This window comes from Paenibacillus tundrae (genome assembly GCF_030812775.1).
Lineage (GTDB): Bacteria > Bacillota > Bacilli > Paenibacillales > Paenibacillaceae > Paenibacillus > Paenibacillus tundrae_A.
In genome coordinates, this window is record NZ_JAUSTI010000011.1 from 115343 (window position 1) to 173013 (window position 57671).

The window sequence follows — 57671 nt, forward strand, 5'->3', positions numbered from 1 at the left end:
TTACGGTTGATGGAGACACCAGCACGAATGATATGCTCGTGGCGATGTCTAGCGGATATGCAGGGAACGAAGAGCTTACAATGGATCACCCGGATTGGGATGCATTTGCTGCTGGTTTTACCTATGTGTGCGAAGTGCTGGCTAAGGCTATCGCACGAGATGGTGAAGGTGCGACGAAGCTTGTTGAAGTTCAAGTTACAGGTGCAGTGAACGATGAATCTGCACAGGCCATTGCAAAGACGGTGATTGGTTCAAGCTTGGTGAAATCGGCGATGTTTGGCGCGGATGCAAACTGGGGACGAATCATTGCTGCAGTGGGGCGTGCGGGGCAACCGGTTAACCCGGATACGGTGGATATTCGACTCGGAGACATCTCCGTACTTGAGCAGTCTCGTCCAGTCGTATTTGACGAAGAAGCAGCATTAGCGTACTTACAGACGGATACAGTTCGCATTATTGTTGATCTGAACCACGGCGAAGGAACAGCGATCGCGTGGGGCTGTGATCTGACATATGACTATGTACGAATTAACGCAGCGTACCGCACATAAAAGCAACAATTAACCTTTACACGGTAACGGAGAATGCAGAACCAATCTGTAGAAGCGAAGCGTTCGCCTTTGTCTCCGGATTTTCCCCTTAGGAAGGGGATCAGAAAAATCTGGAGACAACAGCGATCGAAGGATGGTCTGCAGTCGAAGTGGTCGAGTGTAACAGTTTTATAGTTCATTTACAGAATTAGAAAGGAGCCATGCGCATGAACTCGACATTACAGAATGAAGAGACTGGAAACGAAGCTAGAGCCGAGAAGCAGATGTTCGTCATGAAATGCGGAGGCAGCACGCTTGCGGCGTTGCCTGAATCCTTTTTTGCCGATCTGCGTGATCTTCAATCTCAAGGAACTCAGCCTGTGATCGTACATGGTGGAGGCCCTGCAATCTCAGAGAACCTAGCGAAGCTGGGCATTGATACGGAATTCGTTAACGGCTTGCGTAAGACGACGGAGCCTGTACTCGATGTCGTAGAGATGGTTCTGGCAGGTAGCATCAACAAACAAATTGTACGTTTAATCCAACGTGTGGGTGGGCGTGCGCTCGGGTTATCAGGAGTAGACGGCGGTCTAATTCAAGCAAAACCTGTCAGCAACCATGCAGAGATCGGTTGGGTTGGCGATGTGACTAGTGTTCAGGCTGAGATTATCCAAGGTGTTGTGCAGATGGGGTATATGCCTGTCATTGCGCCTGTGGGTGTGGATGCCTCGGGGCAACGTTATAACATCAATGCCGATACAGCGGCAGGTGCGGTAGCTTCTCACCTGGGTGTCAGCCGAATGATCGTAGTCACTGACGTTCCAGGGATTATGAAGAGTGTGAATGGGGAGAAAAAAGTATTACCATCCGTCTCCGTACAGGAGATTGAAGATATGATTCAAACCGGTGAAATATACGGCGGGATGATTCCTAAAGTGCGAGCAGCTATCGCGTGTATTCATGGGGATGTGCGTGAGGTTGTCATCGTAGACGGTAGCGAGCCGCAGATTTTGAGCCGGGTGTTACAGGGAGAAACAATCGGAACGCGAATTATTCGGATGCAGTAGGGTTCTTATTTTAAATAGAGGATGGGAGTGAAAGGTGATGGCAAATAGTAAAGAACAAACAGCCACCGGCACAGCAGTGGCGGGCGCGGCTGTGACAGGAGCAGCATCAGCAACTCAGACAGAAAGCTCTCTTTTTCAAACCTATGCACGTTATCCTATTAGCTTAGTCAAGGGAAAAGGTAGCTGGCTGTGGGACGATCAGGGCAACCGTTATCTCGACTTCATGTGCGGATTGGCTGTAACGAGCCTTGGTCATGCACCAGAGAAGGTTGGCGCTAAGCTGAAAGCACAGATCGATGAGCTATGGCATGTATCTAACCTGTTCCAGATTCCGGGTCAAGAACGTGCAGCGGCTTTATTGACTGCGAATACGTGTGCAGATGCAGTATTCTTCTGCAATAGTGGTGCCGAGGCGAACGAAGCAGCGATTAAACTAGCTCGTCGCTATCACCAGAAGGTGAAGGGCGCAGATCGTTACGAGGTCATTACCTTTGCCCAATCCTTCCACGGACGGACATTGGCTACATTAACAGCGACAGGACAGGATAAGGTAAAAGAGGGCTTTTTACCTTTGCCAGCAGGATTTGTTACCGTCCCATTGCATGACAATGCAGCACTTGAAGCAGCGATTGGGCCACATACGGCGGCAATTATGCTGGAAATGGTGCAGGCTGAGGGCGGCGTGCATCCAGTTAAACCTGAATTCTTGCAGTTTGTAAAACAGCTATGCGAGAAGCATGGGTTGTTATTGATTGTGGATGAGGTACAAACAGGAATGGGGCGTACCGGTAAATTGTTCGCACATGAACATTACGGCATCGAACCAGACATTTTCACTGTAGCTAAAGGCATCGGTAGTGGCTTCCCTGTTGGAGCTATGCTAGGCAAAGGCTATCTGAAAGATGCATTTACCGCAGGTAGTCACGCAACCACATTTGGGGGTACGCCACTTGCTTCCTCGGTTGTCATTGCAACCATCGAAACGATGCTGGAAGATAAACTGCCTGAACGTGCAGCGGAGATGGGCGAATATCTGATGAGCTCCTTGAGAGAACGTTTGGCGGGAAATTCCTTTGTCAAAGAAGTTCGTGGAATGGGCTTGTTGGTCGGCATTGAATGTGAAGAAGCGGTTGGCGATATCGTGGTTGCAGGACAGAAACGTGGCATTTTGTTTGTATCTGCAGGGCCTAATGTCATTCGTCTGCTTCCAAACTTGTATGTGAGCAAAGAAGAGATCGATGAGGCAGTTTCCTTGGTGGCAACACTCATTGAAGAGCATGTCGCAGCGAAGAATGCCTAATCCGCAGGGATAGGTTTAGATAGCATTGATACTTGATACTTTTCAGAAAAATTGCTATTCCGGGGTCACGAACGACTCCGGTGTAGTATTCTGATAATGAATTCCCTGTAGCCGCGCGTTCATAGAGCATAAGTAGATCAATCACAGTCATGATAGGAAAAATTCAGGCTATTACTAACTTCTGCACATGCGGGTGCAGGGAACCGGAAATAAGGAGGACGTTATTAATATGACACAAGTGCAATCAACCGAGAAGGTTCAGAAGATCGACCTAAGAGGCCGGGACTTTATTGAATTCACCGATTATACGGCAGAAGAAATTCGTTATTTACTCGACCTTGCCATCGAGATCAAAGGCAAGCAAAAAAACGGTGTGCCTTTTCAGCCTTTGAAAGGTAAAACAATCGGACTGATTTTTGAAAAATCATCTACACGTACACGTGTATCTTTTGAAGTGGGTATGTTCCAGCTAGGTGGGCACGCACTCTTCTTGAGCAAAAATGATATCCAGCTCGGTCGCGGTGAAACGACGCATGATACGGCTAAAGTATTGTCCCGGTATCTTGACGGCATTATGATCCGTACCTTTGGACACCATAATGTAACTGAGTTGGCAGAACATGCAGATGTTCCTGTCATCAATGGATTGAGTGATGCGGCGCATCCATGCCAGGTGCTGGCGGATTTCCAAACGGTGCTGGAGCATAAAGGCAAACTTGCAGGTCTCAAAATGGCTTACGTCGGAGACGGTAATAACATGGCACACTCCCTGATGCTTGGCGCAGCTAAGATGGGGATGCATGTAGCTGTAGCGACTCCTGAAGGCTATGAGGCTGACAGTGCCATCGTAGAACAAGCACGCAGCATTGCACAGGAGAGCGGATCACAGGTTGTGGTAACGTATAGTGCCGAAGAAGCGGTCAAAGATGCGGATATCGTGTACACGGATGTGTGGGCGAGCATGGGCTTTGAGGAAGAACAGAAGATTCGTGAGCAAGCATTTGCTGCGTATCAGGTGAACGAAGAATTGATGAAGGTTGCGAAGCCGGACTACATGTTCCTGCACTGCCTCCCGGCTCACCGTGGAGAGGAAGTAAGCGCAGGGGTTATCGATGGGCCAAACTCCTTGATCTTCGATCAAGCAGAGAATCGTCTGCATGCTCAAAAAGCACTGATGGCTGCGTTAATGAGCGAATAGCCGAGATTTGCGTAAATGGGTTGATTTTAGACGCAGATTTCGCGATGATAGATTAAATATAGTGAGTAACTGAACTTGGGGAGGACCTATTAGACATGGCTAAGGAAAAAATCGTACTCGCCTATTCCGGCGGGTTGGACACATCTGTAATTTTGAAATGGTTGAAAGAGACTTATGATGCTGAGATTATCGCATTTACAGCAGATATCGGTCAGAAGGATGAATTGGACGGCTTGGAGGAGAAAGCACTGGCAACAGGTGCATCCAAAGTATACATCGATGATCTTCGTGACGAGTTCGCAAAAGACTTCATCTATCCTATGTTCCAAGCGGGTGCGCTCTATGAAGGACAATATTTGCTCGGTACAAGTATCGCACGTCCTTTGATTGCTAAACGTATGGTGGACATCGCTCGTGCAGAAGGTGCTACAGCAATTGCTCACGGTGCGACAGGTAAAGGGAATGACCAAGTTCGCTTTGAGTTGAACGCGGCTGCACTGACACCTGATATTGCAGTCATCGCGCCTTGGCGTCTGGAAGAATTCCGTAACCAATTCCCAGGACGTGCAGAGATGATTGCTTATGCTGAGAAACATGGTATTCCAGTAACGGCATCTGCGGCTAAACCTTACTCTACAGACCGTAACCTCTTGCATATCAGCTATGAGAGCGGTGTGCTCGAAGATCCTTGGTTCGATCCAAGTACGGACGAAAACAAAGACATGTTCTTGCTCAGCAGTGCACCTGAAGATGCACCAGATCAAGCAGAATATGTTGAACTGGAATTCGAACGAGGCGACTGTGTAGCTCTGAACGGTGAGCGTCTCAGCCCGCTGCAAGTCATGGAGCAACTCAACGAGCTGGGTGGCAAGCATGGTATTGGCCGTGTGGATATGGTCGAGAACCGTTTTGTCGGCATGAAGAGCCGTGGCGTGTACGAAACACCAGGCGGAACCATTCTGTTCACTGCACACCGCAAAATGGAATCCATCACGATGGATCGCGAAGTCATGAACCTGCGTGATAGTTTGATCACACGTTACAGCACGCTTGTATACAACGGCTTCTGGTTCGCGCCAGAGCGTCTGGCGCTGCAAGCTCTTGTGAGCGAAAGCCAGAAAAACGTAACGGGTACGGTTCGTGTGAAATTGTACAAAGGTAATGTTATCGGCGCTGGCGTGAAAAGCCCTGTCAGCTTGTACAACCCAGACATCGCAACGATGGAAGCTGATCCTACGCAAGCTTACGATCAAGGCGATGCAACAGGCTTTATCCGCCTGAACGCACTGCGTCTGAAAGTAAACTCCGGCGTGGAGCAAAACAAAAACAATTAATTACATGCTATATATTGAATAAAACATTTACACGAAAACGGAGAGACAGAAATAACCGGATGAAGCGAAGCGTTCGCTACAAGCTTTCTGTAAGAAAGCTACATCGGAAGCATAAGCTATCCCCGGATTTTCCCTTTAGAAAAGGGAATCAAAAAAAATCTGGGGGTAACAGCGATCAGGGGGTTGTTCTGTCATTGGAATGGTGAGTAGTAAGAGGTGTTTTAATTCAATGTATAGAGCCATCCAAATATAACTGACAAGGCAGGCCGTTCTTGCATATCTGGCAGGAGCGGCTTTGTCCATGAGCGAAAGGGGAGTACTCACCGTGAGCAAGCTTTGGGGAGGACGTTTTACCAAACAAACCAATCATCTAGTTGAGGAATATACCGCATCGATTAATTTTGACAAAGCATTGGCTGAGGAAGATATTCAAGGTAGCTTGGCCCATGTAACAATGCTGGGCAAATGCGGCATTCTGCCTGCGGAAGACGTGGAAACGATCAAAGAAGGTCTGATCACTGTTCTGCACAAAATTCGTGCTGGCGAAGTGGAATTCTCCGTATCTGACGAAGACATCCATATGAACATTGAGAAAAATCTGATTGAGACGATTGGCCCTGTAGGTGGCAAATTACATACAGGTCGTAGCCGGAATGACCAAGTGGCAACGGATATGCACTTGTATCTGCGCGAGCGCGTGGTTGGTTTTGTAGGGATGTTGCATGCCTTGCAGGAAGCGCTGATTGGACAAGCGAAAGATAACCTCGATACGATCGTACCGGGTTATACGCATCTTCAACGGGCACAGCCTATTCTGTTTGCCCATCACCTGATGGCTTATGTGTCGATGTTCCAACGGGATGCTGAACGTCTGATGGATAGCTATAAACGCATTAACGTTCTGCCACTTGGCGCGGGTGCGCTTGCTGGAACAACGTTCCCGATTGACCGTCATTTTGTAGCTGAACAACTGGGCTTTGATGGCGTATACGAAAATAGTTTGGATGCTGTGAGTGACCGTGACTTTATTGTTGAGTTCCTGGCGGCAGCATCCCTCATCATGACTCACTTGTCCCGCTTGAGTGAAGAATTGGTGCTGTGGAGCAGCACGGAATTTGGTTTCGTTGAACTGGATGATGCGTTCTGCACAGGCAGCAGCATTATGCCACAGAAGAAAAATCCAGATGTTCCTGAACTCGTTCGTGGGAAAACAGGGCGTGTGTACGGTAACCTGATCGGGTTGCTGACTGTGCTCAAATCTCTTCCGCTTGCCTACAACAAGGATATGCAGGAAGACAAAGAAGGCATGTTCGATACAGTGGCGACACTAGAAGGTGCATTGCAATTGTTTGCACCGATGATCGCTACAATGAAGGTAAACAAGGATCGCATGCGTCAGGCTGTGAACCAAGATTTCTCAAACGCAACGGATATTGCGGATTTCCTCGTAGGCGAGGGTTTGCCATTCCGTCAAGCGCATGAAGTGATTGGTAAGACCGTATTGTACTGCATCCAAAACGGCAAGTATTTGCTGGATCTGACGATTGATGAATTCCGTCAATTCTCCGAGCTGTTCGATGAGCGCATCTACGATGTGCTGCAACCAGAAGCTGTGGTTAACGCACGTAACGTTTACGGCGGTACAGCTTCAGGTCAAGTCGCTGAGGCCATTGGACGCAGTGAGAAGGTACTGGAGATCACGGAGCAATGGATTAAGAACCGGGGATAATATCGGAAGCTGATAGAGCGAGGATAGATAATCCCAATTGGTCGCTTTTTTAAAAAAATATGGATAAAAAAGAAGCAGGTTCAAGAGATAAATCTCTCTGACCTGCTTCTTTTTGTAATTCATAATGGATTTCCTTTATTTATGGCTTCTGCCAGCTGCCTTCATTCACCTCGGTGAGTACCTCGCCGCTGCGAACAACGACATGTCCACGGACGATGGTACCTATCACGCTGCTTGGGAATGAATGACCGATGTAGAGGCTTTGTTTGTGCTTAGCATAATAGTTCTCTTCTGTCACCGTAAACGTTTTGTTCAGATCCACGATGGCGAGATCAGCATCCATTCCAGTGACAATGCTGCCTTTACGCTCCGCAAGACCGAAGCGCTCTGCTGGATTGGATGCTGTCCAAGCGGCAACGTGCTCCAGCGGGATGTTGTTTGCTAATGCAAGTTCCAACGCTGACAGTAGGGTGAATTGTCCACCACTGATGCCACCCCACGCTTGGAAGAGGTTAAAATCTTCCGGATCCTTCATATCGTAAGGACAGGGCGAATGATCCGATGACAACATATCGAATTTTCCTTCGGCCAGCAGGGAAATGAGTCGTTGCTGTTCGTCTGCTTCCCGCAGCGGAGGAGCACACTTGGCGATGCTACCTTTTTCCCGCAAGCTATCGTGGTTAAAGAGCAAATAGTGTGGGCAGGTCTCGACTGTTACGTTCATACCGCGAGCTTTGGCAGCTTCAATACTCGCTACTGCTGCAGCAGAGCTGATATGCACGAAATGCAGTGCGCAGCCTGTTATTTCCGAATAGTATAGGGCGCGTTCTACAGCTTCGACTTCGGCGAGAATCGGACGGGTCTCCAGATAATCGTCGGCGCTGAAGAGTCCTGCTGCTTCTTTTTCTTCTTTTAGCCAGTTCGTGATCGCTGCACTCTCTGAATGTAGAGCCAGTACCTTACCTAAAGCTGCAATCTTCTTCATGCCCGTAAGCAGCGTCATGTCATCCACGGCTTCGAATTCTTTGTTGCCCGTTGTGGACAGAAATGCTTTGAACCCGATTACCCCCGACTCTGCCAGTGGTTGCAAGTCATTTTCATTCCCTGGCACGAGACCACCCCAGAGCCCGAAATCAACAAGTGATTTTTCGTTTCCGATCCGGGCTTTCTCCAACAGTGCCTCTTCATTCACCGTTGAGGGAATACCGTTCAGTGGCATATCGAAGAAGGTGGTGCAACCGCCTGCGGCCATCATAGCCGATCCAGTCGTAAAACCTTCCCAGTGCTCTCGTCCTGGTTCGCTGAAATGGACGTGTACGTCGATCATACCTGGAAACACATGAGAGCCATCTGCATCATAAGTATGCTCAGCCTCACCCTCCAGTTTGGCGGCAATTGCCGCGATTTTTCCATCTTTGATACCGACATCGACTTGCTTGACACCGTCCGGCAGCACTACGCTGCCGCCGCGTACAATCAGATCGTAACGTTCCATACACAACTCTCCTCTTCTGTGATTATTCGTAAATGGTGCCTTTTTTGAATGATGATCCTTTGAATGCGAATTTGCTGAGCAGTAGGTATGCAATGCCTGCTACGACGAATCCGATGATCCAGCCGACGTCAACCAGCAGGAACGCAGCTCCGGCTCCAATTAACATGGCTAGTAGGGCGCTCGGATTGTAGCCTTTGAATGAACCGTTGTCCAGATAGAGCTCGGTCGTATCTACCTTTTGCTTACGTAGGATGTAGTATTCGACTAGCATGATGGCCACGATCGGACCAAGGAAAGCGGAGTAGATCAGGATGAATGTGTTTAAACCTTGAGCGGAAGAATCCTGCACGAGTACCCATGGGAAGGAGCAGAGCGCAAGTAGTCCAGTGATAATGACAGATGTTTTGTATTTTAGCTTGGTAACAAGCGAGATGACGTAGGCTGGTGGCACGATATTGGCGACCATGTTAACAGCAACTGCCCCAATGACGATAAATGCGGATACAGCGACAGTGATATATGGATTGTCAACGATAACAGCGAACGCTTTAACGGGATTCGAAATTCCTGTTGCTGCGGCCATCATCGCTCCAATCGTGAGGACGAAGCCATATGCAATAACGATGGGGAGGAAGTAGAGCATGCTACGCTTTTTGTCACTGATGCCGCTCTTAAGCTCACGGGAATAGTCACCAGCACTTAGGAAGATTGCCGCATAGTTGCCCAGGAATACCATGATGAAAGCGAAGAATGGAAGTCCCCATGTGCCTTGCGCATTTACCCAATTTTCGGTGATCGCTGTGCTGTGAGAATTGAGCAATATACTGAAAACGTAGACGAGGGCTAGCATAATAACAACGGAGGCGAGGGTCTCTACCCACTTAATCGCATGAAAGCCATAAAGTGAAAGGATAATCTGAACTGCCTGCAATACGATGAAACAAATAACAACACTGTCAAAGCTACCGCCACTGAGCACTTTGACAATTTCGTTCAGTGCAGTTCCCCCGACCCAGCTCTGGAATCCGTACCAGACGATGGCGGGCACACCGCGTAAGAATGAGGAGATGATGGAGCCTTTGATGCCGAATGACATCCGCAATTGAACAACGTAAGGGATTCCCGTTCGGTAACCGAATCGATCGTTAATGGCAAAGATTACAGAAATAATGCCGATCGCAATCATAGCCGCTACGAACGTCTGAAACACATTGAGTGTAGCGACACCAGCGACAATGAGACTTGCTCCGAGTGTCATGTTACCGAGGTTCACGCCATCCCCGATCCACATAAACATGTAAGCGATCGACCCGATCGTTCTTTCGCTCTCCTGCTTCGGTTTCAGGGAGTCGTCCACACTGATGTTTTCTTGCAAGTGTGTCTCTTCCAGTACTCGACCTGCCAAATTCGTAGACATATTCCGCCCCACTCCTCTTCGTATTGGGTGAGCAAGGCTGATCGTTCTCATGTAAGTACACGAACCGTTCCGATCAGTCCTTTGTCCACACCACAGATGAATAAAATTATGTAAGATAACGTAACTCTTTTGTGTTATGTAATCTTACCTTGGATTTGTTATCCTTATTTTATCACCTTATACTCACAATTCATTGACAAAAACGTAGATTATGATGGGATTTTCTGTTCAAATTAAACAAAAAAATATTACGTTTAATGTCATGTTGTGTTGAGGGATTATATACGAATGTTCATGCAGACGATTTTTAATAGAAAGAGATTCCGTTTTCCACCGGATTGCTCAGTGTTTTTAACTCAGCAATCCGGCATTCCACCTCATCGCCAGCTTCAATTACGACTGAACCAGGTGTGCCTGTCAAAATGATATCTCCCGGATGTAATGTCATCATACGTGAAAGGAAAGAGATCAAGTACGAGGGCGAGAAGATCATCCGGTTAACGGTATTGTGGTGCATGACTTCGCCATTCAGTACTGTTTCGACCTTAAGATTAGGCAGATCAACGTATTCGTCAGGAGTGGATAGGCAGGAGCCAAGGCTCAGAAACGTGTCGAAGCTTTTGGCTCTTTGCATAAAACGAGGATTGCGCGCATGAATCTCCTTAGCCGTCATATCGAGAGAAGTGGTATAGCCAGCTACGTAATTCATAGCATCGTCCTCGCTAACATTTCTGCATGTCTGTCCAATAACGATCGCTAGCTCGGCCTCTGCCGTGACCTGTCCAGCTCCATCCGGTAGTTGAATTGCTTCGCCGGGGCCAATCAGCGACGTGTCGGGCTTGAGAAAGATGACAGGCTCATCCTCGGGAGGGCGTCCAGACAGCTCAATGGCTTTGGCTAGATAGTTCATGCCAACGCCAATCATTTTGCCGGGTTGACGGTATAACACGCGGTAAGATACATCGTGACCTGGCAGTGCAGGAAGAGCGGCGAGGGTCTCCTGTCCGCCACTAACGTACCAGTCTTGCAAAGTCTTCAGTTGTTGGTTTTGCAATAGTGTGAAAAGGTTTGTATGCCAATCTGAGTTTTGATCCTCATTCAGCCAAGTCAGTGGAATCACGCCACGATCTGTCAGGAACGCTGCTTGCTCCTGTCCTTGAAGTTCAATCGTTACTAGTTTCATGTGCGCACCTCTTCTGTGAAATGTTCTGCCATCCAACGTAGTAGTTTAAGATCGGTATTAGCGCCACCGATAAAGGATAGCCCGATGGGCAGTCCATCTTCGCGAATGACTGGCACGGTAACCTGAGGTAGACCCGTAAGCCCTGCGATACAAGAAAGTTGCATGGTCTTTGCTCGATAAGCCTCGGCTTGCGCACCTTGTAGCCCGAGCAGTGGAGCAGGGCCAGGAGCAGTCGGAATTGCTAGAAGTCCATCTTCGCCGAGCAGTTCAACAAGGCTACTCCGGATACGAATGCGTAGGTCACTCTCGTTGGTGTGTGCAGAAACCTCCAGTGAACAAGCCCATTCAAATCGTTCTGCGATGCCAGGGCCGAACGTTGGACGTTCCTTTATCAACCAATCGCTATGTTCATGGGCAATTTCTAACCCTTGAAGAACGCGGAACGCTGCCGACCAGTCTGCCAAGCTCTCCGTAGGTGCTGTTAATTGAATTGAAGTGCTGTCCTGCTTCCAGTTGGGCAGTTCGTACAGCTTCGAGAGTAGGGTCGAACGATCGTTTTCCTCTGGCAGACTCCAAGCTTCATCTGCAATGAGGAAACGCGAGAATGTTGGTTCAACATCGGATTCAGTATGTGCATCTTGGATGGCATTTGTTTTGCCCAATTCATCATCTTGAAGAGTTGCCGATCTATTTTCTAGTAGCACCTTGCCCACGTCTAACAGAATGTTCGGAGATTGGCTCATCCAGCCAACTGTATCGAAGCTACGTGCGAGTGGAATGACCCCTTCCGCAGATACGGCTCCATGTGTTGGTCGGAAGCCATACAGACCACAGTAGGATGATGGAATACGAACCGAACCACCTGTGTCTGTGCCTATGGCGAAATGAACCAGACCCGCCGCAGCTGCAACGGCTGAACCGCTTGATGATCCACCTGGTATTCGATCTGGTGCGAGGGGGTTGATTGGTGTGCCATAGTGAGCATTTTCTCCATTCAGACTGTACATCAATTCGTCCGTCTGCGTTGTGCCTATAAGTCTTGCGCCGCTGGCTAGTAAGGATAGCAGAGCGGGAGCGGTAGAATCCGCAGCTTCGTGCGTCCGAAGCCAATCGGGATTGCCTGCTCCACTGGTTACACCTTGAATATCAAAGACGTCTTTCACTGCGAATGTCAGCCCATTGAGCTCGCCCGTCCCAGTAGGAGGGAGTTGGACTGTGGCCTCCACAAATGCTCCCCATTGATCCTGGTTCGCCGAAGTGATCTCTGTCTCTGTCTCGGTTTCTGTGCCCAGTTTGAATTTCTCCGATTGATTCGCATTTATCCTTCTCATGACTGTTCTCCTTTCGGATTCAAATTAGAATTGAGTGTGCGTCCTGAGTGGTCATATGTTGGAGCTACAGGCCTTTGAACCTTGTTCGAAGCTAGTGTCTGATCCTGTTGGGATGAACCGGAGCGAAGTCGATCTAACACTAGTGCCAGTAAAATGCCAACGAGCAGGCCATTTCCGAGTAGCGGACGAAGCAGTGGTGGCAAGGAGGCGAAATATTCGGATGGCAATCCCATCACGATGACTCCAACGAAAAGAGGTGCTGCTGTCCGGTACAAGTTTGCTGCATCCATTCGAATCTGGCTGAAATACTGTAGTGATGAGCCGAGTAATCGCAGATATGTTACTAATAATACAGCACTTCCGATGCTGAGCGGCAGTTGGGTAAGTGCACTGCTGATCACCGGAATCAGACCGATCCCCGCGAATAGTAGACCGCCAATGATAAACGGAAGTCGGTCTCGAATACGGGTCTGTTGCAGAAAACCTACAGATGAAACGTAAGGAGCGTAGGGTACAAGTCCTAGTAGTCCCGACAGCACTGCAAGCACACCGCTAATCGTAAATGAACGTTTGTACTGCTTGGCAGAAGCTTCTTGTTCGTAAATGTGATCTGTTCCCTTCAGTGCGCCGAATGTATTCGAGGCATTGACCAGACCGGCGATGATCGCAATCATGACAACACCTGTGTTCAGGCCATGCCATGGATCACCGAGAGGGAACCAACCTATGTCGATTGTTCCTGCGCTGGAGGTTCCGCTATCTCTGCCGAAGATGAGTGTGTATAGCACCCATCCGCCCAAAATTCCAATCAGTAAGGCATACTGACCAATCGCAGGTCGGGCTTTTACAGATAAGACTGCGATGAAAACGGCCACGGCTGCTGCTAACAGGAAAATGGCTGGTTGAATCGTTGTTGCTTCGGTCGAAGATCCCGAGGAGATTCCGAGCATTCCTTCAAGAAAAATCATGTTTAGTCGGCAACCGAGAAGAAACATAAATACAGCCATCACGCCTGGTGTAAACAGCTTCGACAATGGAGCAGCGAGTCCGCAGATGCCGATTAGAATGGTGATGACACCTGAGATCATGATACCCACGGCTAGACTACCACCCAGCTCCGTTAGTGAGATACCAAGCGAAGGTGCAGCCGCGCTGAGGCTCAAAATAACACCCCACCACAAACCTGACTGTCCTTCCATGACAGATCTTTGATGTCCAAGAGCGGCTTGTACCACACAGGCGAGCCCTGTAAGAACAAACGAGCATTGGATTAAGAATTGTATTTTTTCTTGCGGTAATGCAAATGTCGCCCCGACCGTAATTGGAATAACGACTGTGTTTGTAAATAAGAAAAAGAGCCACTGCAGCCCAGCGAGTCCGGAGCCCAGCCGGATGATATTGTTCATATGTCACCTTCCGCTTGGAGTTTCGCCGAAACGGTCTTCGAGCAGTACAATGATGTGCCCGGCGTTCCTATAGCGAAGTCTTGTTTATGCAAAAGGATTCCGGACATGCCGGAATCCCATTTCTCTGTAAGTTTTAATGTATGCAGCTGAATCTTCGTGTTGTATCCTCTGGATTAAATCGTGATTATGTTTCTAACTGTGTTGCCCTAGATGAAAGTTTCAGACCTTGAATGTACTCACTCATACACCTGGATGTATTTTACTCATACACGTTAAGTGCTTCTTGTACTCCGCGCCCGATGACAATCGGAGCATTATGCCGGATGAGCACGGCTTCCAGTGCGGATAGTACGAATAGTACGTTTTCCTTGCGGCAGCTATAACCCATCGTACCGATTCGCCAGATCTGCCCATGTAGTGGGCCGAATGAGCTGGCAATCTCAATGCCGAACTGATGAAGTAGCATGTTTCGTACAGATTCACCATCGACGCCTTGTGGAATCTTCACGCAAGTTACCACAGGTAGCTTCCAAGCGACATCGTTAAATAATTCTAGCCCCATGCCGCGGATGCCCGCCATTAGCGCTTTTTCATGTAACTTATGGCGCTCGAAGCGCTCTTCGAGTCCTTCGTCTAGCAGGATACGTAGCCCCTCGCGTAACGCGTATAACATCGACGTTGCTTCGGTATGATGGTTCAGACGACGTGGTCCCCAGTAGTCCTGCAGCTGACTCAGATCAAAGTAGTTGCTGCGAATTGGGTGTGCAACGTCTCGGCGGTCACTGTCTAGTGCCACGCCTCGCTCTACCTTTTTCCGACTTGCCAGAATCTGCTCTACCCGCTCGTTGTACGTAACTGGCGCCATACCCGATGGTACGGATATGCACTTTTGTGTGCCGCCGATAACGGCATCAAGCTGCCATTCATCTACTTTGACTGGCGCACCGCCAATGGAGGCAACCGCGTCCACGACTGTCAGCACACCAAGCTCACGGCAAGCTGGGCCAATTAGATCCAGTGGCTGCATGCAGCCTGTTGAAGTTTCGCCGTGTACAATGGCTACAATTTTCGGTTGTACCCGTTTAACCTCATCAATTACAGCCTGCTGGTCGAATACTTCTCCCCAAGGACATTCCATCAGATGCAGCTCGGCACCGTGGCGCTCGGCGATTTCTGTCAGCAGATGACCGAAACGACCAAAGATGGGTACGAGCACTTTGTCACCAGACTCAATTAGGCTGCACAGTACTGCTTCCAGTCCAGAACGGGAAGTGCCGTCAACCGGGAAAGCCCATTGGTTCTTCGTTTGAAACGTTTGTCTTAACATATCCATCGTCTCGTTCATCATTTGCGTGAACGCTGGATCGAATTGACCCAGAATCGGTGTTGCCATTGCTCGCAGGACTCTCGGATCTACTTCGACCGGCCCTGGTGTCATGATTGTTCTCAAAGGTGCATGGATTTCCCGGTACTTCGTCATCTCGTAACCGCCTCCTGAATGTATATTAATATGCCAATTGATGTAGTAGGTCGATCAGCAAGCGTACGCCGCGCTGCAAATCTTCTGTATCGGTAAACTCTGCGGGGGAGTGGCTAATGCCGCCTCGGCTTGGTACAAATAACAGTGCTGTCGGACAATATGTTCCGAATACTTGTGAATCATGTCCCGCGCCACTGGTCATCACTTGGTATGAAATACCTTCACGCTTTAAAATGCTCTCAGTCGCCGCGTTCAGTGCTGAATCCATTGCAACTGGAGGTTCATCCATCCACTTATGGTAAGCGATGCGTGTTCCGTGTTGGGCTGCGACAGCCTCAAATTCATTGAAGCATTCCTCGCAAAATGTTCGAATGGTCTCTGTGTCACTGTGGCGTACATCTAGGCTGAAGGTGACCTCGCGTGCAATGACATTACCGACGTTAGGTTTGGCATCTAATCGTCCAACTGTGGCTACCAATCCGTCTTCATGTGAATTGGCTCGGTGCATTAATATTCGAATCAACTCAGCTGTGGTAAACATGGCATCATGACGCCACTTCATTGGGGTAGTACCCGCATGATTGCTCTCGCCATGCACGGTGATATCGTAGCGGCGTTGTCCAACGATATGACTGACAACACCGATTGATTTCTTCTCTCGTTCCAATACTTGGCCTTGCTCAATATGCAATTCAATAAAACATTCAAGGTCACTTCGCTGAGGTTGTGGATGCTGTCCTAATCCGAACCCGACATTGTACATCGCCTGTTCAAACAGCATACCGCTCGCGTCTTTTAAATTATGAATAGCTTTGCGGCTTTTGGTGCCGGTTATATTACCTGAACCCCAATAGGTCATCGGGAAGCGGCTTCCCTCTTCTTCACAGAGTGAGACAACCTCAATGGGTTTAAGCGGCTGACCGTATTGCGTTAGCAAATGTTCCACGGCAATGAGTGCAGCGACGATTCCGTAGGCTCCGTCGTATTTTCCGCCTCCTATAACTGTATCCACATGAGATCCGGTCAGTACAACCCGTGCCTCGGGGTCACGTCCAGCGGCATGCCCGAACAAGTTACCAACATCATCGTAATGCACCTGTAGCCCGAGGTCGTTCATTTTGGCTTCAATGGCTCGTTGAGCTGCGATCCAAGCTGGGTCATAGAGCAGACGGCTCACGCCATTTCGCTCATCTTTGCCATATGAAGCCAGCCATTCGATCATGTTTTCGACCTGCTCGGATAAGGCAGACGGCTTCGGTTGTTTGATTATCAATGCAATCTCCCCCATTCCGGCAGCATAATCTTTCCAACCGGTGTTATATTAATTAACTTGGAATTGTGTTTAATTAATCGTAGAATAAAACAAAAGGGAAATCATTCACGAAAATGTAGAAGAATAACAGGATTCATTGGACATGTTAACCAAAGGGGCGCAAGAAGGATGAAAATGAATGAGCTACTGAAGCTGCCGGTGTTTGACGGAACCATCATTGTCGCAGGAGCAACGGGTTTGAACAGGGAAGTTCATACAGTCAATATGATGGATGCCCCGGATATCATACCGTACTTGAAAAAGAATGAACTACTCATTACGACAGCTTTTCATTTTAAAGATGACCTGCCAGCTCTGCTTGAACTAATCGGGGAGATGAGTCGCCAAGACTGTACTGGGCTTGGTATCAAAAGCAAACGCTACCTCGGCAACATTCCTGAATCAGCAATTCAGCTAGCGAACGAGCTGCATCTTCCTTTGATGGAGCTACCTGTCGATCCTTCACTTGGCGATATTGTTAACAAATCACTAAGTCATATCCTCGATGTACAAACGACCGAGCTGCATAATGCCATACAGACTCACCGACAGTTCACCCAGCAGATTATGAGCGGCCAAGGCATCCCGAAGTTGCTGGATCAGTTGTCCTCTTTACTTCGCTTGCCGGTTCTTCTGCTAGGTCCTTACCTTCAGCCCATCTATGGTCGATTCTCCGCGACCACCGCAGCGCATATTGAAGCGTTGTTGTCTGGCGGAGGGCATTTTCACGTAGCACCATCCGTTTTCTCAGCATTCTCTCTATTGAGTGAGAAGCGAGAAACACTGACATTGTTTCCGGTGTATACCCATAGACAATTACATTTTCTTTGTATAGAAGGCTTAGTTACGCCGTCTGAACGTTCGAATATTTTGACTATAGAACAGGCAACTAACGTGATTGCGTTTGAATTAATGAAGGATAATGCGCTCAAGCAGAATCGCCGCCGCATCCAGAACGAATTTTTTGCTAATTTTATCGGTGGAGCATTCTCTAGTAGTGAGGAAATTGCGAGTCGGGGGCGTGAATTTGGACTGTCCAGCGACCAGCGTTATCTATGTGCTGTAGGTAAGTTTGATGGTACAGATCGAACCACCTCATTCATGCAGTATAAGGCTGAACAGGATCGGATTGCCGAACATCTTGAAGGGGAACTGACCCATTTTCGATATCCATTACATTTGTTCACTCATGATCGCGCCTACGTTCTATTGATGCCGCTGGTTGAGGAGTGGAAGACGGTTAAACCTATCTTTGTCGCACTGCTAGAGCGTCTTCAGGGTAAAATTGCTATCCATTACGGATCGGAGTTATCGTTTGGCTTCAGTAGCTATGCTCAGCCGCTTGCTCAGATCCCTGTTTCTTATAAAGAGGCCAATGAAGCTCTATACTTCGGTGGAATTGCGGGCAAAATGCGTTTTATCGAGATGTATCAGCCGAAGGAAGTCCCTGAGATTTTACGTATGATCCCTCACGAGCACCTACACAAATTCTATGCCGATACGATGCAGGGATTCGAGGATGAGACGATTAAGGATCATCATATGCTGCTTCATACGTTGTCTGTTTATCTGGAAACGCATTGTCATCTGGCTGAAACAGCGAAACGACTTTACATTCATCGCAACACAGTGATTTATCGATTAGAGAAATGCGAGGAGATTATCGGTCGCAGTCTGAAAGATCCAGAAGAAACGTTGCGTCTACGTATGGCATTCCGAATCAAGGCGCTATTGCCAACGGAAGGGATGGCAGAGGGGGGAAGCGAGCCAAGGTGACAGTAGTTTTTCATGTGTAATCAGATCAAGCGATTGAATGAATACTTCGTATTATGAGAGGAGAACATAGCGGCTTTAAGGGATGATCCTGCAAGAGCTATGTTTTCCCCGTTTCCTCTCAAAAAGCACAATTACATTCTTTGTACGTCATACCTCACATAACCGCTAGTCTCGTTTGGACAAAGGAAGCCATTTTAATACGTCTTGAATCTTCGCATCCCAATAACCCCATTCGTGTGCCCCCGCTTCTTCCTCGTACGTCAGTTTGAGGTCCGTCTGCTCGCAGGCTTGCCGGAAGGACTGGTTATCTTCATAGAGGAAGTCTTCCGTTCCACAGCACTGGTAGAGCAATGGCTTTGCCCCTTGAATATGTTGACTTTCCTGAAGCAAATGAAGCAGATCGTTCTCTGATCCCGCCATATTTGAACCGAATATTCGTTTCATCTCAGCCTGCTGCAATGCAGATCCTTCCGTGTTGTTCAGGTGAGCAACCATGTCGAGTGCACCCGATAAGCTAGCAGCGGCCGCATATTGCTCTGGTTTACGAAGTGCGAGCTTGAACGCACCGTAGCCACCCATGGATAGACCCGCAACAAAGTTGTCCTCACGTTGATGGGATAGTGGGAAGAATGAACGGGCAAGTGTTGGCAGTTCTTCGCTGATAAATGTCCAATAACATCCGCCCTCAGCCATGTCTGTGTAGAAGCTACGGTGAACCTGTGGCATGACAACGGCAATACCGAGGTTAGCAACATAACGTTCAATGGATGTTCTACGTAGCCAGATGGAATCATCGTCCGAAAGACCGTGTAACAAGTAGAGGGTAGGGTGTAATCCTTGTCCTGTCACATTCTGCATGCCAATCTGAGTATGCGTCTGTTGTGGCAAAATAACATGCATACTCGTGCTTAGTCCAAGTGTGTCCGAATAAAAATCACATTTAATAAGTGCCATCTGATAAAGTAACCCCTTTCATAAGTCCGATATGTAGCCGTTCCATTTTTCCCGTTTGGAAGCCGAGGGATAGTAGTTCCTAATGAAGCGTAGTATCTATTACACAGGTTATACCCAAAGCTTCTTCGATGCAATGACGAGAATGATACACAGTTGAAAACAACTCCCTTCACAACGTAACAATGTTATGTTACACTGCTTTTAATGACAAGGGGGTTCAACGATGACGGATGATTTGATCTCCAAAAAAGAACTACTAGACCTGACAGGCATTTCATATGGGCAGCTCTATCGCTGGAAACGGAAAAATCTTATTCCGGAGGAATGGTTCATCCGGAAGTCTTCATATACAGGACAGGAGACCTTTTTTCCAAAACAGCAGATTTTGCCGCGGATCGACAAGATTATCCACATGAAGGAAGGATTGTCGCTGGATGAGCTGGCAGATGTGTTCTCGCCATCATTAGGCGAAGTTGAAATGTCTGCTCAGCAATTACTAGATCGAAACATTGTTTCATTAGCATCTCTTGAATTGTTGACGGAAGCTGGTCGAGAGCAATCACTGTATGGTCTGGAGCAGATCATGATGCTCTATGTACTTGAAAGGTTACTAATGAGTGGAGATATCACAAGACAGGAAGGTTCGTTATTGATCGAAGTGATGTCAGATCATTATTACCGTTTCAGAGACAGAGCAAGTGAGTTGTTGCTTATTCGCAAAATGGGTGTACCGACGTTTATGCTGGTTGGCGCAGGAGCGGAGCTTTATTTTGATCAGGGTGTAAAAGTGGTGCTGAGAATTACGCTGGCAACGTTCATGGAAGAACTGAAACTTAAATTAGGGAATGTCTGAAAAGGGGGAGAAATGAATGGAAGAGCGTCACATGAGAAATGACTTGAATGTAACGGGGTCTCGCAAAACGACAGGTGGGCACTATAACCGAGTGAATATTGATGGCATGGCCAAATTGGATGGAGACCTGGATTGTACTTCGCTCAATGTAAATGGAACACTGAAAATCTATGGTGCGTTGTACACCGAGAGTGTAACCGTGAATGGTATGGCTAAAGTGGAAGGAGAACTGCAGACTACTTCACTGGATGTAAATGGAACAATGGGCGTTCATGGCCCGGCTCGGGCGGAGACGACAACGGTCAATGGCATGTGTACGATTAACGGCCCGCTAGTTAGTTCTCGTGTGCGTGTGGATGGCATGACAACGATTAATGGTGCATTAGCTACACCGGAGTTGACGGTGAACGGGAAATGCAACGTACGCGGAAGAGTAGACAGTGAGCGCATCGATATCGGCGGGATGGCTACGATTGATGGAGATGTGCAGGGCGAGTCGATTAGTGTTCAAGGCAACCTCAAAGTAGGGGGGCTGTTGAACGCAGACACCGTGGAGATACGTCTATATACGTCTTCTTCGGCTAGGGAAGTTGGCGGTGAACGGATTGATATTCGGCGTAGAGAGCGCAGTGGATTCTGGAAAGCACTTGGTTTGGGCGGGGCTCCTTCTTTTCGAGCAGAACTGATTGAGGGAGATGAGATCATGCTTGAAGATACAGAAGCCGATACCGTTCGAGGTACACGAGTTCATATTGGGCGTGGCTGTAACATTAGGCTGGTCGAGTATTCGGGTGACCTGTCGGTAGATCCAGAAGCGAGAATAGGTCGCATTGAACAAATCTGATGCGAAAACGGATGCGAATGGCTCGTTCACGATAGATTGTTTTGGCGTAAAGCAATCGGTCCTTGGACTGATTAATGATTGCAACATTTCGGATATACTAATGCAGTCATATGAATAGATCGTGAATGGAGAGATTAAGAACGATGGCTGCAAGTAAAAACAAAATAGGATTTGTGCTGGCAGGGCTACTGCTTAGCATACTTATGGCTTCAATGGATAACACCATTGTGGCTACTGCGATGGGTGATATCGTCGGCAAGCTCGGCGGACTCGACAAGTTTGTTTGGGTGACCTCTGCATACATGGTTGCGGAGATGGCGGGAATGCCGATCTTCGGTAAACTGTCGGATATGTACGGACGGAAGAAATTCTTTGTATTTGGCATTATTGTATTCATGCTTGGTTCGGCGTTGTGCGGAACAGCGACATCTATCGTGGAATTAACGATGTACAGAGCAATTCAAGGGATTGGTGCAGGTGCACTGGTACCCATTGCGTTTACGATTATGTTTGACGTGGTTGCTCCAGAGGCACGGGGCAAGCTGGGTGGATTGTTTGGTGCGGTATTTGGTCTATCCAGTGTATTTGGCCCGTTGCTTGGTGCTTATCTTACGGAGTACGCGACATGGGAGTGGGTATTCTATATCAACCTGCCACTCGGTTTAATTGCGTTTCTGTTTATTACTATTTGCTATAAGGAATCACACCAACATCAATCCCAGCAGATTGACTGGCTAGGTGCTGTAACACTTATTGGCGCAGTGGTCTGTCTGATCTTCGGTTTGGAACTAGGCGGCAAGACGTATGCTTGGAATTCAGGACAGATTATCGGCTTGTTCGTCGGATTTATCGTACTCGCTCTGTTGTTCCTCTATGCAGAGACGCGAGCTAAGGAACCGATTATTTCCTTTAATATGTTCCGCAATCGGGTGTATTGGTCCAGCAACGTAATCGCAATGTTCAGTGGAGCGGCGTTTATTACAGCTTCCGTGTACATACCGATTTTCATTCAAGGTGTTCTGGGTGGTAAAGCGACTAACTCAGGTCTAGTTTTACTGCCAATGATGCTTGGTTCAGTCGTAACGGCCTCTCTAGGCGGGGTATTAATGACCAAAATCAAGTACCGTAATATTATGATCCCTACACTTGCACTTCTCGTGCTTGGACTTGGATTACTTACAACGCTGGATGAGGGATCATCGCTCTGGACGATCCGTATATTCATGGTTATGGTCGGGCTTGGAGTGGGTGCATCGTTCTCGGTGCTTAGCAACGCGGCTATGAATGCATTTGAACCACGTAGACGTGGAGCGGCTAGTTCTACGCTTAACTTCTTGCGGTCTCTCGGCATGACGATGGGCATCACGATCTTTGGTATCGTACAGAGTCAGGTGTTTACGCGTAAAATGACCGAGGCACTTGGCTCAGGGGCAGGAGCTGGCGGAGCGGGTGCTGGAGAGGCAACAACCGGTGGGGGCATACCGGACGGACTGAATTTAACAGATCCACATGCACTGTTGTCACCGGAATTAAGACAGGGGATTCCACCACAGATTTTGGAGGCCATTACCCATGCGCTGTCTTCATCTATTGTACAGTTGTTTGCTTGGGCTGCCATTCCGGCTGCGCTCGCTCTAATCGCATCGTTCTTTATGGGCAATGAGAAGATGGTTGTGGGTGAAGAGCAAAGCGAATACACAGGCGGTCATTAACTTGTAACTAAATGATGTGAACTGAAGAGAATGCTGCTACCTCTTACGTATTGTTCTAATGAAAGGTACAGCTATTCTATCGCAAAAGAAAAGACACACTTCACACGTAGCCGAAAGGGAGACGAGAGGTGTGTCTTTTTTTGATATTCTTCTATTAGAAGTTATAACAACAAGCTTGGAACTTAGGGCTGTTTGGTATCCGAGATGCCATCTTCAACAATGGAAGGTTCTTGTTCATCAGGTACACTACTGTTTCCCGGGCGAGCAATTAAGCGATTCTGTGCTTTGTACGTATCTCTTGAAATGGTTTTGGATTCGACGACTTTCCCATCCACCCGCTTTGTCCGTACAGTCTCAACAATATATCCAGGTTGCCCGTTTTGCAACACCTGCTGAGCTCCATCGGGGAGAACGTTACTGGATACGTATTTTACTGGAACACTTAACGTTTCAATCGTACGAGATTCAAGGGCGTAACTGACATTCTCCGGAAATGTACCAAAAAACTTCACGACCAACCTGTGGTTATTAACTTCGGCATGAATAAGCAGTGATTTTTCAGTGTTATTTTTGAAACGGAAGTTAATAGCTCCTGAAGCAAAGGTGGCATCTAACCCTTTCGGTATATATTTGACTGGTAGGGAGTGATTGCGACGTTCGACGATATCAAGACCTGTGAGCAAGGCGGCATTATATATCGTGCTGGATACCTGGCAGATGCCTCCGCCAATTCCTGGCGTTAGTCGTCCGTTCACAATGACCGGAGCTTCACGGAAGCCGAATTCCTTCTCGGCTTTTTGAACAATCTTCTCATAATCAAAAATGGCACCTGGCTTCAGAATCATGCCGTCAATGGCTTCGGCTGCTGCGCTCACATTATGTACCCGACCCTCACTGCTATTGCCAAGCCCTGTCGAGAACTGAATGATTTTTCGTTCAATGCCCTCTGAGCGCAAGGAGTCCACCGTAACTTCAGGTTTCATCGTATACAGTGGGAGCTGAATACGGATCGAATCAGGTTTGCCCTCCAAGTCTAATGCGCTGAAATCATGAGGTAGCTTGACCTGTAATTGACGGATAAGTTCATCCCAAGCGATGCGGCGTACACCTTTCTCCGGGATATATTGAACCTTGTCATTAGGCGTGATTCTCCGAACAGCATTAGAAGGAGAGCCGAAGGTTTCTTTTTCCCAAGCAGGGCTTAGTTGTTTTTTTAATGAAGTTGCATCATACGTCAATTCCAGTGGAAAAGCTTCGGCCAGATGATACCGTGCATAGGCACGTTCCCACAGGTTTCCTTCCTCCAGTTGCTTCATGGCAAGTCGGAAGCTGGCTGCATCGTAATGTGCGCCTGTTTGCGCGGCTGTAAAGGTCAGTGTTTTCGCTGTGGGTTCGTCCAGTTCCAAAGTGACAGGCCACTCTGCCAGCTGTTGTAACCGTTCGTCCAGTTCAAGCATGACCTCCGCTCGATTCATTCCTCCGATTTGCCATCCGCCTACCTGCACCTTCTGGGGTATCGACGGTTGGTTCACATACATATAGATCATTCCATAGGACGCGGAACCGAACAAGAGGATTGAGAACATTGCAATGACTGCCACGTGTATTTTTTTCATAACCGTACGCTCCTTTTTACTTCTGTTGTTCCGCACTTTGTAACACTTTATATATATATGATCCAATGTAGGAAAACTTTCGGGTACTCAATAGGTAACAAATTTGTTACAATAAACTTCATATGAATCCATGCTTCACCATCAAAAAAGGTCGAACTGGACTTCTCCTGATGAAATTCAGGTCTTTTTAAAGGAAATGCCGGGATTGTGTCGAAATGATAATGGCTAACTATGCGAGCAGGAAGTGATGATGTGATAGAAATGCAGGACGTGTGGAAGACCTATGCCAATGGGACCCACGCTTTACAAGGGGTGTCGGTGAAGATCGACCGCAATGAATTTGTCTATATCGTCGGTCCGTCTGGCGCAGGCAAATCGACATTTATGAAATTGATGTACAGAGAAGAAGTTCCGACTAAAGGACAAATATCCATTAACGGATTTAATATCGGTAAGCTTAAACCACGGAAAATTCCTTATGTACGCCGTAATATCGGTGTTGTATTCCAGGACTTCCGACTGCTGCCTAGGATGACGGCGTTCGAGAATGTTGCTTTTGCTATGGAAGTTATTGAAGCACCGAAGCGTCATATCAAGAAACGAGTGATGGAAGTGCTTGATCTGGTGGGACTGCGTGGCAAAGCCAATCGTGAGCCTTCGCAGCTCTCAGGTGGGGAACAGCAGCGTATTGCCATCGCACGGGCGATTGTGAATAATCCGTCGGTTATTATCGCGGACGAGCCTACAGGTAACCTTGATCCAGAGACGTCATGGGGAATTATGCAACTGCTGGATGAGATCAATTTCCGAGGAACAACAATTGTCATGGCAACCCATAACAAAGACATCGTAAATACGATGCGTAAACGGGTTATTGCCATTGAACGCGGACAGATCGTACGGGATCAGATGAGAGGAGAATACGGTTATGAATTTTAGTACTCTCTTGCGCCATTTGCGGGAGGGATTCAAAAACGTATTCCGCAACGGCTGGATGTCTGTGGCCTCCATCATGTCCATCATCGTATCACTGCTTATTCTTGGTGTATTTATGCTACTGGTATTGAATGTGAATTCTATGGCAAACCAAGTGGACAGTCAGGTGGAGATCAGCACGTTTCTTGAACTGAATGTGGACGAGCAATTACGTAACACACTCCAACAAGAAATCAGCGCCATGCCTGAAGTAAGTGAAATTCGCTTTGTCTCCAAGGAAGAGGGACTCAAAGAGTTCCGTGAACGTCTCGGAGACAGCGCAGATAATGTACTGAGCGGTTTCGATGTGGATAATAACCCGCTGCCGGAGACCATTGAAGTTGAGGTCATTGAACCGGAAACCGTTACTTTTGTAGCGCAAAAAATCGAAGCATTGAACGAGAAACACCCGGAGAAACCGATCATGAAAGTGAATTACGGCAAGGAAACGGTGGAAGTATTGTTCAAATTTACGAAGCTGGTTCGGAATATCGGATTTATCTTCGTTGGGGGACTGGGTCTGATGTCCATGTTCCTGATCTCAAATACGATTCGCGTAACGATTCTTGCCCGTCGCCGAGAGATCGGCATCATGAAGCTGGTTGGGGCAACCAATACGTTCATTCGTTGGCCGTTCTTCATTGAAGGCGCGCTGATCGGACTGATTGGTTCAGCGGTTACAGTAGCCGTACTCTTCTTTGGGTACAGTCGTCTTATGGCGACCATTGGTCAGGATGTATTTATGCAGATGCTTAACCTTGTTCCGCTTGGAGATATCTGGGTGCTCTTCGCAACCTTATTGATCGGGCTAGGGGTATTGGTAGGCATACTGGGCAGTACGCTGTCCATCCGTAAGTCCCTTAACGTTTAAAACTACGTATCTACGTAGAATGTTGAACGTTCGCAAACGAGAATGGCATAGCAGGTTCACAAACTGGAGCTGTTTGACGATATGTAGGAGAGACCGAATTTCTTAAGATGAAAGAAAGCAGAGAACATGTTAGTTCACCGCCTGTGCAGGTTGCTTTCTTGTGAATTCATAGGATGGGAGATCGACATTTTGAAAAAAACCGCTTCGCTGCTAGCTTTTACATTGTTAGCTAGCTTAACGTTTCAACCTTCGGACGGATATGCTAAGAGTAGTATCAGTGACATCGATCAGCAGATTCAACAACTAGAGAACAAGGCAGCTACAGCCAAGCAAGAGCAGAAGAAGGCCGCTGCCAACAAAAAGGAAGCTCAGCATTACAAGAACAAAACGAATGCTTACCTGAAGGTTGTTCTGGAGCAGATTAATGTCGTTAGTGATGAACTCGCAAACGTCTCACTGCAGATTGAGAATACGGAAGAAGATCTACGTACAACGAAGAAGGATCTTCAAGCTGCAGAGGAACGGATCGTAGCCAGAGAGAAATTGCTGGAATCCCGTGTGCGTTTGATGTATACCGATGGTGCTGTATCCTATCTGGACGTCTTATTGTCTTCCACAAGCTTCTCTGATTTCTTAACCCGTGCGGACTCGCTGAAAACGATCGTGGATCAGGATCAGCATCTGCTGGATGAGCATAAGAAGGACAAGCAGCTCGTTGTAGACAAAAAGGCAGAATTGGATCAGCAATATGCTGAAGCTAAGAGCCTGTATGCTCAGAAGAAACAGCGTAAATCGCAGTTGAATGAGAAAGAGCAAGAGAAGCAAGTGCTTTTGGCTTCCTATGATGCTAAAATTGAAGAGTCTGAGGAATTAACGCAAGAGCAGGAAGATGTGCTGATGCAGATTGCTAGCAAACGTTCGGCTCTGTTGCAGGAGAAAAATAAATTGCGCGAAGAGCAGGCCGCTGCTGCAGCCAAAGCTAAAGCACAGGCTGCAGCTCGTGCAGCAGCAGCAGCCAAAGCAGCAGCCAAGACTCCAACTAGAGTTAGCATGGATAGTAGCAGTGAGGTTACGTACTCATCAGGTAACGGGATTTTCTCTAGACCAGTATCGGGAGGACGTATTTCCTCCCCGTTTGGCCCTCGTACCCATCCAATTACGGGTGTAGTCGGTAAAATGCATAATGGTGTGGATTTTGCTGTTCCAGTAGGTACTTCTGTTCATGCAGCCTCTGGCGGAATCGTTATTATGGCTGAATGGTACAGTGGTTATGGATATACCGTTATTGTGGATCATGGTGGTGGACTATGGACACTCTATGGTCACTTACGTGAAGGTGGATTCAAAGTGAGCAAGGGCGACACGGTGAGCAAAGGTGATGTCATTGCAGAGTCAGGAAATACAGGGAACTCGACAGGACCTCACTTGCACTTTGAAGTACGAGATAATGGTACGGCAGTGAATCCGATGAACTATTTGTAATAACGTGACGCATTGACCGAATGGAATAAACATATTCCGTACAAGCTAGACATATACTAAGTTGGCATGTTCAGGAATTGGACTTCGATGATCCATGAACTTAGAATGGTTCATAACTAAAGGCGGTGACAAACGGATGATGAAAAAAAGATCGGCGCTGCTGCTTGTCATTGGAGCACTACTCGGAGGAAGCTTACTTACATTGGTGTTAATGAGTTTTCCCGGTATGGCTAGTCCAACGACACCAGGTGAAGGCCTGTTAGCCAGTGTGACAGGTAATACGCAGCAGAAGAACGAGCTGAAGAAGATTGAAACCGCGATGGATTTGATCTCCAAAAACTATTATAAAGACGTGGATCGAACCAAACTGATCGATGGTGCGATCAACGGAATGATGGAATCGCTCGGAGATCCATACTCCAATTATATGGGGCAGGAGACAGCAGCTCAGTTCGAGGAATCCATAGAGGGTTCATTTACTGGTATTGGTGCAGAGGTTTCGTCTCAGGATGGAAACGTGGTTGTTGTATCTCCGATCAAGGGATCACCCGCAGAGAAAGCTGGTATTCGGGCAAAAGATATCATCATGTCTGTCAACGGTGAAACGTTGCAAGGTCTAGAGCTAAATAAGGCCGTTAACAAAATCAGAGGCCCAAAAGGTAGTGAAGCGAAGGTACAGGTTAAACGTGCCGGATCTACCGAGCTGATTGAATTTGTTATTGTTCGGGACGACATTGATTTGGAGACGATCTATGCCCACATGGAGGATAATGGGGTGGGGGTTATCACCATCACACAATTCTCATTAAATACGGGTGAACGCTTCAAGGAAGAGTTAGCTAAGCTTGAGAAGCAGAACATGAAGGGTCTGATCATTGACGTACGAAATGATCCAGGCGGTGTGCTGCAAGTCGTGATTGAGATTGCCGAGCAGTTTGTTCCAAAAGATAAGGTTATCGTTCAGGTTGAAGACAAGAACGGTAAGAAGGAACAAAGTAAGTCGAATGGCTCCGGTAAATCTTATCCGATCACTGTCCTGATGAACAAAGGTAGTGCAAGTGCATCCGAGATCTTGGCTGGAGCATTGCAACAATCCGCAGGCGCAACTTTGATCGGTGAGAACTCCTTTGGTAAAGGTACAGTACAGACGAGTTATGATAAGCAAATGGGTGATGGCAGCTTGCTGAAGATCACCATTGCAAAATGGCTCACACCGAACGGAGATTGGATTCATGAAAAAGGCATCAAACCGGACATTGCGGTGAATCAACCGGATTACTTCTCGGTAGCGCCGATAAATAAAGAGAAATTACCGCTCAAATACGACAGCAATAGCACGGATGTGAAAAGTGCGCAGACGATGCTGAGAGGACTTGATTTCAAGCCAGATCGTGTGGATGGATACTATGACCAGAAGACAGAAGAAGCGGTCAAAGCATTCCAGAAACAAAAAGGCATTCAGGCAACAGGCGAGATTGATGAGAAAACCGCCGAATCGCTAGAAGCGGCTCTGATTGAACGCATTGCCAATCCTCAATATGATGCACAGCTGAAGCGCGCGATCGAAAATGTCTCGAAGGATATTTCGGCTGCTGTGTCGAAGCCATAAAGAAGGCTGATTTTCAGCCTTCTTTTTTTCTGAACCGGCTGAAGGAGAGGAGTGACCGTCCACAATGGAATGGGCTTGGCCATGGTTAACTACATTAGGGGAAGCATTGTTGCAGTTGTTTATTCAGCCGTTTTATTATATTGCGGTAATTTTGGTTGCACTCGTCTATCATCGTCAATTGTTACAAGAGCGCAAGTTGTTCCACGTTCGCCTTCAAAGCTCAATAACCCAGACGATCCGAACTGTGCTTGGAGGGATTCTACTCGGTGTGATCGTCTCGATCGTTTCGTTGTTCCTTGGAGCGCATCTTACTCTGAGTAGTGTAATATGCATATGGGTAGCTACTATACTCTTAGCATTGTTCCGGATTCGGTACTTATGTTTCGCGTACGCGGCTGCATTACTCGGTGTGGTACAGTTTGGCTTGAATCTGGCTTCTAACTGGCAACCATCCGGATGGCTGGGGAGTTCTACTGATGCAATTAGAGCATTAGATATGCCTGCACTCCTTGTGTTGGCTGCGCTTCTACATCTTGGGGAAGCGATGTTGTTAAGAATGCAAGGTGTTGCAATGGCATCACCATTACTCTTTGAAGGTAAACGAGGCAAGCTGGTCGGCGGGTATCAGTTGCTGCATTTTTGGCCTATTCCGCTGCTAATCCTTGTACCTGTGACGGGGAGTGGTGCAGAGCTTGCATGGAATCCGCTCATGAACGCAGGGAATGGATACATGCTGGCGGCTCTACCGATCATGCTTGGATTTGGAGAAGTGACCCAGAGCATGCTGCCGGGACAGAAAGTGCAGATCTCTGCCAAAAGGCTTCTGATCTACGGGACAAGCCTTCTAGGACTAAGCCTTCTGGCTGCATGGTGGTCACCATTCATGGTCGTCGCAGCTTTGGCTGCGTTTATTGGACATGAATTGTTGGTATGGTATAGCAGTTTTGAAGAACAACATCGGAGTCCATTGTTCGTACACCCTGAACATGGTCTGAAAGTGCTCGGCGTTATTCCGGATAGCCCAGCGGCTGAACTCGGTATTGAAGCAGGGGAGACCATCTATAAGGCGAATGGGGTTATGGTTCATTCCCCTGAGGAACTACACCGTGCCTTGCGTATGAACTCAGCCTTCTGTAAGCTGGAGGTTCGTAATCACCAAGGAGAGAGCAAGTTCATGCAACGTGCCATCTATGAAGGCGAGCATCATCAGCTTGGAATCATTATGGCTCCAGATAATCATGAGGCCTGGGCTGTTCAGCTGCGGCAGCATTCTCTGTTCCATATTCTAAGCCTTAAGATTTTCGCTCGTCGAAAAGGTCAGCGCAGCGAAGGGGCACCTCTCGCTCTGCCTGCTCCTACGACAGGAGAATCTAGTTCTGTAGAGATGTAATTCAAATAAAGGGTATTTCCACAGCCTGCATAGGTCTGGTGTGGAAATACCCTTTTTGATTTTGTTTCGAAAATCCATCTTCTTTGTTACTTTAAGCCACACTTATTGAGATAAATGTAGTTTAATTCGTTTTATTTCTTCTTTTATTTCTTCAAGATATAGATGGCAATTTGGGTTCGGTCGCGTAGACTAAGCTTGCCAAGAATATCTGTCACATAGTTTTTGACCGTACCTTCGCTTAGGAACAGCTTGGCGGCAATTTCTTTGTTGGACAGACCCTCTGAGATTGCCTGTGCCACAGACAGTTCCATTCGTGTTAGTCCAGAGGATTCCAGTGGATCATGTGCAGAAGAGGTGGGTGCGGGGCGAAGTAACCCGGCGAGTTTGCGTGCAATATCGGGATGAATTAACATGTCCCCGTTATGGACGGTCTTAATCCCTTGAATAATCCGATCAGGCGGCACATTTTTGAGCAGATAACCACTTGCTCCGTTTTGCAGAGCTTGAATGATATATTCATCATCGTCGAATGTTGTCAGCATTAATATGCGGATGTCGGGATAACGTGTTTTAATGGCCTTCGTACCTTCGACCCCGTCGCACTCGGGCATACGAATATCCATAAGAATAACGTCTGCATCTATGCCTGAATCTAGTAAAGCGAGTACCTCATGCCCGTTTCCAGCTGTTCCTGACACTGTGATCGAAGGATCGAGACCAATAAGTACTTTGAGACTTTCGCGAATGAAGGGATCATCGTCAACAAGAATAAGCTGAATGGACGAGGCGTGTGTTGGTTTAGAATGAGGTGCTGGATTATTTTCGTTTGGCTTTGGTTTAATCATGGGAACAATCACTTCCTTTTCAGATCATATCAGCTTGGCGTGGGAGGGGAAGACGCGTGATTACGGTGTAGGGATAGGCGGACTGAACCTCCAATACACCGCCAACCAGTTGTGTGCGCAGACGCATGCTTTCATGTCCCATCCCTAGTCCGGCAGTCGTTGTTGCCTGTGTTGACTGTGTTTGTGTTGATTGGTTCGTATGATGACCCATATTGTGCTTATCGGCTTCATCTGTGAACGCCGTAGATGCTCCGCTAATAGATTCTGCATTGATCTGACCGTCGTTACTAACGGTCAATTGAATTTCATTTTCCCGGAACTGTAGTTCGATTCGAATACTTTTGGCATTCCCATGTCGCAGCGCATTGGTTATGGCCTCTTTGGCATTTTTGTATAAAACGATCTGTATGCTGGGATACAGGATGTGTGGATTCCCTAATTCCAGATAACTTGTCTTCACACCCGTCTCACGGCCCACCTCTTCCAGTAAACGATCTAGCGCATATGTATCCGGTCGATAGGATTCGGGCTTCAGCTTATGAAGCGTTGTACGCATATCATCCATACTCGCCGCGAGTTGATCCCGAATTTGCTTTACCATTTCCGTCCCTTGTTCTGAATCCAACGGTAGGGTCAGAAGCGCAGCTTCGGACATCATCTTGGTGCGAATCAAACGGTGCCCGATATCATCGTGGAGCTGCCGTGAAATTCGCGTGCGTTCTTCGGCTTGAGCGGCATCCTCCAGTTGCTTCGTGAATTGTACCATCTGTGCACGCGCATCTTGAAGCTCATAGTGTTTATTGCGAAGCTCGTCATATACCTGTTCTAGCTGTCCACGGCTACTTGCAGTCCTTGAGCCTTGCCAGGAGATCACTGCAACGGTAACCAACAGCAGATTGCCGGTAACCCACCCTGTAGTTTCTGGAGAGAGTGGGGAGTCCGTATTCGTTTGAAATGAGAACAGAAGAGGGGACGAGCCCATAGACGTTGTGTAATACTCATGTAACGCGATATTGCTGGCAATGAGCTGTGCTCCGAGTATCAACCACCGCCGTGCTCCATCCAGTCGATAAATGTATACATAGAGCATGGATATGGAAAGGAACAGCATAAATGGGCCATATTGAGTGATGAGCCAGCAGTTCCATAAGATCTCAATGATCAGGAGCAATAGCCTTGGTAGATCAGCACGAGTAAAATCTTTCCCCACAGCGATCCCAATGGCAATAATAATATGAAGCGTATAGATTCCATCTTGTTCTTGCGGTAGTGCGAGGATGTACAAGAGCGCTGGAACTAGAATAAGACCGTATTGAAGTGCTCGTATCGGCATATGTCGTGACATCCTTTAATTTTGAGATAAGAGTATCAATAGAGAGAACATTTTTCTGTACTTTTTTAAACAAGTACCTACCTGGTAATCCATCCCTAATTATATCATACGTACCTTCTAGATCAGGAGATGACTTAAGTCACCTTCGATATATGACTTTTCGTACCTTCACGCAAGGCAACAATTCGCTACAATACAGTTATAACATCCGATGAAGGAAGCTAGAACGGGAGAAGGAGTGTGGGGATATGCCAATACTTGAAGTCGATCAGGTCGTCAAACGTTACGGCAACAAACTGTCGGTGGATCATCTGAATTTGAGCGTGAATAAAGGTGAGATTTTTGGATTATTAGGTCCGAATGGTGCGGGGAAAAGCACAACCATCAGTATGATCGCTGGGTTACTAAAAATGGATCAGGGCGAAATTCGCCTGGATGGCATCTCGGTTAAAGAACACCCACTTGATGTGAAGCGCAAGATCGGTTTGGTACCACAGGATCTGGCATTGTATGAAACGATGACCGCGGCGGATAACGTCACCTTCTTTGCTAGATTGTATGGATTACGCGGCAAGTTACTGAAGGAGAGGGTACAGGAGTCGCTGGAATTTGTAGGTTTGCAGGACAAAGCAAAAGAAGTACCCTCCACTTTCTCGGGTGGGATGAAACGTAGATTGAACATTGCATGTGCGATTATGCATCGACCAGATCTCATTATTATGGATGAACCGACGGTCGGCATAGATCCGCAATCTCGCAATCATATTTTGGAGTCAGTGCGAACGCTGAACAATATGGGATCTACCATTATCTATACAAGTCATTACATGGAAGAAGTGGCTGCGATCAGTCACCGGGTGGCCATTATGGATCAAGGACATATCATCGCTTGTGGTACCGAGAAGGAATTAAGAGAACGCGTAGCATCAACGGAAAAAATCGTACTCACTGCCTCGGTCATTAATCCTGGTGCCATTGAGGAGATGAAACTTCATCCTCGTGTGAAGAATGTGGAAGTTGTTGACGACACCATTACCATTACAGTGCCTTCGGCGCAGCAGGATATGCAGGATATGCTTTTTATCTGTAACAAACATGACTTAGCTATTCAGTCCCTTCAAGTCGAAGAGCCTGATCTGGAAACATTGTTCCTTAATCTGACCGGACGTACGCTTCGAGACTAAGGAGGGTTTCAGATGAATATGTGGCATATATGTGCTTTTGAGCTTAGGCGTATTCTGAAAATACGAACCGTATTACTGAATCTATTTATACTCCCATTACTCCTGATCTTTATATTAGGTACAGCCCTTTCAGGAACGATGGGATCGGGTGAAGATGCTGTAATTAAACCAGTTCGAGTGGGCATCATTCAGTCTACAGAAGCAACGAAAGCTTCCGTTGTAGAAGACGCTCTGCAGACCTTCTTGACCTCGCCAGCGGTGTCAGACATGTTGAAGGTAAGAGATCTGGCAACAGAAGAAGACGCCGTAAGTGCTCTTAGGCAGGGGGAATTGGATTTTGCTGTAATCCTCCCAAGTGGTCTACAGGATCAGCTTGTGGCAGGTAAAGGCGCAGAATTGCAGTGGATATTGGGCAAAGACAACACGCTTAATGTTGTAGGGCAGACTGTATTTACACGGTTCACGGATGAACTGAACAGACAGGTCGCCATTGCAAAAGTGCTTGGTCCAGAAGTGGTCGCAGCGATGGCATCTGTGCCAAATACGGACCTGACAGAAGAGCCTACCTATATCACCACGAGTAGTCCGGGTAAGGCAGGCAATTCTTACAGTGCATCACAATATTACGCGGCCTCAATGCTGGCTATGTTTATGCTCTACTCTGGCATGACAACGATTAATAGTTTGTTCTCCGAAAAGGACAAAAGAACGTTGATTCGGCTTCAGGCGGCACCAGTAGGGAATGGTATCATCTTTGCCGGAAAAATTGCAGGCAATAGCCTACTTGCCTTTATGCAAGCCATCATTATTATCGTCATGACCTATTGGTTGTACGGCGTGAATTGGGGGAACCATCCTTGGTTGATCATCCTGATCTGTGTGTTGATTACAATCGCTTCGATGACGATTGGCATTATCGTTGCCCTAGTTAGCAAAAATGCGACATCTGCAAGTGGGATGATGCAAGCCATTATTATTGCAATGACATTCATCAGTGGTGGTTTCACACCGATTGCCGTTGATTTGGTAAACCGCATAAGCGAATTTACAGTTAATCACTGGGCACTACAGAGCTTCTTGCGAATGATGCTGGATTCTCCTGTGAGCGAGATTATGCACAATATCGTCATGCTTGGTGTCGTTTGCGCCGTTCTGCTTCTAATCGCAGGTGTAATCTACAGAAAGGTAGGGTACCGCTATGAATAGTCTACATATCGCCTGGCTTATGATTAGACGAACGTTGGGGCGTAAACGAGGGGTCATTACGTTTCTGCTACTGCCTTGTTTAGTTGTGACAGGTACGGTATTTCTATTTGGCAATGAGCAGGCAAATCGAGCGATCATTCCGTATGTCAATGAGGATCAAGGTGTAGCTGGTGAATGGATCATAAGCGAGCTTGGTCATAAAGAGGAGTACTTACTCAAGCCGATGGGTACAGAAGCTGAAGTGAAGGAAGCTATTGCCCGGCAAGAGGGAAGCACAGGACTTGTTATTCCGCCGCAGTACACAGAGAATCTGTTGCTTGGGAAGCAAGCGCCATTGGAACTGATTGAAATGCGTGTGAGTGAAGAATCCTACACATTCAGAGCTGCCGTAGATGGGATGACCGTGGGGTTGAATCAATTGGCATCAGCCGTACACGCCGGAACAGGTGAAGTTTCGGATATGACGTCAAACTCACAGAAGAATCAAAAGAAATTGGAACAGCTACTACAGGAAACAGATAAATCCGCTATCACAGGCACAGCTGTTGACCTACAGATCTATCCGAAGCCGGGCCTAAATAATGTGACTGGATTTACGATTATGTTTATGATGGGTTTATTGACAAGCGCTGTATCCGTTATTCTGGAAGATCGCAGACAGTTAACGATGGCCCGGGTATATACAGCTCCAGTACGATCTTATGAAATTGCAGTCGGCAATTTCTTGGGGAGTTTTATCATCGGTATCATTCAAATTGTTCTCGTTTTAGGCATTAGCCGATGGGTGTTGCATTATGATGCTGGCCTTTCATTTGGTGTACATTTCCTCATTCTGGCTGCATTTATGTTAGTCTCCATGGGAATTGCGAGTACTGTTGCTGGATTGATCCGTGAATCCAAAAATGCAAACATGTTAAATTCGCTTATCATCACACCAACTTGTATGATCGGTGGGTGCTTCTGGCCACTCTCGATTATGCCTGAATATATGCAGAAGATTGCCAACTTTGTTCCGCAAAAGTGGACGATTCAAGCTGTGGAGACGATCTCCGCTGGAGGCACGTTGTCTGATATCCAGCTCCCTCTACTGATTTTGTTTGGTATGGCAGCTATTCTACTTGCTGTTGGTTCAGTCATCTTGCGCCCTAGCGAGCGCGGTATGGATGCATAATAACGTTGAGTGTGTAGAAACCGGATGTGTAAGTGAGCATTCGGTTTTTTTATTTTGGTGGACGAATGAAGTTATGCCTATGCGCTAGCTATCGATTATGATAGATTGTTCGATAGAGTCACAAGTAGAAGTTGAGAAGAGAGAAGGTACAAACAACATGACAATCATAGGTATTGATCTAGGAACAACGAATAGTTTAGTATCTTGCTGGGTTCATGGGGAGCCTCAGATTATCCCGAATGCGCTCGGCAATCGCTTGACACCTTCGGTGGTAAGTGTGGATGAGAATGAGGAGATTGTAGTAGGTGAGATTGCGAGAGAACGTTTGATTACACATCCGGAGAGAACAGCTTCTGTATTCAAAAGATACATGGGTACCGGACGGACGTTTGAGCTGGGTACATATCAATTTTTGCCGGAAGAACTATCTGCGTTCATCTTGAAATCACTCAAGGCAGATGCGGAGGCGTATCTCGGAGAGACGGTAACTGAGGCTGTGATTAGTGTACCGGCTTATTTCAATGATGCACAGCGTAAAGCGACGAAGCATGCAGGGCAATTAGCGGGGCTAAAAGTGGAACGTTTGCTTAGCGAACCAACCGCCGCAGCTATTGCCTATGGTTTACATCAACATGAACCGGAAACCAAGTTTCTGGTATTTGATCTAGGAGGCGGTACGTTTGATGTATCCGTACTGGAATTATTTGATCAGATCATGGAAGTGAAATCTGTCGCTGGAGATAACTTTCTTGGGGGCGAAGATTTTACACGTTTGCTCGCAGAATTGTTTACTGATAGCCACCAAATTGAGCAAGATCGCTTATCTGCAAAAGAACAATCAGCACTCTGGAAGCAAGCGGAGCGTTGCAAACAGGACTTGAGCCATGTTCGTGAAGGCAAGATGATGCTGACACTTGAAGAGGGAGTGAAGGAGCTGGTTGTGGATCGTGCGCGTTTTGATCTGGCGGCCAAGCCACTGTTAGCCCGTTTACAGAAGCCTGTCGAACGTGCGTTACGTGATGCATCCGTTAAGCTGAGTGAACTGGATGCTGTGATCCTTGTTGGAGGAGCAACACGCATGCCACTGATCTATTCGTTTACAGGCAAACTGTTCAGCAGGCTGCCTGCAAACCATTTACATCCAGATGAAGCAGTAGCGCTGGGTGTCGGTATTCAGGCTGCGATGAAGGAACGACATCAAGACCTGGAGGAAGTTATTTTAACAGATGTATGTCCCTATACGCTGGGAACTTCCGTCTCCGTGCGATTGGACAATGGACGGTTTGAATCAGGCATGTTCTCGCCGATCATAGAACGTAACACGGTTATCCCTGTAAGCAAAATGGAACGTTATTATACGCTGCATCATCATCAGACATCCATCACCGTTGACATTTACCAAGGAGAGAGCCGGCTAGCTAAAAATAATGTGAAGTTAGGCGAGTTACCCATAAACGTGCCACCTGCTCCAGCTGGGGAACAAGCAATCGACGTTCGTTTTACATATGACATCAACGGAATTCTAGAAGTGGAGGTCTCCTCTGTTGAGACTGGTGAGAAGAAGATGGCCATTATCCAAGGTAAGGACAATGATCTGTCCCAAGAGGAGATTGCCGAGCGTTTCAAAGCATTGGAAGCAATCAAAATTCACCCACGTGATCGGATGGAGAACCGTCTGCTGTTAGCTCGCGGTGAACGCATGTATGAAGAATCGTTAGCTGAACAGCGATTGATGATTGCCGAGGTCATGCTGTGGTTCGAAGAGACGCTTAAACGTCAGGATGATCGTGAAATTAAGAAAGAAGCGCTGAAACTCAAAGAAGTTTTGGATGAAATCGAACGTGTTCGAGAGTGATACAGAAGTTAAATGAAATAATTAATATAAGATAGATTAAATCAATACGAAGAAGGCACGTCCAGTTTGAATGAATTCAACTTGAACGTGCCTTTTTGAATCCTTTTTTGTACGATTAATCGTTGTACTTAAGGAATGGACAATGCAATGCAGAGAGTTATGGTTGTAATTGTCGTAGCACCGTAATTTCTACGCGGCGATTCTTCTGACGGCCAGCCTCGGTGGAGTTATCTCCAGTAGGGCGTGTATCTGCATATCCAGCATATTGGAAGCCGTCGGGGTTCAGCTTTTCTTGGTCTAGGAAAAATCGAAGGATGGATAAGGCACGTTCACCGGACAACTGCCAGTTATCCTTATAGGAAGAGTTAGTTCCAATAGGCACGTTATCGGTATGACCTTCGATGCTAACCACTGTGTTCAGGTTACGGAATAGACTTGCAAGTTTGCTAAGTATGGGTGCAGCATTATCTTTCAGTGCGGCCTGTCCTTGATCAAATAGAAAACGATCACTTAGCGTAATGGAAATGCCTTGCGGTTTGTCCGCCACAAAGATCTGATCATTAAGACTGTTGTCCTCGATATATTGTGTAATCGTATTAAATAAATTTTGCAGCTCTTCTTCCTGTGATCTGAATTGCTTCTCCCTCTCAGTGAGCGGCTGGTTATCATCATCAGTAACATCCGGTTCCGTATCTGAATCTGTAGGATTCTGTTCTTCATTGTCGGGTGGAGTAGGTTTTGTAATCGTTTCGCCTACAATGCCACTACCACCTTCAAGTATGGAGTTCGATTGATTAAACGTATTTTGCAGCGATTGTGTCACAACGTTATATTTACCGGAATCCGGATTACTCATCGCGTACATAATGACAAAGAAGATCAGTAGAAGGGTAATGAGATCAGCATAAGTAATCATCCAACGATCCCGATGTTCACCAGGCTCACGTTTAGCGCGCCATTTACTGCGCCGACTCATCGAACCCCTCCTTTAGTACAGGTTGCGTGATCTGGCGATGTGTCAATGTAAATGATTCTAGGCGTTTGCGGACAAGTTGAGGATTCTCCCCATTTTGGATAGCAAGTACACCTTCAAGTATCATTTCCATAAGTTGTATGTCTTCCGCACCGCGGGATTTAATCTTGGAAGCGATGGGTAAAAAGATTAGATTGGCGCTAGCTACACCATATAAAGTAGCTGTGAAGGCAACAGCGATGGCAGGCCCAAGTCCCGTCGGATCAGTTAGACTTCCTAGTACTTGAATTAGACCCATTACGGTACCGATGATCCCCATCGTCGGTGCATAACCACCAGCAGCTTCAAAAATTTTGGCGTACCCATCATGTTTTTGTTCAACAGAATCAATCTCCATCTCCATGATCTGCCGAATGACATCTTGATCGGTACCGTCCACAACCATTTGAATGCCGTCTCTTAAAAATGGATGTGGGTGATCCGTTACTTTCCGTTCTAATGCGAGCACGCCTGAGCGGCGGGCGATGGTTGACATGTCCACCAGTTCTTCGACCCACTGGCTTGACTCGTTGTTTTTGCGTCCAAAGGCCATGCGCAGTGCAGCCGGAATTGTACGTAACCGGTTTGCAGGGAAGCTGGCAACGACCGCAGCGATGGTTCCACCAAATACAATTAATGCAGCTGTTTTTTGTAACAACCCTGAAACTTGGCCGCCTTCCCACAAAAAACCGCCGATGACTGCGGCAATCCCGGCAATGATGCCGATAAGTGTCGCAATATCCATAAATTAACCCACTCCTGTCTTCACTTCACGTTTGCATCACTTGAACGAACGAGGTATAATCTAACGGGAACAAATATTCCTATGCCTATAAGTTTTCCCATATGAAAATTCGGGGAACTTCGACAATATATAAGTGTGTGTTCAAAAAGGTCGGTTTTCAGTACCAAGAAGATGGGATGAAGCTAGAAATGGAGTAGCGGAGCGTAGGAAAACTACGTGAGCAACGGACATTTCGGCTGAATTCCATATTCGAAGCTGATGATGCCGCTAGGCATCGATCGTAATCAAAAGCGGACTTTTTGAACAACCTCTATAGTGACTATTATTTTAGACGATAGGGTGAGATACGGCAATGAGCGATATTGTAATGAGCGACAAAACGTTCGAAATCGAGTCTGAGTTTTCTCCCCAAGGTGACCAGCCTGCAGCCATTGAACAATTGGTTCAGGGTGTTCGGGAAGGAAAGAGGTATCAGACACTACTGGGTGCAACCGGTACAGGTAAGACATTTACCATTGCACAAACCATTTCGAAGCTTCAACGTCCAACGCTGATTATTGCCCACAATAAAACGTTGGCAGCTCAGCTTGCGAGTGAATTCAAAGAATTCTTTCCTAATAATATGGTTGAGTATTTCGTCAGCTATTATGACTACTTCCAGCCGGAGGCGTACATTCCGTCATCGGATACGTATATCGAGAAGGATTCCAGCATCAATGAAGAGATCGACAAACTGCGTCACGCAGCGACCAGTTCGTTATTTGAACGTAGGGATGTCATCATTGTAGCCAGCGTGTCCTGTATTTATGGTTTGGGTTCACCGTCTGCTTACTCCAGCATGTTATTGTCATTGCGGGTAGGTATGGAGAAGCCACGTAATCAGATTTTGTCTCGTTTGGTAGAAATACAGTATCAGCGGAATGATATCAACTTTGTAAGGGGGACGTTCCGTGTACGTGGTGATGTCATTGAGATCTTCCCAGCCTCTAAGGGTGAACATGCGATTCGCGTCGAGTTGTTTGGGGATGAGATTGAGAAGATTACCGAGATTGATGTATTGACCGGAGAACTAGTAGGAGAACGTGAACATATTGCGATCTTCCCAGCATCTCACTTCGTAACCCAAGAAGAGACGATGCGGGTGGCTTTGGTCAACATCGAACGTGAGCTTGAAGAACGTCTTGAAGTACTCCGTGAACAAGGAAAGTTGTTGGAAGCACAGCGACTGGAACAACGTACACGTTATGATATTGAAATGATGAAGGAAGTGGGCTTTTGTTCAGGAATTGAGAACTATTCCGGGCCACTGACCTTCCGTGAACGTGGAGATACACCATATACACTGATGGATTATTTTCCAGATGACATGCTGATCGTGGTGGATGAGTCTCACGTAACGTTGCCACAGATTCGCGCAATGTATAACGGTGACCAAGCGAGAAAAACGGTTCTGGTTGAACACGGATTCCGGTTGCCATCTGCGCTTGATAATCGTCCGCTCAAATTCGATGAGTTTGAAGAGAAGATGAATCAGATTATCTATGTATCGGCTACACCAGGGCCATATGAGATTGAGCATACCGATACGATGGTACAGCAGATCATTCGTCCTACCGGTCTACTTGATCCAATTATCGAGCTGCGCCCAACGAAGGGACAGATCGATGATCTGATTGCAGAGATCAATGACCGCATTGCCAAAGACGAACGTGTGTTAATCACGACGTTGACGAAGAAGATGTCGGAGGATCTAACTGACTATCTGAAAGAGATTGGTATTAAGGTACGATATCTTCACTCCGAGATTAAGACACTAGAGCGGATGTCGATTTTGCGTGATCTAAGGCTTGGAACGTTCCATGTCTTAATCGGGATCAACTTGCTGCGGGAAGGTTTGGATCTACCTGAGGTATCGTTGGTTGCGATTCTGGATGCGGATAAGGAAGGATTCCTTCGTTCAGAGCGTTCACTGATTCAGACCATTGGACGGGCGGCGCGGAACAGTGATGGTCGAGTTATTCTCTATGGTGATAAAGTGACGGATTCGATGGATAAGGCGATCAAGGAGACGGAACGTCGTCGTGAAATCCAGATGGCCTACAATGAGAAACATGGCATTACACCACAGACGATTCGCAAAAAGGTACGTGATGTGATTGAGGCAACAAAGGTTGCCGAATCGAAGAACGAATTTCTTACTGGCGCTGCAGAGAAGATGTCCAAGAAGGAACGTCAGTCTCTTATACAGCGCCTAGAAGTAGAGATGAAAGAAGCAGCGAAAAACTTGCAGTTTGAGCGTGCTGCTGAGCTTCGTGACGCATTGTTGGAACTGCGCGCAGAGTAGGCGATTGAACAATAATGCAACAATTACAGATATGTCCGAAAAGATGGATCTGCAACAAGAGAACGGCCTATGGGCCGTTCTCTTGTTCAGTAAGGAAAATAGTATGGATTGCCGATAAATAGACATGTTGGAATGTTCTCTTCACGGCTATACTAGTAGAAAAGTTGAATTTGGTTAAAAGGTTTATAGGAAAGCATATGGAAATCATGCGTCCCGATCGTAGAAAGGGAGCCGAGCCAGAGGCAATGGCGACCTACCGCGAACAAGGCAGAGCCGCGAGCATCCCGGTAGTAAGGAAGCCGAGCCAGAGGCAATGGCGACCTACCGCGAACAAGGCAAAGCCGTGAGCGTCCCGGTAGTAAAGGAAGCCGAGCCAGAGGCAATGGCGACCTACCGCGAGCGAGGCAATGCCGTGAGCGTCCTGGTAGTAGAGGGAGCCGAGCCAGAGGCAATGGCGACCTACCGCGAGCGAGGCAAAGCCGTGAGCGTCCCGGTAGTAGAGGGAGCCGAGCCAGAGGCAATGGCGACCTACCGCGAGCGAGGCAAAGCCGTGAGCGTCCCGGTAGTAAGGGAGCCGAGCCAGAGGCAATGGCGACCTACCGCGAGCGAGGCAAAGCCGTGAGCGTCCCGGTAGTAAAGGGAGCCGAGCCAGAGGCAATGGCGACTTACCGCGAGCGAGGCAAAGCCGTGAGCGTCCCCTCACAGTAGAGCGACTGCATTAGATTCCGGCAATAGGCTGGAATCTAGTGCAGAATCGCGGGCGCACGATATACCTTCACATAGCAAGACCCGACCAACCGCCAATGCACCGCTTGTTTCGGGTGTCCAGAGGGCTGAGCCCTATGGGGCCCTCCCTAGGAAGGGAGGGTTTGGGAGGGTGTGAAACACGATATTGATTTTGAAAGGGTGGATACACATTGGCTAGCGAGAATATTGTCATTAAAGGTGCACGAGCACATAACCTAAAGAACATTGATATTACCATTCCGCGTGACCGTTTTGTTGTATTGACGGGTCTGAGCGGCTCAGGCAAGTCCTCGCTGGCTTTTGATACGATCTATGCAGAAGGTCAGCGGCGATATGTAGAGTCATTATCCGCTTATGCACGGCAGTTTCTAGGACAAATGGAGAAACCAGATGTGGATTCCATTGAAGGCCTCTCCCCAGCGATTTCGATAGACCAGAAAACGACTAGCCGTAATCCGCGTTCAACCGTGGGAACGGTAACCGAAATTTATGACTATTTACGTCTATTATTTGCACGTGTAGGACATCCCCACTGCCCGGATCACGGTGTAGAAATTACATCGCAGACGGTAGAGCAGATGGTCGATCGTGTCATGCAGTATCCGGAAAGAACTCGATTGCAGATTTTGGCACCGATTATCTCTGGACGGAAAGGCGAGCATAAGAGTGTATTTGCCGATATATCCAAACAAGGATTTGTCCGTGTACGGGTAAATGGCGAGATGCGTGAACTGTCTGAAGATATCCAGTTGGAGAAAAATAAGAAACATACGATTGAAGTTGTCGTTGACCGGGTTGTTATCAAGGAGGATGTCCAGTCACGTCTTGCAGACTCCATTGAAACGGCACTGAATCTGTCTGGTGGACAATTGCTCGTTGATATCATCGGAGAGGAAGAACTCCGTTTCAGCTCTAATTTTGCATGTCCAGTGTGTGGATTCAGTATTGAAGAGCTCGCACCACGAATGTTCTCTTTCAACAGCCCGTTTGGAGCTTGTCCTGAATGTGATGGACTTGGTGTGAAAATGATCGTTGACCCGGATCTGCTAGTGCCTGATCGGAGTAAAACGATTGAAGAGGGCGCATTTGACGCATGGACAGGAGGAACGTCAACGTACTATCCTCAGTTCTTGAAATCAGTATGTGAACATTTCAACATCCCGCAGGATGTACCTGTTGAAGATCTTCCAGCCGATCAGATGAACAAGTTGCTGCTTGGTACAGGTACAGAGAAAATCCGGTTCCGTTATGAGAATGATTTTGGACAACGCAAAGAAGCGCTGGTGACCTTTGAGGGTATCGTGAACAATTTGGAGCGGCGCTATCGTGAAACGGCATCTGAGGGCATCCGTGAATTCATTGAAGGGTATATGAGCGCCAAGCCTTGTGGTACATGTAAAGGACATCGTTTGAAACGTGAAAGTCTGGCGGTCACAATTAACGACCATAACATGGCCTATGTAACGAGCCTCTCTATAGGAGAAGCGGGTAAATTCTTTGAAACGTTGGATCTGAGTGAGAAGGAACGCGCTATTGCGAACCTGATTCTCAAAGAAATTAATAGCCGTCTGGGCTTCCTAGTCAATGTCGGTCTGGATTACCTGACCCTGAGCCGTGCTGCCGGAACGTTATCTGGTGGTGAAGCGCAGCGGATCAGATTGGCGACACAGATTGGTTCTAGCCTGATGGGCGTGCTCTATATTCTAGATGAGCCGAGTATCGGTCTGCATCAACGGGATAATGATCGTTTGATCAGTACGTTGGCTCATATGAGAGACATCGGCAATACGTTAATCGTAGTTGAGCATGATGAAGACACAATGATGGCAGCCGACTATATTATTGATATTGGTCCTGGCGCAGGTATCCACGGAGGTACCGTAATGTCGCAGGGTACACCAGAAGAGATCATGAATGACGAGAACTCGTTAACGGGTCAATACCTGAGTGGACGGAAGTTCATTCCGATACGTGCGGAACGCCGCAGCGTAGGTGATCGTTGGTTGGAAGTACGCGGCGCCAAGGAAAATAACCTGAAGAACCTGAATGTGAAAATCCCAGTTGGTGTGTTCACCGCCGTAACGGGTGTATCTGGATCAGGAAAATCGACACTGATTAATGAAATTTTGTACAAAACATTGGCGCGTGATCTGAATCGTGCTCGTGTACGTCCTGGGCAACATAAAGAGATCCGTGGTCTGGAACATATTGATAAAGTCATCGATATTGACCAGTCGCCAATCGGTCGTACACCGCGATCCAATGCGGCTACGTATACTGGAGTGTTTGATGACATTCGGGATTTGTTTGCGCAAACGAACGAAGCCAAGATGCGTGGTTACAAAAAAGGTCGCTTCAGTTTCAACATCAAAGGTGGGCGCTGTGAAGCTTGCCGGGGTGATGGAATTATCAAGATTGAGATGCACTTCTTGCCGGACGTATACGTTCCTTGTGAAGTCTGCAAAGGCAAACGTTATAACCGTGAGACGCTCGAAGTGAAGTACAAATCCAAAAACATCGCTGACGTACTCGAAATGACTGTCGAGGATGCAACCCAATTCTTCGAGAACATTCCGAAAATCCATCGCAAAATGCAGACACTGCTTGATGTAGGTTTGGGTTATATCAATTTAGGACAACCGGCAACAACCTTGTCCGGTGGTGAAGCTCAACGGGTGAAGCTTGCCTCTGAGCTGTATCGTCGCAGTACAGGCAAGACCATTTATATCTTGGACGAGCCAACGACAGGACTGCATGTCGACGATATTGACCGGTTGCTAAACGTATTGCACCGATTGGTTGATTCCGGTGAGACCGTGCTGGTTATCGAGCACAATCTGGATGTAATCAAAACAGCTGACTATATTGTTGATCTGGGGCCAGAAGGCGGCAGTGGCGGCGGAACGATCGTGGCAACCGGAACACCAGAGGATATTATACAAGTAGAGGCATCTTATACAGGTAAGTACCTGAAACCTGTTTTGGTGCGGGATACAGAGCGAAGCAAGATGCTTCAGTTAACAGAATAACCAGATACCATAGAGTTGATCAGTTAGGAACCTTCTTAGGTGAACGTGGTGAGGCATTGCTTATACAGCGATGCTTCACCACGTTCAATAGGGAGGTTTTTTTGGTATATGGATTGAATAGATCTATGAGACGTACCTTTAAACATTTACATGAGAATGTAGAATAGAATTATAATCTCGACTTATAATGAAAGTGTTTACATATGTGATGTGACAAGCATTATAGACATACCTAGATGAATTGGATTTTTTTCATTTTTATGGATGATAGGGCTTGCATTACAAGCAGGCTACGGCTAACATAGAGTTAGATATTTGGGCAGGAGTTAGCTTTTTGTATGGATTCACAAGTGCATTGAAGCGTTTCAGGTACGGGATTGAATGTTGTGTATAAGGACGTTGCCAAAATGTGTGTTTAATTATGGTGAGGAGGTCTGTCTATCCATGTTGCTTGCAGAAGCTGCCACAGCGAGTACATCGAATTTTAATGCATTTGATATCTTTGTCCTGTTGTTTACGATTATTATCTTTATAGGCGTTGTGCGATTGATTCGGGCACCTAAGAAGAATTTGTTTGCGATCGGGTTTGCAGTGGTCAGTTTGCTTGTTTTCTTGATGACGGACTATGCCATGATTACGGGATGGTTCAATTAGTTAGGTTACAGATTAACGTAGTTGGTGTATAGCAATGAGAATACAGACGAAGCACTTTCCAGAGCTAATGGTGGAAGGTGTTTTTTTATTGGATCGGGATCAGCATAGTGGGATGAACTTTCTATGATAGATAGAACGCAGAACAATTGTATAACCATAATTTGTGTGATAGATTGGAGGATACTGACAGAAGAAGGTAGAGAGAAGAGAGTAAGAGATTAGGCTACATAACCGAATAACAGAGGATAGACCGAAAGGGATGAGGGAGAGAATGAACGGGTTAGCGAGAAAAACTATAGCGATGATGATGACAATGGTGCTTTCCATCAGCGTGGCAACAGCGGCAGGAGCAGCGGAGTCTACGGCAGGGGCTGGCATGAAAGCCAAAGTAGTTGATGGACAAGTGTATGTCAGTTCTGCGGACTTGGTTAAGGTACTGGGGGGGAGCGGTCAATATGATGCGAAGACAGGCACCTACCTTTATAAAGGAAATGAGATGATCCCAAAAATCATTGAAAGGGTGTCTCCATCCGTTGTGAGCATTATTGGAAAAGCAAATGACGAACATGGCGACGCATCCTCGGATGAATATGATCTTGCGCATGGGACAGGCGTGATTATCCGTTCGAATGGATGGATTGTAACGAATGCACATGTCGTTGAAGATTTAAATAATCCACTCGTTGTGACATCTGATGGCAATACATACAATATTACCAAAACATACAGTGATCTAATCAGTGATATTGCACTCATTAAAATTAATGCCAAATCGCTCAAACCGGCAACATTCGCCAAAGCGCCAAAGACCTCCGTCGGAGAGACGGTGATTGCGATTGGGACACCAGTTACATTTGCCTTGCGGAACACAGCAACGGTGGGTGTGATTAGTGGACTTAACCGCGAAGTGGAAGAAGCGAACTATCGTTTAATTCAGACCGATGCAGCCATTAACCCAGGTAACAGCGGTGGGCCGTTGATCAATTTGAAGGGCGAAGTTATCGGGATTAACTCGATGAAATATACAGAAATCGGCATAGATAACACGGGATTCTCGATCCCGGTGGAGACGGTGCAATATGTGATCGATCAGTATTTCAAATACGGTAAGGTGAAACGCGCAAGTCTTGGACTACTGCTGGAGGAAAGCTGGTCTAGTATCGTAGGAATGCCTACGAATGAACCTTTAACAGTAAATGGCGTGTTCTCCAATGCAGCGAAGAAAGCCAAAATCCAAGAGGGTGACCTATTATATAGTATCGGAGGCACACGTGTATCTTCGCCGGCTGATATTAATGAGCTGCTCAAAGCGTATTTACCAGGGCAAAAAGTGAAACTGATGATGCAATCGGATGGTGACATCGTTATACGTACGTTGGTACTTGGAGATCGAGCAGATTTCGAGGCTGAGATCGAAGCGTTTCTAACAGGGGATGAAGAACAATAACGACGGGAGCAGCCCGTAATGAGAGAGGACGAATGAACGGAATGAAGAAGTCATTTTTACGTGTGCTGAGCACAGGCATGTTGGCTGGGATGCTAACTTTTGCCTTAGCTATGCCAGTATGGGCATCCGAGGATATCACCACGAATGAACTGCGAATCCAAGCAGGAAGCACTCAAGCTTATATCAATGGGAGCAAACAAGCAATCGCGAAGCCTTACAAAATCAATGGTGTGACCATGGTGCCTGTCGGCGTTTTTAAGAAGGCTTTTGGCAGTGAAATTCGTTTGGAGAGTAATGATGTTGTCAAAATCAAGGAAGGTGCACATACGGTAACGATCACGATTGGTAGTCCGATTGCCTGGGTGGATGGCGTCAAAAAAGACATGGGTACATCCCCTAAAATGGTGAATGGTGTACTTATGGTTCCGCTTCGCGTAGTAGCAGCAGGAATTGGCGCAACACTTGCTCCAACATCTTCAGGAGAAATCATCATTCGCTTAACGCAGATGGAATCGCCGACGGATAAGGACGAGGACGACATTGATGTGGATGCAGATAAAACGAGAATCGGTAATAGTTATTATGGCTGGTCGATTAACTACCCGGAAGATATGATTATTTTACAAACGGAAGAGCAGGAGCGAATGATGTCATTTGGCCCTGCGGATGAAAGTTATTATCTTCAGGTATATGTCAGCGATGAGAACACTGCACTTGATGCCGATGACTTATTGCATCAGCTTGAACAGGAATCCAAGGAAGCAGAAGATATTGTGCTGGATCGCCAAGCCGTTAACCAAGCCGACATGCCGTATGCACGAACTGTTGTAAATGATAAGGACGGGATGTTCTGGGAGATGCGTCAGTACATCCAGGATAATCGACTGTATAGTATTTATTTTGCAGATTATGATGCAGTATATTATAAGGATCTGGATCAACACGCAGCGTTATTGAACTCATTCCAACCTACCTATGATCAGTCAGATAGCTCCATCAAAGATCTATCTACAGTCGTTGATGGCATGCGTTACGTCCACAATGGTGATTATGGCATTGAGCTGAATGTGCCGGCAGGGTGGTCGATGGACAATAACGAGCTGTCCTACCAAGCGAAGGATGGAGCTTACTTAGAAATGACGGTTTCATCTACGCCTAAGGGAGCTACCGTTCAACAATGGAGCGAACAACTGGATAAGTGGATGCGTGAGGCATTCACGCTAGATAACTATGAGCCTATCCGATCCTATACGATGGATATGTCTGGTGAGACGGCAAAGGTTCAGGAGTTCCGTTATAACTTTGGCGATGGATGGCAGACAGAGTACAATGTACTTTTGCAGAAGGGCGACTATCGTTATTATGTTGAATATTCGTTCCCCGAAGATCAGAAGCAAGATCAAGCATGGTTTGAACGCATTGTTGAGAGTATCTATATTGATTTTGATATTGTTGCTGATAACTTTGGTCAATTGGAAGAGGATTACTATTTGATAGACAAAACGAAGCAACGTACACGGACATCCAAACGTTATCAGTACAGTGTTGATATTCCGCGCTATTGGACGCCGTATAATGATCAGTTTGAACAATCTCCAGTGGCATACACCTTCACAGGCGGAGAGTTCTCTATTGCTGCAGACGAAGAGAGAACCCTTGAGATGACGGCCAGTCAGCTGAAAGAAGGATATACGCGAGCAAGCCAAACCCGTAAGAACTTCAAGCTGATGAATAGCGAGAAGATCACGTTTGCAGGTGTGCCTGCATTCTCCTTTACGTACCATGATGTGGAAAAGGCTGTACCATATACCGGTCGTCAGATTGTATTCGAGAAGAATGGAATCACATATACGATCACGAGTGGACTAAACGATGCGAATCGAACGGAAGTTCAGGCAGCCATTTTGGAAAAAGTAGTGAACTCATTTACATTTATAAAATAAGGATGTTATGTGAATCAATTTCATAATACCTATAGCTGCTTTAATCAAGGCTAGATAGAGATCAAAACGGTTCAATTTGTCTTTATCTAGTTCCATCAATCCATTTTTAGTGAGTTATGAAATTGATTCATGAAACGATAATATACAAGATCCATGCCGGAAGGTCAGTTGACCTTTCGGTTTTTTATTTTCCGTATGAAAATGGTAAACGGTTTTTTCAGGAAAGCGTAGAAGAGTCGGTGCAGAAGTGGTACACTATACTAGTTCAGGAGTTATGACTGCTGATCTGATATGAAAGAATGACTGTAGGCCTGGATATCAGGGAATACAGACATATGTATAGAAGTTGTTCAAAAAGTCCGCTTTTGATTACGAAGGATGCCTAACGGCATCTCAACGTCGAATATGGGATTCAGCCGAAATAAGTGGATGCTTACGAAGCTTGTTTCCTTCGGAAACAATGTAGTTGCTCACGTAGTTTTGCCTACGCTCCGCTACTCCATTTCTAGCTTCATCCCATCTTCTCGGTACTGAAAACCGCCCTTTTTGAACACGTATGTATAGATGGAATTGATTGAATGATTTTTAATTGATAGGTTGGACGTTCAGGTATGAAATCCGGCACATAGCCGGTTATGGGGAGGATATACATGAAAACAGCAACAATACGAAGAGAAGATGTCGAGCTTCTGGCACCCGCAGGTGACTGGGACTGTATGCGTTCGGCAGTAGCTAACGGCGCAGACGCCATTTTCTTCGGAGTAGAAAAATTTAATGCACGCGCTCGCGCAAACAATTTCCGTATGGACGAGCTGCCAGAGATTATGGCGTTTTTGCACAGTTACGGCGTAAAAGGTTTTTTGACCTTTAATATATTGATTTTCGAAAATGAATTGGCAGATGCCAAAGAACTCATCGATGCTTGTGTGGATGCTGGCGTAGATGCGGTAATTGTACAGGATCTTGGTTTGGTCAAGTTGATCCGCGAAATCTCGCCGGACTTCCCAATCCATGGTTCAACGCAAATGACGATTACATCCCCGGAAGCGGTGGAATTTACGAAGCCGTTTGACATGGAACGTGTCGTGCTTGGACGTGAGAACAACTTGAAGCAGATCCAGAAGATCGGGGAACAGGCAAAATTGCCGATGGAAGTGTTTGTCCATGGTGCGCTGTGTGTATCCTACTCGGGTCAATGTCTTACTTCTGAAATGTGGGGTGGACGTTCTGCGAACCGTGGGGAATGTGCACAGGCCTGCCGTTTGCCGTACGATCTGATGGTCGATGGTGAGCACAAACCGATGGGGGATGTGGCATATCTGCTGTCTCCTAAGGATCTGGCTGCGATTGACTTGATGCCTGAACTGATTGAAGCAGGTGTAACTTCTTTCAAAATTGAAGGACGTCTCAAAACGCCTGAATATGTGGCGAATGTGGTAAGTAAATATCGCAAAGCGATTGACCGGTATTTTGACGGAGATAACACACCGCCTAGTAAGGAAGAAGTTCGTGAACTGCAACAGAGTTTCTCTCGTGGATTCACACATGGCTTCCTTGATGGTACGAATAACAAGCAACTCGTAGATGGTACATTCCCGAAAAGCCGTGGTGTCTATCTTGGACGTGTGGATCAGGTGCTGCGTGATGGCGTCGTGCTGAAGCTCGATGCACCGGTGAAGCGTGGAGACGGAATTGTATTTGATGCCGGAGATCCAACGCAGAAGGAAGAAGGCGGACGTGTATATGATGTACGTCGTAAAGGCGTAAAACTTGAAGGCGAAGCTGGAGAGGGCTGGGTTGTGGACATCGTGCCAGGCCGTAGTGATGTGGATCTGCGCCGTGTGAAGGTTGGCGACAAAGTATGGAAAACGAATGACCCTGCGCTGGATAAACGTCTGCGTCAGTCATTTGAGACAGATAAGCCATACCGTGTGTTCCCGGTAAATGTCAAAGTGATCGGCAGCCCGGGACAGCCGCTTAGTACGTGGTGGACAGATGTGCAGAAGGGCACAACAGTCCGTGTAGATTCCGAGATGGAATTGGATATTGCACAGAAACGCCCAATGACTTACGAATTGCTCGAAGAGCAGTTTGGACGTTTGGGTGGCACAGTGTTCCAACTGGAACAATTGGATGTCAACCTGCACGGTGACATCATCATCCCCATGCGCGAGCTAAACAATATTCGCCGTCAGGCGGTTGAACAGCTCGCAGGTGAGCGTCCTAAACCGCCCGTCTATGTGAAACGTGCGGTGGACGTATATGGCGATACGGTTAAACCAGCTTCGCCAGTTGCTCGCGGTCAAGCAGAACTGACTGCGCTCTGCCGTAGTCTGCCACAAGTAGAGGCAGCACTGGAAGCGGGTATTGAGATGATCTACGCTGATTTCGAGTTCATCAAACAGTTCCCGGCTGCTGTAGAGGCTGTTCGGACGGCTGGACGCAAAATTGCCCTGGTAACTCCACGTATTCATATGCCTGGCGAGAACGGATACCACAACAACATCCTACGTCTGAAGCCGGATGCAGTACTGGTACGTAACACGGGTGCCCTATATTTCTATCTCCGTCATCGGATGGAGAATCCGGATGCGAAGCACCCGGAATTGATCGGTGATTTCTCATTGAACATTGCGAATCACAAGGCTGTTGAATTGTTCTTGGAAGCAGGTTGTGATGCGGTCACGCCTTCATATGACCTGAACATTCAGCAAATGGTTGACCTGCTGGGTCGCTCACGGACGGACAAGATGGAAGTGGTTATTCATCAGCATCTGCCGATGTTCCATACAGAACACTGCGTGTATTGTACGTTTATGAGTGAAGGCACGGACTATACGAACTGTGGACGTCCATGTGAAGATTCCCGCGCATCTCTGCAGGATCGGATCGGTATGTCTCATCCCGTACGCGTGGATGAAGGTTGCCGTAATACCGTTTATAACGCAGTAGAGCAATCTGGTGCTGAATATCTAGCCAACTTCATGGATCTGGGCGTATCCCGTTACCGTGTAGAATTCCTAGAAGAAACACCTGAACAAGTACGTGAAGTTATTGATCTGTACAACCGTGCACTGCGCGGTGAGATCAGCGGCACGCAAGTTTGGAAAACGCTAAAAGCAACGAACCAACTCGGCGTAACGCGTGGTCAATTGGTGAAATAAGCTCACAAACCCCAATCTCTGCCTTACGGAGCTCTTGGGGTTTTTTCTATAAAATCGGAATAATCGTGACGGGGTAGTTGATGTCCATTATTCAGCATGAATAAGGAGGCGAAAGATCCGTGGCGCCATTCACAATCATGGATATTAAGTTGCTGTGCGGAGTCACGGCATTCAAGCAAGGCGAAGCCTACAATGAATCAGGAAGGGTCACGGGCCTCACTGCCAGTGAGGATAAAAGGCATTATGAAGCGCTGGTTCGCGGCACGCAGCGTTATAAAGTCACCGTTGACCTTGATGAGATGGGGGAGATTGTAGCCGACTGCAACTGTCCCAACGATACGAGCTATTATGACCAATGTAAACATGTCGCGGCTGTATTGCTGTCGATTCACCAATGGGGAGAGCAGCAGGAGCGTGAGTCCAGAAGCAATCTCCCTTCCAAAGTGGGTACATTCGTAGAAGAACGTGAGTGGGAACGTCCTGCTCCAGTTCATTTTGCTCAGGCAAGCCGTCCAAGCTCAGCTCCAGGATGGGGCAGGTCGGCAGATAAACCCTCCTATCGTACAGCAGATCAGATTTTGTCTATGTTTGCCAAGGAACGCCATTACGTAGATGAGCATAGACGGCATCATACAGCACCTGTCACACGGTCTTCGCTGCGGGAAGAGTTACATGTGCAGTTTATTTGCAAGCTGGTACAGGTGCATCAAGGGGGAGCCAAACTAGCTCTTGAACTGAAAGTTGGAGGCAAACGCCTGTACGTTGTTCAGAAGGTAAAGCAATTCCTGAACTGTATGGAGAAGGGCGAACCGATGTCGTTTACGAAGTTATTCCTTTATGATCCTTCCATGCATTATTTTAATACTCAGGATCAGGCTATTCTATCGATGTTGATTCGAATGAGACAGAGTGAGGAAGCTTATCGTCAATCCATCTCTGGGTACCTGGGTGCTTCGGATGGAAGGGATATTCTCATTGCCCCATTCGTCTGGAAGCCGCTGCTCGAATTGTTGCTTCAGGCGGATAGCCGAATGGAAGGCACGGGTTTTATTAATGGGCCACTGACCTTAGGTGAAGGTGTATTACCTTTGTACTATCGTATCGCCCAGGGATCAGATGAAGGGTATCAGCTTGAAGTTTCTGGACTACGGGAACTGATTCTACTTCCTGCGTATGATGCTGCTGTCGTCGAAGGACAGTTGCATATGTTAGATGCAATGCAGATGCGGAGCTTAGAGGATCTAAGCAAGGCGCTCACTTCGTATGGCATTAAAGAAAGCATCGACATTTCAGCGCAGCAGGTGGATGAGTTCGTACAGCATGTTGTGCCTGAGCTTCGTCTTCTTGGACATTTGTCTATTGATTCACAGGTGCGTGAGCAGATTGCAGAGCCGGAACTTGCACCGAAGTTATATATCGACTTCTATCGAGAACGGATTACAGCACGTCTGGAATTTGATTATAGTGTCATGGTGATCAATCCACTAGCAGAATATCTGATCGACGAGGATGAGAAGAAGATCATTCTCGTGCGTGATCGCCATGCGGAACGGAATCTGATTGATCGTTTGGATCACTCTTTTCTAGAGCGGGATGGAAGTGTGTGGACGAGTGAACGGGAAGATGCGATCTATGATGTTATGTATCATTTGCTTCCTGAACTTGAAGGTTTAGTAGATATTTATATGCCACATGCTGTGAAAGCGATGATGCAATCCTATCCAACGCCTCCCAAAGTAAGAGCAGATCTAGGTAAAGGACTGGATTGGCTAGAAATTTCGTTTGAAATGGAAGGTATTGATGAGCTGGAGCTGCGAGAGATGATGCGTAGTATTGTGGAAAAGAAACCTTATTTCCGTTTACGCAGCGGCGTGTTTGTCTCGCTTGAAAATGAAGGGGCAGAGAGCTTTGCACGTCTAGCAGACTCGCTTGGTTTAGAGGCAGCTGACATGACGAACAGCCAGCTATCCTTGCCTGCGGTTCGGGCACTCCAACTGCCAGGGCGTGACGAAGTGTCCAACCATGTAAAATGGGGCGGCTCGTTACGACGTTTCCTGGATCATCTCCGCGATCCGGATGGTATGGATTTTGAGTTGCCTTCCGACCTAGGGCCTGTGCTGCGTGATTATCAGATTAGCGGGTACCAATGGCTTCGTACGCTTGCATTTTATCGGTTCGGGGGCATATTGGCAGATGATATGGGACTTGGCAAAACGCTACAAAGTATTGCCTACATCACAGCATCACTTCAGGAGAAGCCTGAGTACAGCGATGACCGGGTAACGAGCCTCCCTATAGATGATATGGGAGCAATTACGGATGGCGTATGGACTACCACACAGCAAGACGGACTGACCATCCGAACGCGGGCTACGCATCCCCCAGTGCTTGTTGTTGCCCCAGCCTCGTTAACCTATAACTGGGCGAATGAATTTACAAGATTTGCTCCACAGTTGCGTGTGTTAATTGCAGCAGGACACCGAGAAGAGCGAGCTTCGATGCTTGCGGATATGAATCAGGCAGACGTTATTGTGACGTCCTACCCATTACTGAGACGGGATTTAGACATGTACTTGGGCAGAAGTTTCCATACGCTTATTTTGGATGAAGCGCAGGCGATTAAGAATTCTTCGTCTCAAACAGCTCAAGCCGTCAAACAAATTCAAGCTCCGCGCCGCTTTGCGCTTACAGGCACGCCGGTGGAAAATTCACTGGATGAGCTGTGGTCGATCTTTGAAGCGATCTTCCCTGGTTTGTTTCCGAACTATCGGAGATTCCGTGACCTGCCTCCAGAACGGATTGCCCGAATGGTACGTCCGTTCATTCTCCGTCGCCTGAAGAAAGACGTACTTGAGGAGCTACCAGACCGAATTGAAACGGTACAGCGTTCCGAGCTGACGGCTGAACAGAAGAAACTCTATGTGGCTTATCTGGCTCAGCTTCAGGATGAAACGTCAAAAGATATGGAAGATGGCGGGTTTAACAAGAACCGTATCAAGATATTGGCGGGTATTACTCGATTAAGACAGTTATGCTGTCATCCGGCGCTCTTTGTAGAAGGTTACCTGGGAGACTCGGGCAAAATGGAACAGTTGCTAGAGACCGTGGAAGACTGTCTTGCTGCGGGTAAACGCATCCTTATATTCTCACAGTTTGCGAGTATGCTGAGCCTGATCCGGCAGACATTGGCGGCGCAGGGACGGGATTTGTTCTATCTCGATGGACAGACGCCTGCTGCCAGTCGTGTTGAAATGTGTCGGAGATTCAATGAAGGAGAAGGTGAACTATTCCTTATCTCTTTAAAAGCAGGCGGCACAGGATTGAACTTAACCGGAGCGGATACCGTTATTTTATACGATCTGTGGTGGAACCCTGCGGTGGAGGAGCAAGCAATCGGTCGTGCTCACCGGATGGGACAGAAGCAAGTGGTACAAGTTATTCGTTTGATTACGGAGGGCACCATCGAGGAGAAAATTTTAGAGCTACAGCAGCGTAAGAAAGACCTCATTGCAGAAGTGATCGAGCCGGGAGATGGTGGATCGACCACATTATCGGAACAAGATATTCGGGAACTTTTGATGGTATAATGGATTCCAATTACGTAGATATGTCCATTATTTTCATCCGTTTATATTATAATGTTCAAAATTTCTCGATCAGAGGGGTGGATTCAGCATGCGTATACGCAAAGCCATTATTCCTGCAGCCGGACTGGGTACCCGATTTCTCCCAGCCACAAAAGCAATGCCCAAAGAAATGCTGCCCATCGTGGATAAACCGACAATCCAATACATTATTGAAGAAGCCGTGGCTTCAGGGATTGAAGATATCATTATCGTCACAGGTAAAGGTAAACGTGCTATTGAGGATCATTTTGATTCCTCCTTTGAACTAGAGCAGAACCTAGCAAGCAAACAAAAATGGGATCTGCTCGAACAGGTACGCAAACCTTCCGAGATGGCTGATATTCATTATATTCGTCAAAAGGAAGCCAAAGGTCTAGGGCATGCGATCTGGTGTGCTCGCAAGTTTATCGGCAACGAACCCTTTGCTGTCCTGCTGGGTGATGATATCGTGGAGTCCGAGCATCCTTGTCTGCAACAGATGATTGAAGTATATGACGAATTG

The 57671-nt window shown here is 47.1% G+C and carries 40 protein-coding genes (2 of these 40 running past the window's edge); 27 read left to right on the plus strand and 13 right to left on the minus strand.

The window, feature by feature from the left end; all coding sequences use genetic code 11:
- The 6 genes from argJ to argH all read left to right on the plus strand — a co-directional run.
- Nucleotides 1–551: the 3' portion of a bifunctional glutamate N-acetyltransferase/amino-acid acetyltransferase ArgJ gene (gene argJ / locus J2T19_RS19345; RefSeq protein ID WP_307218572.1), read on the plus strand. The gene continues 688 nt to the left of window position 1, outside the view; only the last 551 of its 1239 coding nucleotides appear in the window; the start codon falls outside the window, past its left edge; its stop codon occupies nt 549–551.
- Nucleotides 552–757: 206 nt separating this feature from the next.
- Complete coding sequence (gene argB, locus J2T19_RS19350) at nt 758–1597, plus strand: acetylglutamate kinase (RefSeq protein ID WP_307218574.1); 840 nt, start codon at nt 758–760, stop codon at nt 1595–1597.
- A gap of 37 nt (nt 1598–1634) precedes the next feature.
- On the plus strand, nt 1635–2897 hold the full coding sequence (argD, locus tag J2T19_RS19355; RefSeq protein ID WP_307218576.1) for an acetylornithine transaminase: 1263 nt from the start codon (nt 1635–1637) through the stop codon (nt 2895–2897).
- Nucleotides 2898–3126: 229 nt separating this feature from the next.
- Nucleotides 3127–4095, plus strand: a complete 969-nt coding sequence (gene argF / locus J2T19_RS19360) for an ornithine carbamoyltransferase (RefSeq protein WP_307218578.1) — start codon at nt 3127–3129, stop codon at nt 4093–4095.
- Nucleotides 4096–4190: 95 nt separating this feature from the next.
- On the plus strand, nt 4191–5429 hold the full coding sequence (locus J2T19_RS19365; protein WP_307218580.1) for an argininosuccinate synthase: 1239 nt from the start codon (nt 4191–4193) through the stop codon (nt 5427–5429).
- A gap of 325 nt (nt 5430–5754) precedes the next feature.
- Nucleotides 5755–7158: an argininosuccinate lyase gene (argH, locus tag J2T19_RS19370; protein ID WP_239293245.1), complete on the plus strand. Its 1404-nt coding sequence runs from the start codon at nt 5755–5757 to the stop codon at nt 7156–7158.
- 139 nt (nt 7159–7297) lie between these two features.
- On the opposite strand, the gene J2T19_RS19375 is transcribed toward argH, so the two are convergent.
- From J2T19_RS19375 to allC, 7 genes are all read right to left on the minus strand, one after another.
- Nucleotides 7298–8653 (minus strand): allantoinase, encoded by a 1356-nt coding sequence (locus tag J2T19_RS19375; protein WP_307218585.1) that lies wholly within the window; start codon nt 8651–8653, stop codon nt 7298–7300.
- A gap of 22 nt (nt 8654–8675) precedes the next feature.
- Complete coding sequence (locus J2T19_RS19380) at nt 8676–10070, minus strand: NCS1 family transporter (protein WP_307218587.1); 1395 nt, start codon at nt 10068–10070, stop codon at nt 8676–8678.
- A 307-nt stretch (nt 10071–10377) separates the two neighbouring features.
- Nucleotides 10378–11253, minus strand: coding sequence for a fumarylacetoacetate hydrolase family protein (locus J2T19_RS19385; RefSeq protein WP_307218589.1), 876 nt, complete (start codon nt 11251–11253; stop codon nt 10378–10380).
- Nucleotides 11250–12584, minus strand: a complete 1335-nt coding sequence (locus tag J2T19_RS19390) for an amidase (RefSeq protein WP_307218591.1) — start codon at nt 12582–12584, stop codon at nt 11250–11252. Before J2T19_RS19390 ends, J2T19_RS19385 begins: the two co-directional genes overlap by 4 nt.
- Nucleotides 12581–13990, minus strand: coding sequence for a uracil/xanthine transporter (locus tag J2T19_RS19395; protein ID WP_307218592.1), 1410 nt, complete (start codon nt 13988–13990; stop codon nt 12581–12583). Before J2T19_RS19395 ends, J2T19_RS19390 begins: the two co-directional genes overlap by 4 nt.
- A 259-nt stretch (nt 13991–14249) precedes the next feature.
- A complete protein-coding gene (locus J2T19_RS19400; RefSeq protein ID WP_307218595.1) occupies nt 14250–15470 on the minus strand; it encodes a pyridoxal-phosphate-dependent aminotransferase family protein in 1221 nt (406 codons plus the stop codon).
- Nucleotides 15471–15495: 25 nt separating this feature from the next.
- Nucleotides 15496–16743 carry an allantoate deiminase gene (gene allC / locus J2T19_RS19405; RefSeq protein WP_370874903.1) on the minus strand — a complete coding sequence of 416 codons (1248 nt, stop codon included), beginning with the start codon at nt 16741–16743 and terminating at the stop codon, nt 15496–15498.
- Between the two features lie 168 nt (nt 16744–16911).
- Between allC and J2T19_RS19410 the strand changes: the two genes are divergently transcribed.
- Nucleotides 16912–18558 carry a PucR family transcriptional regulator gene (locus J2T19_RS19410; protein ID WP_307218597.1) on the plus strand — a complete coding sequence of 549 codons (1647 nt, stop codon included), beginning with the start codon at nt 16912–16914 and terminating at the stop codon, nt 18556–18558.
- 165 nt (nt 18559–18723) lie between these two features.
- Here the strand turns inward: J2T19_RS19410 and J2T19_RS19415 are convergent, their stop codons facing one another.
- Entirely contained in the window at nt 18724–19512 is a 789-nt protein-coding gene (locus tag J2T19_RS19415) for an alpha/beta hydrolase (protein ID WP_307218599.1), read from the minus strand.
- A 223-nt stretch (nt 19513–19735) separates the two neighbouring features.
- On the opposite strand from J2T19_RS19415, the gene J2T19_RS19420 reads away from it, so the two are divergent.
- The 3 genes from J2T19_RS19420 to J2T19_RS19430 all read left to right on the plus strand — a co-directional run bounded on the left by J2T19_RS19420 (nt 19736) and on the right by J2T19_RS19430 (nt 22921).
- On the plus strand, nt 19736–20365 hold the full coding sequence (locus J2T19_RS19420; RefSeq protein WP_307218601.1) for a YhbD family protein: 630 nt from the start codon (nt 19736–19738) through the stop codon (nt 20363–20365).
- Between the two features lie 16 nt (nt 20366–20381).
- The gene (locus J2T19_RS19425; protein WP_307218603.1) at nt 20382–21209 is read left to right on the plus strand and encodes a polymer-forming cytoskeletal protein; all 828 of its coding nucleotides are present in this window, start codon (nt 20382–20384) and stop codon (nt 21207–21209) included.
- A gap of 143 nt (nt 21210–21352) precedes the next feature.
- Nucleotides 21353–22921: an MDR family MFS transporter gene (locus J2T19_RS19430; RefSeq protein ID WP_307218606.1), complete on the plus strand. Its 1569-nt coding sequence runs from the start codon at nt 21353–21355 to the stop codon at nt 22919–22921.
- 182 nt (nt 22922–23103) lie between these two features.
- Here J2T19_RS19430 and J2T19_RS19435 read toward each other — a convergent pair whose 3' ends face one another.
- Nucleotides 23104–24537, minus strand: a complete 1434-nt coding sequence (locus tag J2T19_RS19435) for a VanW family protein (protein WP_307218608.1) — start codon at nt 24535–24537, stop codon at nt 23104–23106.
- Nucleotides 24538–24789: 252 nt separating this feature from the next.
- Here J2T19_RS19435 and ftsE point away from each other — a divergent pair, with 252 nt between their 5' ends.
- The 5 genes from ftsE (at nt 24790) to J2T19_RS19460 (ending at nt 30864) form a co-directional block, all read left to right on the plus strand.
- Nucleotides 24790–25476: a cell division ATP-binding protein FtsE gene (gene ftsE, locus J2T19_RS19440; protein ID WP_307218610.1), complete on the plus strand. Its 687-nt coding sequence runs from the start codon at nt 24790–24792 to the stop codon at nt 25474–25476.
- Nucleotides 25466–26383, plus strand: a complete 918-nt coding sequence (gene ftsX, locus J2T19_RS19445; RefSeq protein WP_307218612.1) for a permease-like cell division protein FtsX — start codon at nt 25466–25468, stop codon at nt 26381–26383. The genes ftsE and ftsX overlap by 11 nt, the downstream gene beginning before the upstream one ends.
- Before the next feature lie 189 nt (nt 26384–26572).
- Nucleotides 26573–27865: a murein hydrolase activator EnvC family protein gene (locus J2T19_RS19450; RefSeq protein ID WP_307218614.1), complete on the plus strand. Its 1293-nt coding sequence runs from the start codon at nt 26573–26575 to the stop codon at nt 27863–27865.
- A 136-nt stretch (nt 27866–28001) separates the two neighbouring features.
- Nucleotides 28002–29474, plus strand: coding sequence for a S41 family peptidase (locus tag J2T19_RS19455; protein ID WP_128103717.1), 1473 nt, complete (start codon nt 28002–28004; stop codon nt 29472–29474).
- Nucleotides 29475–29538: 64 nt separating this feature from the next.
- A complete protein-coding gene (locus tag J2T19_RS19460; RefSeq protein WP_307218617.1) occupies nt 29539–30864 on the plus strand; it encodes a PDZ domain-containing protein in 1326 nt (441 codons plus the stop codon).
- A gap of 143 nt (nt 30865–31007) precedes the next feature.
- On the opposite strand, the gene J2T19_RS19465 is transcribed toward J2T19_RS19460, so the two are convergent.
- Nucleotides 31008–31709 (minus strand): response regulator, encoded by a 702-nt coding sequence (locus J2T19_RS19465; RefSeq protein ID WP_307218620.1) that lies wholly within the window; start codon nt 31707–31709, stop codon nt 31008–31010.
- A gap of 19 nt (nt 31710–31728) precedes the next feature.
- On the minus strand, nt 31729–33042 hold the full coding sequence (locus J2T19_RS19470; protein WP_307218622.1) for a sensor histidine kinase: 1314 nt from the start codon (nt 33040–33042) through the stop codon (nt 31729–31731).
- A gap of 248 nt (nt 33043–33290) precedes the next feature.
- Here J2T19_RS19470 and J2T19_RS19475 point away from each other — a divergent pair, with 248 nt between their 5' ends.
- The 4 genes from J2T19_RS19475 to J2T19_RS19490 all read left to right on the plus strand — a co-directional run bounded on the left by J2T19_RS19475 (nt 33291) and on the right by J2T19_RS19490 (nt 38458).
- Nucleotides 33291–34226 carry an ABC transporter ATP-binding protein gene (locus tag J2T19_RS19475; protein ID WP_307218624.1) on the plus strand — a complete coding sequence of 312 codons (936 nt, stop codon included), beginning with the start codon at nt 33291–33293 and terminating at the stop codon, nt 34224–34226.
- A gap of 12 nt (nt 34227–34238) precedes the next feature.
- Nucleotides 34239–35432: an ABC transporter permease gene (locus tag J2T19_RS19480; RefSeq protein WP_307218626.1), complete on the plus strand. Its 1194-nt coding sequence runs from the start codon at nt 34239–34241 to the stop codon at nt 35430–35432.
- On the plus strand, nt 35425–36603 hold the full coding sequence (locus J2T19_RS19485) for an ABC transporter permease (RefSeq protein ID WP_307218628.1): 1179 nt from the start codon (nt 35425–35427) through the stop codon (nt 36601–36603). The genes J2T19_RS19480 and J2T19_RS19485 overlap by 8 nt, the downstream gene beginning before the upstream one ends.
- Before the next feature lie 157 nt (nt 36604–36760).
- Nucleotides 36761–38458 (plus strand): molecular chaperone HscC, encoded by a 1698-nt coding sequence (locus tag J2T19_RS19490; RefSeq protein WP_307218630.1) that lies wholly within the window; start codon nt 36761–36763, stop codon nt 38456–38458.
- Nucleotides 38459–38615: 157 nt separating this feature from the next.
- On the opposite strand, the gene J2T19_RS19495 is transcribed toward J2T19_RS19490, so the two are convergent.
- Both J2T19_RS19495 and J2T19_RS19500 read right to left on the minus strand, forming a co-directional pair.
- Nucleotides 38616–39434: a flagellar motor protein MotB gene (locus J2T19_RS19495; protein ID WP_307218632.1), complete on the minus strand. Its 819-nt coding sequence runs from the start codon at nt 39432–39434 to the stop codon at nt 38616–38618.
- A complete protein-coding gene (locus J2T19_RS19500) occupies nt 39418–40215 on the minus strand; it encodes a flagellar motor protein (RefSeq protein WP_307218634.1) in 798 nt (265 codons plus the stop codon). The genes J2T19_RS19495 and J2T19_RS19500 overlap by 17 nt, the downstream gene beginning before the upstream one ends.
- A 352-nt stretch (nt 40216–40567) precedes the next feature.
- On the opposite strand from J2T19_RS19500, the gene uvrB reads away from it, so the two are divergent.
- The 8 genes from uvrB to galU all read left to right on the plus strand — a co-directional run.
- A complete protein-coding gene (gene uvrB / locus J2T19_RS19505) occupies nt 40568–42559 on the plus strand; it encodes an excinuclease ABC subunit UvrB (protein WP_307218636.1) in 1992 nt (663 codons plus the stop codon).
- 917 nt (nt 42560–43476) lie between these two features.
- Nucleotides 43477–46335, plus strand: coding sequence for an excinuclease ABC subunit UvrA (gene uvrA / locus J2T19_RS19510; RefSeq protein ID WP_307218638.1), 2859 nt, complete (start codon nt 43477–43479; stop codon nt 46333–46335).
- Between the two features lie 444 nt (nt 46336–46779).
- The gene (locus tag J2T19_RS19515; protein WP_056693600.1) at nt 46780–46989 is read left to right on the plus strand and encodes a hypothetical protein; all 210 of its coding nucleotides are present in this window, start codon (nt 46780–46782) and stop codon (nt 46987–46989) included.
- A gap of 307 nt (nt 46990–47296) precedes the next feature.
- Nucleotides 47297–48436, plus strand: coding sequence for a S1C family serine protease (locus J2T19_RS19520; RefSeq protein WP_307218677.1), 1140 nt, complete (start codon nt 47297–47299; stop codon nt 48434–48436).
- 41 nt (nt 48437–48477) lie between these two features.
- Entirely contained in the window at nt 48478–50379 is a 1902-nt protein-coding gene (locus J2T19_RS19525) for a stalk domain-containing protein (RefSeq protein WP_307218641.1), read from the plus strand.
- A gap of 650 nt (nt 50380–51029) precedes the next feature.
- The gene (locus J2T19_RS19530) at nt 51030–53543 is read left to right on the plus strand and encodes a U32 family peptidase (protein WP_307218643.1); all 2514 of its coding nucleotides are present in this window, start codon (nt 51030–51032) and stop codon (nt 53541–53543) included.
- A 119-nt stretch (nt 53544–53662) separates the two neighbouring features.
- Complete coding sequence (locus tag J2T19_RS19535; protein WP_307218645.1) at nt 53663–57130, plus strand: DEAD/DEAH box helicase; 3468 nt, start codon at nt 53663–53665, stop codon at nt 57128–57130.
- An 88-nt stretch (nt 57131–57218) separates the two neighbouring features.
- A protein-coding gene (gene galU, locus J2T19_RS19540; RefSeq protein WP_307218647.1) for a UTP--glucose-1-phosphate uridylyltransferase GalU crosses the window boundary here: on the plus strand, nt 57219–57671 show its 5' portion. Its footprint extends 432 nt past the window's final position; 453 of the gene's 885 nt are visible here — the first part of the coding sequence; its start codon is at nt 57219–57221; its stop codon lies beyond the right edge, outside the window.

What these genes read in the sequence shown, in the direction of transcription:
- argB (WP_307218574.1), top strand. Translation starts at nt 758, where the DNA reads ATGAACTCGACATTACAGAATGAAGAGACTGGAAACGAAGCTAGAGCC.
- argD (WP_307218576.1), top strand. Translation starts at nt 1,635, where the DNA reads ATGGCAAATAGTAAAGAACAAACAGCCACCGGCACAGCAGTGGCGGGC.
- argF (WP_307218578.1), top strand. Translation starts at nt 3,127, where the DNA reads ATGACACAAGTGCAATCAACCGAGAAGGTTCAGAAGATCGACCTAAGA.
- J2T19_RS19365 (WP_307218580.1), top strand. Translation starts at nt 4,191, where the DNA reads ATGGCTAAGGAAAAAATCGTACTCGCCTATTCCGGCGGGTTGGACACA.
- J2T19_RS19375 (WP_307218585.1), bottom strand. Translation starts at nt 8,653, where the DNA reads ATGGAACGTTACGATCTGATTGTACGCGGCGGCAGCGTAGTGCTGCCG.
- J2T19_RS19380 (WP_307218587.1), bottom strand. Translation starts at nt 10,070, where the DNA reads ATGTCTACGAATTTGGCAGGTCGAGTACTGGAAGAGACACACTTGCAA.
- J2T19_RS19385 (WP_307218589.1), bottom strand. Translation starts at nt 11,253, where the DNA reads ATGAAACTAGTAACGATTGAACTTCAAGGACAGGAGCAAGCAGCGTTC.
- J2T19_RS19390 (WP_307218591.1), bottom strand. Translation starts at nt 12,584, where the DNA reads ATGAGAAGGATAAATGCGAATCAATCGGAGAAATTCAAACTGGGCACA.
- J2T19_RS19395 (WP_307218592.1), bottom strand. Translation starts at nt 13,990, where the DNA reads ATGAACAATATCATCCGGCTGGGCTCCGGACTCGCTGGGCTGCAGTGG.
- J2T19_RS19400 (WP_307218595.1), bottom strand. Translation starts at nt 15,470, where the DNA reads ATGACGAAGTACCGGGAAATCCATGCACCTTTGAGAACAATCATGACA.
- J2T19_RS19410 (WP_307218597.1), top strand. Translation starts at nt 16,912, where the DNA reads ATGAAAATGAATGAGCTACTGAAGCTGCCGGTGTTTGACGGAACCATC.
- J2T19_RS19415 (WP_307218599.1), bottom strand. Translation starts at nt 19,512, where the DNA reads ATGGCACTTATTAAATGTGATTTTTATTCGGACACACTTGGACTAAGC.
- J2T19_RS19420 (WP_307218601.1), top strand. Translation starts at nt 19,736, where the DNA reads ATGACGGATGATTTGATCTCCAAAAAAGAACTACTAGACCTGACAGGC.
- J2T19_RS19425 (WP_307218603.1), top strand. Translation starts at nt 20,382, where the DNA reads ATGGAAGAGCGTCACATGAGAAATGACTTGAATGTAACGGGGTCTCGC.
- J2T19_RS19430 (WP_307218606.1), top strand. Translation starts at nt 21,353, where the DNA reads ATGGCTGCAAGTAAAAACAAAATAGGATTTGTGCTGGCAGGGCTACTG.
- J2T19_RS19435 (WP_307218608.1), bottom strand. Translation starts at nt 24,537, where the DNA reads ATGAAAAAAATACACGTGGCAGTCATTGCAATGTTCTCAATCCTCTTG.
- ftsX (WP_307218612.1), top strand. Translation starts at nt 25,466, where the DNA reads ATGAATTTTAGTACTCTCTTGCGCCATTTGCGGGAGGGATTCAAAAAC.
- J2T19_RS19455 (WP_128103717.1), top strand. Translation starts at nt 28,002, where the DNA reads ATGATGAAAAAAAGATCGGCGCTGCTGCTTGTCATTGGAGCACTACTC.
- J2T19_RS19460 (WP_307218617.1), top strand. Translation starts at nt 29,539, where the DNA reads ATGGAATGGGCTTGGCCATGGTTAACTACATTAGGGGAAGCATTGTTG.
- J2T19_RS19465 (WP_307218620.1), bottom strand. Translation starts at nt 31,709, where the DNA reads ATGATTAAACCAAAGCCAAACGAAAATAATCCAGCACCTCATTCTAAA.
- J2T19_RS19470 (WP_307218622.1), bottom strand. Translation starts at nt 33,042, where the DNA reads ATGCCGATACGAGCACTTCAATACGGTCTTATTCTAGTTCCAGCGCTC.
- J2T19_RS19475 (WP_307218624.1), top strand. Translation starts at nt 33,291, where the DNA reads ATGCCAATACTTGAAGTCGATCAGGTCGTCAAACGTTACGGCAACAAA.
- J2T19_RS19480 (WP_307218626.1), top strand. Translation starts at nt 34,239, where the DNA reads ATGAATATGTGGCATATATGTGCTTTTGAGCTTAGGCGTATTCTGAAA.
- J2T19_RS19485 (WP_307218628.1), top strand. Translation starts at nt 35,425, where the DNA reads ATGAATAGTCTACATATCGCCTGGCTTATGATTAGACGAACGTTGGGG.
- J2T19_RS19490 (WP_307218630.1), top strand. Translation starts at nt 36,761, where the DNA reads ATGACAATCATAGGTATTGATCTAGGAACAACGAATAGTTTAGTATCT.
- J2T19_RS19495 (WP_307218632.1), bottom strand. Translation starts at nt 39,434, where the DNA reads ATGAGTCGGCGCAGTAAATGGCGCGCTAAACGTGAGCCTGGTGAACAT.
- J2T19_RS19500 (WP_307218634.1), bottom strand. Translation starts at nt 40,215, where the DNA reads ATGGATATTGCGACACTTATCGGCATCATTGCCGGGATTGCCGCAGTC.
- uvrB (WP_307218636.1), top strand. Translation starts at nt 40,568, where the DNA reads ATGAGCGATATTGTAATGAGCGACAAAACGTTCGAAATCGAGTCTGAG.
- J2T19_RS19515 (WP_056693600.1), top strand. Translation starts at nt 46,780, where the DNA reads ATGTTGCTTGCAGAAGCTGCCACAGCGAGTACATCGAATTTTAATGCA.
- J2T19_RS19520 (WP_307218677.1), top strand. Translation starts at nt 47,297, where the DNA reads ATGACAATGGTGCTTTCCATCAGCGTGGCAACAGCGGCAGGAGCAGCG.
- J2T19_RS19525 (WP_307218641.1), top strand. Translation starts at nt 48,478, where the DNA reads ATGAAGAAGTCATTTTTACGTGTGCTGAGCACAGGCATGTTGGCTGGG.
- J2T19_RS19530 (WP_307218643.1), top strand. Translation starts at nt 51,030, where the DNA reads ATGAAAACAGCAACAATACGAAGAGAAGATGTCGAGCTTCTGGCACCC.